We start from the raw sequence: 55,156 nt of genomic DNA on the forward strand, positions 1-55,156 counted from the left end.
GCAGCCTCCGCGCGGAAAGGGCATCGCTCCGGCAGCGGCCTCCGCGCCGAAAGGGCATCGCTCCGGCATCAGCCTCCGCGCCGAAAGAGAGCTCCGGCATCAGCCTCCGCGCAATTAAGAGAGGAAAATAAAGATAGCAGGATGGGTGGTGTATTACACCACCGGCTGATAAAATCAGCAATGCTCCGCGCTGGGCTTGTCGCATTTTGGGAAGGGGAAGTTTCAATGACTCAAGGAAACGGAACGACGCCAAAGCGGCATGGGAAGCAAAAGGAAGGAACCAAGAGAAAAGACAAGGGCCGAAAAATTGTTGTCCGGCTAGATGAAGAGGAAGATCGTAGGCTGCGGGAAATCATCGGCGACCGTTCGATCTCTGACTTCGTTCGAGCCAAACTATTTGGCGGAAATCCAGAGTCTGGCGAACGATCGCGAATTGTTTATCGCAAGATCGCAGCGCTGCATAAAATTGGGCTCCAGCTTTCCCAGGCGGCTGGCAAGCCAAATGTGTCGACGATGGAAATCAACGGTCTTCTTCTAAGTGTCCGGTCGATCATTTTGGAGCTCTCTTATGATGTCGATCCACCTTCTCGATGATCACGAAGCGTATCAAGGCACGGCGTAATCTTCGTCAAATTACGCGTGAGCGTATCGCTCACGCGAGATCTCTTATCGACTATCTCCTCGCGCCGGAAAAGAAGAGCGAGGAAAAAGCCTACATGGTGGACTACATGCTGCGTGCGGGGCTGGGGGACAGTTCGGGCGAACGTTTGCAACATGCCGGTTATCGCAATTTGCTAAGCGAAGAGAGTCACGCACGCAGAGCTGAGATGTTGGCTCTTGCCAACGCAGCAACCCGCAGCGCCAATCCGGTCGACCATTGGCTCTTGAGTTGGAAGGAGGACGAGAAGCCTACACCCGGTCAGGTCGATCAGGCAGTTGAAATGTTTCTTGAACACTTGGGCTTGGATCAGCAACCGGCGATCTATGTGCTTCATGGCGACACCGACAATTTCCATTGTCACATCGCCGTCAACCGCTTCAGCATACTCACGGGCCGCATGCTTGAGATCAATCATGGCTTCAACAAAGAAGCGGCGCATCAAGCAGTGGCAAAAATAGTGGACCACTTTGGCTGGCAGCAGGAAGAGAAGCAGCGTTATGTGATCGTCGATGGGAACATCGTCCTGTCAAAGCGGGCCAAGAAGCTAAAGGCGTTAGGCAATAAGGCAATCCGGACCGGAGCATCGGCGTTCGAATGGCGGACTGGATACAAGTCCTTGCAACGGATCGCTCAAGAAGAAGCGGTTCCAGTTATCCTAAACGCGCGATCGTGGCCCGAACTTCACGAGCGTTTGGCTGCCAAAGGCATGACCTATGATCGTGTCGGCACAAACGGCGTCAAAATAACACTTGGCGAAAATTCGGTGGCTGCTTCGAGCGTGCAAACTCGCATCACGCTGACAAGACGGGTGAGGGAACTTGGTGAATTCGTTGCACGCCACCCATCCGTAAAGATCAAGGCACGCGATGCTGATAAAGATGTTTTGCCTAACGCGAAGCACGCTTCTGAATATCGCAACCTCTGCGAGCAGCATCGAGCTTTCGAGGCTCGCAAGAAAAAGAGCAAAGAACTAGATCGAAAGAGACAGGCGAAAGCAAAAAGTGCGAGCGAAAAAGCCCGGGCAGTCCTACTTTACGATGCTAAGCCTAAGATCGAACAGACCGTTTCTAGACCGCCCCCCAATTTGGAGAGTTATCTATACTCCAGAGGCGATGGCGAAAAAGCGGCCGAATGGTGCAACCGCAAGCACCTATTTCCAAGCCTTACGGGCGCTCATTCCGTTCCAGTCGAGCCAAAGCAGATCGGAGACTTCAAGCCATTCCGATCAGGCAAGGAAATTCGATATGCGCGCGAAGCCGAGGCGCCGACTGTCTTCATCGATAGAGGCAGTCGCATCGATGTCCTGATGGCAAGGGAAGATGAAGTTATCTTGGCTGCTCTCAAGCTTGCGGCGAAGAAATTTGGCGGAAAGGTGACCGTCTCGGGTAGTTCGGCATTTCGCGAGCGGGCGTTCGCGCTTGCTCGAAGTAACGGGCTCGAGGGCGCCCTTGTCGATCAAGACTTTGTGAAACGCCGCGCGAGCGATGGGCAATGTCATCAAGAAAAAAAGGTTGTGTCGAGCGATGCGGCGAAAATGTCTCCCGGGGTAGGGCGGACGCACACCCGATATGCTGATCCTTTCACTATACCAACCGGAAATCAGAAGGCTCGCCAGTCGGATGCAGTTTCCATACGCACCGCTGAAGTTGCTCCCCCGACTAAAGAGAGCGTTAGCAACACTGACAACGCACCGAAGCGTAGACACCAAAGTGATAGCAGTCGGAAGAACGCCGCACCGGATGCTCCCGCGCACGCGAGTTCTCCGAGCCCCGCTCCCGAAGTAAGTCCACCAGCTCTGATACGCTCGCGGGGGCCGAAGAAAGAGTCTGATATTTTGGGAGTGCTTCCCAAAGGAAGAGGCCGCTGAGGGCGCGGTAAAATATGAATTAAAGCCGCCGGGAGGGCGGTTGAAAGTAAATTGGCTTGGCCAGGCGAAGCTGACCTGAAGATGAAAGTTGGAAGGCAGCCTGACCCGTTCGAACCTCGAACGGCGACCCTCCTGCGAAAGCTAAGAAATGACCGAATTTAATAATCGTCCACTCGCTCCGTGCGAGCGCCTCCTCGCGCTGCCGATGCTTGAATTAAGCGCGACAAGCGTCGCGGAATGGTTGCTGCCAGGAATGCCGCAAGGCAGCCTCGATCTGCCTGAACCCCGATTGATCTTAAGTAGCACTGCAGATGCCGAGCGCTTCGATCTGCCGATGCTCAAAACATCGACGGATTGTGATCGCGACGTATTGCTGATGCGTCTTACCACGGGCGCGATGCCAGCTCTGGCAGACATCGTTTTACGTTCACCCGCTGAGCCCATCTTGTTCACTCACCTGCTTCCATGTCGCTTGGGTGCAGGCCTGTGGTTCGTGCCGAGGTCAAACGGGAAGTGTGTGCAGGTTGCGGAAGAAGGTCTGGCGATGCGCTGGAAGGCGCCTGCGGATCCTGACGAACTTGAGCACGGCTTTGACCGGATGGCAGATGAAATCTCCCGCTTTCTGAAGGGTGTGAACTTCTGATGCCCGCTGCCAAATCTAAAGTGCTCGCGAAGAAGCCGGCTCCGAAAAAAACCAGTCAGAAAGATCCGCTGACCTGGCTCTACCTAAACCCTGACAAGGCATCGAACGGCTTCGTGTTTGGCGTGTTGAGGAAAACATTCCGTGGACGAACGAATAGCGCCCACGAATTCGGATTTCGGAAATGTCATCTGGGCTCAACTTTCGTTGGCGCGGACCGATCGGCTTGGAACCCGAATGCAGAAAAGGTCGAGGTTATCCTTCCCGCTAAAGCAGACGACGTGCTCAGCGATCTCGATGTTTTGTTACACCAAGTTGACGAATTCGCGTCGCCGAATGAAGCCGGCCTGCTTACCTATCTAACATTGCCGTTGGGAGATGTAGAACGCATCCACATTGGCTGGGAACGCGCACGTTCATACGCGGTGAAACTGGCCAATCTGCGCAATGTTGCATCGATCGTTATTCTTCATTCGCCTGGATCGATTGGGGCTGCATTTCCGCTGCACGCGCATGTGCTGATCGTCCCGCGGGTGTTTCTAAACGGATTTGGCCTTCGGCACGGCGCGTTCGATCGAGAAATCTTGTGCGATGAAGGTCAAGCTGTCCTCCATGGACTTTGGGAAGACCATGGTGACGCCGCAGCTTAAATGGCGAGAAAGTGACTGCCGGGGGGAAGGGTGCTTCGCCCCGGCATCACTATTTCACGATTAGGAATTGGAGGTGAAATTGTCCCCATTTGGGGGATGAAAATAAGGAATATTCAGATGATCACAGAAACCGAGAGCAAGGTCGCAACCGCGCACCTCGTTGCTATTCAAAAAATACTACTGAAGGACATTATTCCCGAGCAAGGGCTCGCATTCAGCGCGGGGTATAAGTCGGAAGCGACTGACATTTTCGAAATTGGAGGGATCGCACATTCAAGCCAGCATGACATTGTTCATCTTGGTTTCGAATGGATCGACAGTGAATTCCGGCTGACCGAGATTTCCCTATATATCCGGCAAGGTCGAGGCATTCTGCACATTCCGAATTGTCGTCTTTATTCTGGGTCGAAGGCTGACCCTGCGATCCTTGTTCCACCACTGGGCACGTCCGGAACATTTACATTGGCTGCGGACCAAATCATTCAGCGATCCGAAGTACCAGAACATATTCATGATGGTGTTAATCTAGCGAACCGGTGGCTGGACTCGCTGTTAAAATAGGCACGGTTGCCTTGAGCGAAGTAGGGTAACAATCGGAGAATAAGCGTTCAACGTTTTACATTCCCCAATAGTCGTTGTACGGTGCCTAACAGCAACATTATGGTTTGAGCAGCGTCCGCTTTGCGCCCTCAAGTCAGTCATTCGGGACTCACTCGGTCGATCTAGATAGCTGCCGTTCGTTAATGCGTTAGCCGCAGGGTCCATATTGTTCTTGCTGAGTAATAGATCCAAAGGCAGCTATCTGCCTTTATCAACAGCGACCCAACATCCTTGGAGCGGCCAAAAAATTCGCCGCCTAAAAAAAGGCTCTTCTTGCGGCTGTAGATTTAAGAAAGCGAAGCGTGCGAGTGGCGATCTAAAGTCAGGCGATCGGTAGGCGCAACACTGCTCGCACGCCGCCTTCGGCGGATTCATGTAGTGCGAACCGCCCGCCCTGCCGCATCGCGAATTCCCGCACTATGCTGAGGCCAAGACCCACACCCCCGGTCTGGCGGTTGCGAGATTCCTCCCCGCGTTCGAACGGAGCCAGCAGCCGCTCGCGGTCCTGCTCTGCGATGCCCGGTCCAGTGTCGGACACGGTCAGCAACAACGCGTCCTGCTTTTGCCGGATATGCAGCGTGCCACCGGCGCCGTACTCTACCGCATTGCGGAGCAGGTTCTCGATCACGCGGCGCAAGGCCAGCGGCGGCAGGTCTGAACAGCTTACGTACGTGTGCCATTTTCGTTTCTTCACTTCCCGTTTTGGGCTTCAATCACTCGCTCTACTGCAAGGTCTGAGAAGAGACTGACACCGGACCGTCTTCTTTCGGCGAGTGGAACGAGGAAAACGGGTAGGGGTGCTCTGGCCCCTGCGATACCCATCGCCGGGATACCGTGTTCGGATTAGCGAGACAATTAGGAGCGCACACCCAAAGACTCCAGCTAGAAATGAGTTCAATCTGCTGCATATCTTAGACTTTCGGCGGGGCAGTGGACGCTCGGACGACCAATGCGTGGGGGTGATTGCCGCGGCGAGCGAAGGCTATTTCGCCTTCGCTTCCATCTTTTCGATCCGCGTCCAGCCATCCGATCAGCCGATCTGTTGCGTCCCATGACATTTGCATGACTGGCTGACGAACCGTCGTAAGTTGGGGCCAAGCGGTGCGAGCGACTTCCGAATCGTCGAAGCCGGCGATCGATATATCGTGGGGTACCGACAATCCGCAGTCTCGTACCGCAGCCATCGCAGCCACGGCCATATCGTCGTTCTGCGCGAGAATGGCCGTCGGCTGTGGTGTCTGGCGCAGAAGATGTTCCGCCACCTTGTAGCCCACGTCATAAGTGAAATCGCCGGTCACGATCAGTCGATCATCGATGACTACCTTCGCTTCTGCAAAGGCGCGGCGATATCCCTCCATGCGCGCTGCGCTGGCCGCATGCGAAGGATCTCCCAGAACGATCCCGATGCGCGTGTGGCCCAATTCGAGCAGATGCGCTGCGACAGCTTGGCCTGCTGCAACTTCGTCCATTGCCAGCACGATGCCCCGGTCCATCGCGCTGTGAGGTGTTATGCGAGCATAAGGCAATCTGTGCTTGTCGAGCATTGCCAGCAGTTCGTCCTGGTCGCAGGCGGGCGGTGCAAGGACGACACCGTCCAGTCCAGCTCGGATGAGCAGCCGTCCGAGTTCTGCTGGGCGATCGGCCACATTCCGGAACGGCAGGACGACGAGGCGGTAACGCGATTCCTCGAGCCGAGCGAGCGCACCGTTTTGGAGTTCAACCACGTAGCTGGGGCTCGGTCGCTCATATGTCAGTCCGATGAGAAAGCTACGCCGGGCAATAAGGCTCTGGGCAGCTATGTTCGGATGATAATCGAGGGTCGCCGCCGCGGCCTTCACGCGCTCGCGCGCCTCGGCGCTCACGTGAGGAGCATCGTTTAATGCGCGGGAAACGGTCTTGATCGACACTCCGGCGAGGTTCGCCACATCGATAATCGTCGAGCGTTTGGAAATGGCGGCCCCTCCCGAAAATGTGCTTATCGGATAACCCGGCGGGGGTCCCTGAGCAAGTTGACTAGCGCCTCTCTTGACTTGTGTCGATGCACCGCAGTAAACGTTGTCAGGAGCAACGGTAAACGTTGTCATATGAATTTGGGAGAAGGTAGTGAGGCGTCGCAAGACCGCAATTTTGTCCGTGGCTGTTATGGCTGCGTTGGGCGCGGCGCACACGGCAGTGCCCGCAATTGCTCAGGCGAATTCGAGTGCCGTGGCCGATCCGCAGCGCTGGCCCGCCAAGGGTCTTGCTGCCGCGCTTGATCCGGCAATCGAACACCAGATCGATGCGCTGATCGCCAGAATGTCGCTTGAACAGAAGGTCGGGCAGATCATTCAGGCTGACATCGCGAGCGCCACACCCGAAGACGTTCGCCGCTATCACCTCGGATCGATCCTCAATGGTGGCAATTCGACGCCTACAGGCGAGTACAACGCGCCGGCTTCAAAGTGGCTGGAGGCAGCCGATGCCTATTATGCTGCCTCGATGAAACCGCAGGGCGATCTCCCCCGAATTCCGGTAATCTGGGGCAGCGACGCCGTTCACGGTCACAATAACATCGTAGGTGCTACGCTGTTTCCGCACAATATCGGGCTCGGGGCCGCCAACGACCCGGATTTGATGCGGCGTATCGGGGAAGTAACCGCAATTGAGATGCGCGTCACTGGCCTCGATTGGACCTTCGCACCCACACTTGCCGTGGTGCGAGACGATCGCTGGGGCCGGACTTACGAAGGGTTTGGCGAGACACCGGATATTGCGACGTCATATGCTGCTCCTCTGATTGAAGGCCTGCAAGGCAAGCTCGGTGATGATGACTGGTTGCGTGGTTCGCACATCGTAGCCACCGCCAAGCATTTCCTGGGCGATGGCGGAACCGCGGGTGGCAAGGATCAGGGTGACGCGCGGATCGATGAAGGCCGCCTGCGCGACGTCTTCAGCCCGCCGTACCTTCCCGCCATAGATGCGGGCGTGCAATCGATCATGGTCAGCTTTTCCAGCTGGAACGGCGCGAAGATGCATGGAAACGCTTCATTGCTGACGGGTGTTGTCAAGGATCGCTGGAACTTCAGCGGTTTTCTCGTCGGCGATTGGAACGGGCATGGCCAGGTCGAAGGCTGTACCGTCACCAACTGTGCGCAATCAGTCATCGCCGGACTTGATATGTATATGGCGCCCGATAGCTGGAAGGGTCTGTACGAGAACACACTGGCGAACGCACGCAGTGGAGCATTGCCTCCGGCCCGACTCGACGACGCGGTGCGCCGCATCCTGCGAGTGAAATTTCGAGCCGGCTTATTCGAAGCGGGCAAGCCCTCTTCTCGACCCTACGCCGGTGAGTTCGAGCGCCTGGGCAGCGCCGATCACCGCGCCATTGCGCGCGAGGCCGTTCGCAAATCTCTCGTGCTGCTCAAAAACCAGGATGGAATTTTGCCACTCGATCCAGCAGCCAAGGTGCTTGTGGCAGGCGACGGAGCCGACAATCTGACCAAACAAACCGGTGGGTGGACCCTGACGTGGCAGGGAACAGATACAAAACGGACCGATTTTCCCAACGCGCAATCCATATGGGAAGGCATCGAAGCTGAAGTGACAGACGCGGGCGGAAGCGCCACTCTGTCGCCTGACGGCAGCTACGGCGAACGCCCCGATGTGGCGATCGTCGTGTTCGGGGAAGATCCTTACGCCGAATTCCAGGGCGACCGCCCGGACGTGGGGTATGACGACGCCCGCAGCCTTGCGCTGTTGCGCTCATTCCGCGCTGCGGGAATTCCGACGGTATCGGTTTTTCTTTCCGGGCGCGCGATGTGGGTAAATCCGCTTCTCAACGCTTCCGATGCGTTCGTGGCAGCGTGGCTACCCGGAACCGAAGGCGGCGGCGTAGCCGATGGTCTGTTCGGTAAGTCGGAATTTACCGGCAGATTGTCCTACAGCTGGCCACGATCGAGCGACCAGACGAACGTCAACCTAGGTGATGCGGATTACAATCCGCTCTTTCCTTATGGCTATGGACTGACGACTGCCGAAGATGGCTCTCTAGATCAGCTTCCTGAAGAGCGTGCCAGCGCAGCTCCGACGGACGAGAACATGCTATTTTCCGGTGGGCGGGTAGGCACGGGCCGTCAGCTTCTCATCGGTTCACCTGGCGCGCTTGCAACAAACCCTGCGCCCGATCTCATCACTGCTCAAGGTGCCGATCGCAATGCGCAGGAAGACGCGGTTCGACTGCGGTGGTCCGGATCAGGAAGAGCTGCCGTCGCGATCGCTCAGGAGTCCGGGATGGATCTGACGCGTCAGGCTAATGGGGGCCTCGCGCTTGAACTGGAATTCAAGGTCGACAATGCACCTACCGCAGACGTCAATTTGCTGATGACCTGCGGCGAGGAGTGCGGCGGCGGATTTCCCGTGCGCGCATTACTGACAACCACCGCAGAAACGGGGCGATGGACCCGCGCGTCATTCCCATTGAACTGTTTTGTGCAGGCAGGCGTCGACATGAGCGGCGTAGATGCACCGCTCATGCTGGTGACCGACGGGCAACTCGATCTCACGCTCGCGTCGGCACGCATCGTGTCGCCGACGGGTGAACAGCTTTCATGCAAGTAAATACGGCCGCATCGGATCGGTCCAAAGGGGAGGATACTATGACCAGACTAAAATTCGCCGGGACATTCGGCACCATGTTGTTCTGCTCGGTTGCTGCCGTGCCGCTTCACGCCCAATCCGCGCCCGCAACGGCAGCGCCAAGCGAAGCGACAGAAGATGACGGGTCAGATGTCATCATCGTCACGGCCAACCGCCGCGAAGAAAACCTTCAGGAAGTGGCTGGCGTAGTTCAGGCGCTCGATGCCGATCAGCTACGACAGGACGGCATCGTCGAACTTCGTCAGCTGCAGGCGGCCGTGCCCGGTCTGAGCATCGCCAACCAGGAAGGCAACGTCGAGATCTTCATCCGGGGCGTCGGTTCATCCAACAACACCGAACTGGGCGATCCCGGTGCAGCACCTCATCTCAACGGAACCTATATTCCGCGGCCGCGTGGCTTGGGCCTGATGTTCTACGACCTCGAACGGGTCGAGGTGAACAAGGGACCGCAAGGAACGCTCTATGGGCGCAACGCGCTTGCGGGCACCCTCAATATCATCACTGCAAAGCCACGGCTTGGTGAACTCAGCGGCTACGCACAGGCCGAAATTGCCAACCGCTCGTCTTACGGTGCGGAAGGTGCGATCAATATTCCCGTAGGCGATACACTCGCTGTGCGCGCTGCTGGGTACTACGTCAACCGGGATTACGGTTTTCGCAATGTTTCTACCGGAGAACAGGCCAGCGAGCTCAAGCCGGCGGGACTTGAAGAGAACTACGCCGGGCGACTTTCCATGCTGTGGGAGCCTGACGATCGTTTGAGCGTCTCTGTCGTTGGCGATTACGGCAAGGAGACGGGAACCGGCTATCCCGGAGCGAACATTTTCGGCGCCGTTACCGCAACTGGCCTGCGTCCAGACAAGCTGAACCTCAAGGATGTCGTCTATCGCGGCATGCAGGGCGACATGGAGAACGAGCTCTGGGGAATTCAGGGCAAGCTTTCCTACGACTTCGGCACCTTCACGGGCGAATTGACCGGAAGTTACCGTTCGGTCGACTTTTACCAGGCCAACGCCAGCAGCGAGGGCATCGATTATCCCGGGCGCGACCTGGACAATTTCCAATACGATAACTTCTCCAACAATTTCTGGCAGACGAGGTCGCAGAGCCAGGTTTACGAAGCACGCCTGTCCGCAAACGAGGATCAGCGCTTCCGCTGGAACCTGGGCGGCTTCTATTTCAAGGAAGATCAGGCGGTAGGCTATATGGCGGTCGCCGACCGCGGATACTGCTGCTACTCGGGCACTGAATTCACCATGCCCGATGTCAATGGCGAGAGCTTCGCCTTCTTCGGTGACGGGACCTACGACATTACGGATCGCCTGCGCGCATTCGGCGGGCTGCGATACACCGAAGAAAAGAAATCCCGTTACGGTATCGGTGGAAACTGGGCTCTGACGCTGGGCGGCGAAGACTTCGCCTGCTGCTTTGCCACACGTCTTGGAACCGAAGGCTTCCGCCCGAACTTGCTCGATCGCCCGAACTTCAATGTCAGTGCCATCGACACGCTGCAGGGCCGCGCTCAGTTCTTGATCGAGGGAATCCGCAGCCCGGGTCTGCGTGATACTCTCATCCAGCAGATCGGTGCGATTGCCGATGGCACCAATCCGAACGGTACCTGTATCGACCGACCCGATATCGACAATGGCTTCGTCGATTGTCCGGCGGGATTCGGTGGGGGGTTCAGTTTTGTCGAACTGACCATTCCCGATCAGCAGATCGGTCAGGCCAAGTTCGACTTTGTCGACTGGCGAGCCGGCCTGGAATTCGACATAGGACCGGACAGCATGCTGTATGCCAAGGTGTCCACTGGACATAAGTCCGGCGGCTTCAATGACAGTTTCAACGGTTCGACAATTCCCGAAGCATTCAGCCCCGAAAAGCTGGTTGTCTATGAAATCGGCAGCCGGAACAGTTTCGATGCTTTCGGTCGCCGGGCAATCTTCAACCTGACGGGGTTCTACTACGACTATTCCGATCAGGTTTTTCAGGATCTGACTTGTATCAACCTGGACGAAACGCAGGCCCCGCCAGTCTGCAATGGATACTCCCTGGTCAACCGGAACATCGGTGCATCGCGCATCTACGGAGCGGAAGCCGAACTGCGACTTAAACTGCCGGCACATTACGCGCTCGATCTCAATGCGGCTTATCTCGACACCAAGGTCACCGAAGGCGTGGTGGCAGATGCCCGCGCCCAGGATTTCGATGCCGGTGGGCAATCTCCGCTCGTCAGCTTGGTCGGCAACCGGCTCCCGCTGGCCTCCAAGATGAACCTGAGTGCCCGGCTATCCCAGTGGTTCGACATCGGCTCGGGCCGTTTCGACTGGCAGGCTCTCCTAAACTACCGATCCTCCTTCTTCCTGTCCCAGTTCAACGAGGATGACATCGTGTTCCTGGACGGCACGCGCCAGAGTGCGCTGGACGCGGGCTTTCCCGACCGCCAGAACGGTTTCGTGACACTAAATCTCGGCGCCGGTTATACGATCGGCAACTTCAGGCTGGAGGCATGGGCGAGCAACTTCCTGAACGAGGAAATATCGCAGAAGGCTCTTGTCGGTTCGTCTTTGAACATCCGCTTTCTCAATGACGCACGGACTTACGGCCTGCGAGCACGGGTTAACTTTTGAACTAGGGCGAAAGAGAAACTGCAAAACGCTTCTATGGGGCCGGGGTGATGAGCATACTCCAGCCCCATCGTTGCGAATTTTTTCTGACGATTTGCAAAGAGGTCAACAGAGACAACTATTGCCCCCTTGTTGTCAGAATGTTTTGGTTGTTTTGCTCTCAGGCTGCTTTGGTTGCGACAACTGCTAGAGCCGGACAGTCCGCTTGCGACGCCAAAATCGATGATATATTGGTTCAATACGGATCTGCGCTTCGACCGTTTTGCAATCGTTTCGATGCCGGTTATAAGCCAAATGGGACAATTACGAAGAACCGGTGCTCGGGATGAGCGAAACGCCCGTGCCGATAAGGTATATGCTTAAACCGTCTTCATCTTTGCTTTCAAAAGCGCGTTCCGCTTTGTCTCTAGCTTCTCGCGTTGGATATAGTGCAATTTCAAAACCTCCTTCCCATTCGTGAACAAAATAATACGCGAAGCCGTTTCTAGGAATTTGATTTGTGGGGTCGTTCTCGTCGATCGACACCGCACTGATATCTGACGACACCTCGCCAGTATCAGTCTCAAAATGACTGGCGCAAAAATCGTCCTCCGCGCTCTGCGCCAATTGTAAGCTACTAAAGAGCGTTACGGTTATTTGTCCTCCAACCTCCAATATCAACGCGTACACAGGTTTTCATCCGTGGAGTTTGCAGTAAAGGACGCAAAGACGGGCGTTTTTCCAAAGGTCTTGATGTTGGCGAATTTCAGTAAACTCTCCAAATCTTCGAATAGGTATGATGTATAATATTCCCATGGTCCGTCAGAGCTTTCATCCAATGCGCTCGAGCTGGCGTAGTGCTCTACCTTCTGTGCAAAAAGATCAAACATGATCACTTCGTTTATCTGTGTTGCGGAATAGGAGTTGCCAGAAGAGCCGGAGTTCGCTTGAGATTCGTCAACTCAAACATCCCCCTCAACGCGTTGGGACTCGAAGGCAGGTAAGGCGGCAAGAAACTGCCTAAGATCTTCGACGCGGATGATGGTCCGACGCCCGACCTTGCGTGCAGTGAGACTTCCATCCCTAAGGGCCAGATAGATCGTCGAGCGCGAGAGTCGGGCAACATGTGCCGCTTCTTCGATTGTCATTGCGAGGGGGTTCAGTCGTTCAGCATCTGATGCTTCCCCTTTATTTGATTGAATCATGGTTTGTCTCCGTTTCAATGAACGCAGACAAGCTTATCGAAATCCGAAATTATTGAGGGTTCAAAAATTAACCCCATCTAAGGTGAGAAAATGTAAAGCTTACGAGCGACCGAACTGCCAAATATTAGAACTTTCTTCGACGTGTCTGTTCCCACGTCGACAGTAACTCGGGCACTGTAGTCTGTGCCGCTCTATAGGCATCGAAGACCTTTTTTTGCGTCATTTTTTTGCACGTAATCATCTCTGCGGCGGCATGCATAAATCTAACACTAGGACCGCCTTGCGCCCCGTCGTTGGTGCTTGCCGGTGTAACTCCGCGTCCCCAAAAAACCGCATATTCGAAACCTAAGCGTCCGATCAGAAGATGAAATCTTCCGTCCGGCTTGCGACCAGGTTCCGGGTTGCCAAGCTCTTCTTCGTCCATTCGCTCACAGACGTCGCATAGGATTTTCAAAGATTTAATAAAGTCGAGGCCATCGATCTCAATTCCATGAAATACATGCTTTTCAGTAAATAAAGCAAGATTGATTCGATCAAGATTATCATCCCGGTCGATATCGAAGCATTTTAAGAGTGCGAGAGCTTTTCTTTTAACATCGTTGAAATGCTTTTTCCGATCAATTGACGTTTTAATAACGTTTATCTGGCCATCCGCGTCGTAGAGGCTGCCAATAGCTCGAAGAGAGAGTTGCAACTCGCGAAGTTGATCGTTTGTGAGCGCAGGCAATGTTGTTAGGGGGCCGGAGCCCCGAACTAGCCGGTCGAGCTTTTGACATTCTGCAATCGAAAAAATGGGTTGGCCAGGAAGGCACTTCCTGGAGCCCTTGTTAGTGAACTCGATGTCCATGGGCCTTTCCAGTTGACATTATCGCCCCGAATACGAGGTCAAACACACAAGATCGATCCTGAGCCCAAAATATCAGCATCTGATTAACCGAACGATGTGCGTGTGCCGTATGTTAAACGCTGAAGTGAGCCGGGGGCGGGGCCGGAGTAACCTAACCCTCAGTTATCTGCGTCGGTCATCAACCTTTGCTTCGTGCTCACTTAGGAAGAGCCTTAAGCCAATCACAGCCATACCTCTCAGCAGCCGGATTCCGACAAGGTTTTCATAAATTTTTCATGAAATACGGGGCCATCTCTCTTAAGTCTTTGAGAACATGGTGGGCGCGGCAAGGATTGAACTTGCGACCCCACCCGTGTGAAGGGTGTGCTCTACCACTGAGCTACGCGCCCGCCCGGAAGAGCGGCTTTAATGGCCGCCGCAGGGCAGGGGCGCGCCTTTACTGTGCGAATCGATGTGTGGCAAGCCGCCCCTTAGCCGGTCACGGATGCCAGGATCCGCGCAAGCCAGGTTTCCGAGATGGTCGACCGGGGTTGGGTTGCCTTGCTCGGAGGGCAAGCGAGACAATAGGCCTGTGCGCCGCGTGCGCCCAGCAGACGATCCCCGTCGGCGGCAATCTGCGAAACGATTGCCGTCTGACCGCGCGCCATGCGGGCGAATACATCACCGCCCATATCGGCATCTTCGCTACCGCCGACCAGCATCTGGCGCAGCAGAGTGTCATAGGTTGAAGGCTGCGTACCGAGATATTGCACGTGCCAGTCGTCACCGAGCTTGGCCTGAGCGGCGGTCCAGGCGAGGGCTTCTTCCATACCGCCATATTCATCCACCAGGCGCAACTGACGCGCCGTACCGCCGTCCCAGACGCGGCCCTGGCCTACCGCATCGACCTGATCGCGCGTCATGCCGCGTGCGGCGCCGACGCGGCTGAGGAAGTCTTCATATCCGTTTTCGATGAAGGCCTGCATCATGGCGTCAGCCTCCGGCGTGAACCCGCCGATGAAGTCCGGCTGGCCCGACAGGGGCGTGGTGCGCACGCCATCGGTCGTCACGCCGATCATGGCAGCGGTTTCTTCGAATGTGGGTACGACCGCAAAAATGCCAATCGAGCCGGTGATGGTTTCGGGTTCTGCAAAGATGCGATCGGCAGGTGTCGATACCCAGTAGCCACCGCTGGCCGCAACATTGGCCATGGACACCGCCACTGGGATCTTGCGCGCCTTCTGACGCAGGATCGCTTCGCGTATGACTTCGCTAGCGAGCACCGACCCCCCGGGGGAATCCACGCGCACGACCAGCCCGGCGAGATCGTCATCGAGCGCTTCGTCCAGAAGGGCTGCGATCCTGTCGCCGCCGGCCACGCCGGGACCCGCATCGCCATCAACGATTTCCCCGGCCACGGTGATCACACCGATCGGCTTGCCCTTGGTCGGCAGGGGGTTGTCCGACAGCCACGTCGCAAGCGTCGTGTGGGGATAGGCATTGGGCCCTTCACCCCATTCGTCGTCACCGACCAGTTCGACGACGCGTTTTTCAAAGTCCGCACGACTTCCCAGCTTGTCCACCAATCCCGCTTGCAGCGCTGCCGTCGCGAGATCGCCGCGAGCTGCAGTCACCCATTCGACTGGCTGGGTCGTGACGCGTTCGATGTCGGCGCCGGGACGCGCCTTCTTCATATTGGCACGGTATTCTTCCCATAGCGTAGCATAGAGCGCGCGGGCATTTTCGCGGGCCGGTTCGGACATGCCGGTGCTGTTGTACGGTTCGACTGCGCTCTTGTATTCGCCCACCTTGTAGACCCGCGCATTGACCTTCAGCTTGTCGAGGAGGCCGGCATAATAGAGCCGTTCGCCGCCAGGACCTGCGACCACCGCGCCGCCCAATGGATTGACCCATACTTCGCTTGCATGGGCCGCCAGCAGCATCGAATCGTCCGTATAGGCTGTTGCATAAGTAAGGACCGGCTTTTGCGCCGCCCGCACACGGTCGAGCGCTTCGCCGACTTCCTGCAGATGCACCTGCCCGCCGCCGACGAAACGGTCGAGATCAAGCACTACAGCATCGATTCGGTCATCCTCGGCCGCCTTGTCCAGAGCGTGGACCAGGTCGCGGGCCTGATATTCGCCCATCGGTGCCTGTCCGGAAAGGAGGGCGGCGAACGGATCGACTTCGGTACGTTCTTCCACGATGGCGCCGTCGAGAGCGAGAAGAAGTGCCCCGTCGCGAACAGAGGCCGGGCTCGGCCGGGCGGTCAGGACGGCAAAGAGCGCAGAAAAGAACAACAGCATGAACACGAGCACGAGCCCGTCCTTTATGCCTACCAGCAGGCGCCACACTTTTCCGGCAAATCGCATCCATGAATCTCCTGTTGTCGGGGGGATTAGGGAACCCTGCCGTGCATTGCCACTGGAAAGCGCTTGAGCGGGCGATAGGCCTCGACTAAGGGCGTGGTCTCAATGACATCGACGCCAAACTCGCCGCACGCGGCCTGCTATCCAGCGGGCGCGCTCGCATTTCCGCACCGGGACCTTATCGGTATCGGCCAGCTGGAACGGCACGAAATCCTGTTCCTGCTCGACGAGGCGGAGCAGTGGGTGAGATTGAACCGTCAGGCATCCAAGCACGAAAATCTTCTGTCCGGCCTGACCGTAATCAACGCCTTCTTCGAAAACTCGACCCGCACCCTGCTAAGCTTTGAAATCGCGGGCAAACGTCTCGGCGCGGACGTGGTCAACATGCACGCTGCGCAATCGAGCGTAAAGAAGGGCGAAACGCTGATCGACACGGCGATAACGCTGAACGCCATGCATGCCGACGCCATCGTCATCCGGCATGGATCGAGCGGAGCGACACAATTGATCGCCGATAAGGTGGACTGCCCGGTCCTCAATGCCGGTGACGGTCAACACGAACATCCAACACAGGCCTTGCTCGACGCGCTGGCCTTGCGGCACGCCCTGCGGGATCGGGGCGAAGCATCCGAAGATTTCACCGGATTGAAGATCGTCATTTGCGGTGACATTTTGCATAGCCGCGTGGCGCGTTCGAACCTGCTGTGCCTGCAGGCATTGGGAGCGAGCGTCCGCCTATGCGCGCCCCCTGCACTGATGCCTGCGGGTATCGAGGCGATGGGCGCCGAGGTTTATCACGATTTCGATGCTGCATTGGACGGCGCGGACGTGGTCATGATGCTTCGACTTCAGACCGAGCGCATGAGTGGGCAGTTCATCCCTTCCGCCCGGGAATATCATCACCTTTACGGTCTGACCAAGAAACGCCTAGCGCAAGCGGCCGAAGATGCCCTGGTCATGCATCCGGGACCGATGAACCGGAGCGTGGAAATCGACAGCGAAGTGGCCGACATGATCGATCGCTCGATCATCACCAGGCAGGTGGAAATGGGGGTCGCCATTCGCATGGCAGCGCTTGACGTGCTGACCCGCCGTTCACGCTGCGTCGATGGATGGGGAGCAGCGGCATGAGACAGCAGCGCCCGATTACCATTACTGGAGGAAAGCTGGTCACGCCCGATGGTGTGCGCGACGCCGCTATTCGGTTCGTGGGTGGCAATATCGTCGAGATCGGCGGTGAGGCGTATGATGGCGATCTGACTGTAGATGCGAAAGGGCTGCTCGTTGCACCCGGCCTTGTCGATCTTGGTGTTTTCGCCATCGACAAGCCGGCGTTTCACTTCGGCGGTATCACGCGGGCCGCTCTGATGCCCGATCAGTCGCCGCCCTTGGATCTGCCCAGCCGGACTTCCTACATCGCGAAAAGCGGCAAACCCGATTTTTGGGTGCACCCGCTCGCAGCGGCTAGCAGGGGTATGGAAGGGCGAGAGATCGCCGAGCTGGCACTGATGCGCGATGCCGGAGCGCGTGGTGTTGCGACTGGACGCCAGTGGATACCGGATTCGGGCGTGATGCTGCGGCTGCTGCAATATGCGGCTATGCTGGACATGGTCGTTATCGCGCATGCTGAAGATGCGGCACTGGTTGGCGGCGCTGTCGCAACTGCTGGCGAGATCGCAACGCGGCGCGGTTTGCCAAGCGCCCCAGCAGCAGCGGAGTCCATCGCCTTGGCCCGCGATATTGCGCTGGCTGAGCTGGCCAATGCGCGAATTCATTTCCGACAAGTGACGACACGCGATGGTCTGGAGATCGTGCGCGCAGCAAAGGTACGCGGGGCGAAGGTCACCTGCGGTATCACCCCCGCACATTTCATGTTGTCCGACCTTGCGACGGTCGACTTTAGAACTTTCGCACGGCTATCCCCTCCATTGCGCAGCGAGGATGATCGGCATGCCGTGCGCGAGGCGATTGCCGATGGGACGATCGATGTGATTGCCAGTGGCCATGATCCGCGCGGTCCGGAAGACAAGCGGCTGCCGTTTTCCGATGCAGAACCGGGCATGGCAGGGGCGGAAACATTGCTCGCCATGACCCTCTCGCTGGTGCGGGACGACGTTATCGACATGGGACGCGCTTTCGAACTGATTGCCGCCACGCCGGCAGGTATCCTGGGCGTAGATGCCGGCGTCATCGTGCAAGGGTACGAAGCCGACATCGTTCTGGTCGATCCGGATAAACCCTGGGTTATCCAGAGCGCCCGGATGGAAGCCACGGCAGGCAATACGCCCTTCGACGGTCAGCCAACGCAGGGGCGCGTAACCGCCATGTACAAGGGCGGTGTCGAAATAGATTGTTAAGACACGAAAGACCCCGCCCGGATCGCTCCGAGCGGGGTCCATCGAGGGTCTGGTTAGAAAGGGTTGCGGATCAGCGAGCTGCGACCCGCACGTCACCGCCGACTACATCGATTGCGCCCGGCAACGGACGGCTCGACGCGTAGGCGATGCAACCGCCACCTTTGCCTTTGACGCTGCTGCACATGGACTGAGCGGAAGCCTTGGCAAAGCCGGCCGCCGCCACGCGATAATAGATCTTACCATTTACACGAGCCTTTGTGATCACACGTTCGGCATCGCCGAGTTCGGGGTAGCGCTTGCGAAACTGCTTCCACGCTTCATTGGCGTCGGACATGGAAAAATACGAACCGAGCTGTACGTTGTAATCGCCACCGCGAGCGAGGCTGGCAGGGGCGGTGCTCTGTTTCATGCGGGACACTGCCGGTTTGCTGTCTGCAATCGGCATGGCTTGCACAACCTCGTTGCTTACGAAGCGGATACCCCCCGCGGTCGGTACGAGGCCGGCATCTGCAAGACTTGCATCCGCTCTGTCCATACTGACACTGGCTGAGCCTACTGGCGGGAGCTCGGAGGCAAACGCAAAATCGCGCTGTGCGGCGCTCGCGACCGGTTCTTCCATTTCGGCCGCGGCGAGCATGTCCACGCTCGGATGATTGGCGAGGGCGAGCATCTGCGGTTGGCCGGGGTCGGCCTGCGGGCGCACGCCGATCAGGCTCGCGATGCGGGTCGTGAAAGCTTCGGGTTGGATCATCGCGGCCCATTGAGAGATCCGATCGCCCACCTCGTTTGCCGGTACGTCTTCCGAAACCATTACGCGCGCTGCGCGCCAATTGCCTTGCAAGGCATAGGCATAAGCAAGATTCTGGCGCACCTTCGGGGTATTCTGGCCCGAACGCAGTGCATTGCTCAGCACGTTGACCCCGTGATCAGGACGACCGGCGAGCGCAACGGCTAGACCGAAATCGGCCGGATCGAGCATGCTGTCGAATTGCTGAAGCGTGCCAAGCGCCCCAGCCTGGTCGCCGATAGCAATCTGCGAGAGCGCGTAACTGATAATCGTCCGGGGCGCGGTGTCACCCAATTCGATCGCCTCTGCAAAAGTGGTCGCCGCCGAAGCGAAGCGTCCGTCTTTGAGATAGGCGTTGCCCAGGAGAGTACGGGTATTGGCATCGCGGGGCGCGGCAAGCACAGCGGCTTCGGCATACTCCACGGCCTTGGACGCCTTGCCCTTCAACAGTGCCGTTTCGGCATGTTCCGCCGAATATGCATGGCTTGGCGCTACCTTCCCCGTGCATCCGGTCAGTGCGGTGGTCGCCAGCGCCGTTGTGACGGCGAGCTTTACGAACCGCTTGCTCGTGGCTTTCGTTTCGATGCTCATTCTTACCCCCATGACGGTGATCCCACGACGTCGGTATTTACTTGTTACCGTGCTGCACCTGGGCAGCGAGGCTTGCGATTTCCGGCATTTCGGCGAGCAGCGCGTCGAGCGCATCGGTCACCAACTGCTGCGCACTGCGACCGCGCACCGTACAGGCCAGTCGCAGCATCAAATGGCGTTCCTGATCGAGCCGGAGCGTGAAAGCTGCTCGCTTGCCCTGCATTTTCGCCGACTTGCGTACGACGGTCTTGCTAGCCCGCTCCGGCTTTTCCAGATGTGCCTGGATGCGATCCAAGGATTCGCGCACCTGATTTGGTGCGTTGTCTTCACCGACAGGGCGGCGTGCGCTTGGCTGCGGGGCAATGGCCACTACCTTGTCCTGCAGCGGCGCGGCCGCCGTGGTCTTTTCCTGAAGAGGTGAATGCGCCGCGAGTTCTTCCTCGCCCATATCGTTCCAGCCCAGATCTTCGAGATTGGCTGCAGCTTCTTTGCCGTCGACCGGTCCCGGAATTCCAGACTGAGGACGCATGGCAGGCTTCGCGCCGCCCTTGCGTGCCAGCAGGGTGGAGGAGAGAGAGGCGAAATTGGCGTCAGACATACGGCAGTCTCCGCCTGAAGGGTCTTACTGTGCCACGCGGCGGCCGAAGCCGCCGGCGGGACGATGGGCACCGGGCATCACGTTCTGTGCGTTCGGTGCGGCGAAGATCGTGCGACGGAAATTCTTTTCCAGACGGTCGGCGATATACTTCCACAGGGCGGTAACTTCGGCCGCCGAACGGCTTTCCGGATCGACTTCCATCACTGTACGGCCGTCGATCATCGAGGCGGCGAAATCCGTGCGATGGTGCAAGGTTATTGGCGCGACCGTGCCGTGCTGCGACAAGGCGACAGCGGCTTCGGAAGTGATCTTGGCCTTGGGCGTCGCGGCGTTGACGACGAATACCAGAGGCTTTCCGGCCCTTTCGCACAGATCGACCGTGGCGCCGACGGCGCGTAGATCGTGCGGGCTGGGGCGGGTCGGCACGACGATAAGTTCGGCAACGGATATGACAGACTGGATAGCCATGGTAATGGCTGGCGGCGTATCGAGCACGGCCAGTTTGAAGCCCTGCTGCCGCAAGATGGCAAGATCAGTGGCAAGCCGTGCAACCGTGGTCTGGGCGAAAGCGGGATATTCATCCTCACGCTCGTTCCACCAGTCTGCCAGCGAACCCTGGGGGTCGATATCGATCAGAACGACCGGCCCTGCTCCGGCGCGTTGGGCCTGAACGGCCAGATGTCCCGAGAGTGTGGTCTTCCCCGATCCACCCTTCTGCGATGCCAATGCCAGTACACGCAAGACTTGGTCCCCCTGGTTTGCGCCTGTATCCAATTTACCTTTGCCGCAAACATCTGCAGCGGCCTTGGCATGGCAATCGCAGACCAGCCCTAATTTTAAGTTAACCGGGCGACATCAATGCCGGCCGGGAACTAGATGTTTGCCTGGCAACACTTTGCTAATAGGTGATTTACTATAGGATGCCTCGGATATGGTGTGCTCCGGCGCGCCGACGACTATCGAGAGGCTTCATAGTGCATATGGCAAAGACGATATGGTTCGCCGGCGTGGCAGCCGCTGCACTCGGATTTTCCGTAGCAGCAAACGCCGATGTCAAAGCGGGCGTCGATGCCTGGACCGATGGCAATTTCGCCAATGCCGTACGCGAATGGGCCGGACCTGCCGAACAGGGTGATCCCGACGCACAGTTCAACATGGCCCAGGCCTATCGGCTGGGGCGCGGTGTGGATCAGGATGTCGTGCAGGCAGAGGCACTCTACGCAAAGGCGGCGGCGAAAGGACACGTGAGAGCTGCCGATAATTATGGGCTGCTTCTGTTCCAGCGGGGCGCGCGCGAGGAAGCAATGCCATATGTGACGGCAGCGGCGCGGCGGGGTGATCCGCGCGCTCAATATCTGCTCGGCATTGCACATTTCAACGGCGATCTGGCCGAAAAGGACTGGCGCCGGGCCTATGCCCTACTGACGCTGGCCAACTCTACCGGCCTGCCACAAGCCCGCGCCGCAATTGCACAGATGGATGAATATATTTCGCTGGAAGAAAGGCAGGAAGCACAGTCGCTTGCCTCCACCCTGAAGGCGGAGGCTGAAGCTGCCCGGGCCCGCGAACTGGCGGCGGTCGATCTCGCGTTGGGAACCGACAATCCGTCGGTAGCGAGCACACCCTCCCGACCCTCAAAGCCAGGCGCGGATTACACCGTAGCGGCGTTGCCGCCTGCAAATGTACCGGGGCCATCCAAAGATGCGCCTCCTCGTGAATCAGCGGCAGCATCGGAAAGTACGACTGCCCCCGCTGCTTCTGCACGAGCATCGGCTACGTCCGCTTCGGTAAAGCCGCAGGACGGACCATGGAAGGTGCAATTGGGTGCCTTCGGTGTGCCTGGAAATGCAGAGCGACTGTGGGAAAAACTCTCTAACCGAGCGGAAATCAAGGGCCGATCCCGTCTGCTGGTCAAATCCGGCAGACTTACGGTCCTGTCGGCTGGGGGATATCAATCCCGAAGCGAGGCTGAGGCAGCTTGTAGCGCTCTCAAGCGTGCAGGACAGGATTGCCTCGTTGCGCGCTAAGCCGCGCAGCTTGGCAACGGAACTGGCACTGTTAATGCGGTCCTGAACAGGGAGCCGTGATGCAGGATAATCAGGAATTGGCGCCGGATATGAGCGGGGGTGCGCGCGCGGCGCCGGCGGCAGATGTCGGATCGGGCAGGATCGCCAGCCTGGATTTCATTCGCGGCATTGCGGTCATGGGAATTCTCGCAGCGAATATCGTGGCTTTCGGCCAGCCGATGACTGCCTACATGTTCCCCGGCGCGTTCACCGTTCCGCACAGCGAGGCGGAAAACTGGATGTGGGTGGCGCAGTTCGTTCTGATCGACGGGAAGATGCGCGGACTATTTTCCCTGCTATTCGGGGCGGGCATATATCTGTTCCTGGAAAAGGCCTGGGCGCGCGGGGCGGGCATCTGGCTGCAGGTACAAAGGCTTTTCTGGCTCGGCCTTTTCGGGCTGATCCATTTCTTCTTCATATGGCGCGGGGACATCCTGTTCCTCTACGCCTGTGCGGGGCTGGCTGCGTTGCTGTTTGTCGGCCTTTCGCGACGCAAGCAATTGGTCTTCGGTCTGCTCGGTTATTTCGGCGGCGCGCTACTGTATACAGCTTCGGTGGGGTTTCTGCCGCTCGTCGCCGACACGGACATGGGCGCTCAAGCAGGGTACGCCCAATTGGCGAATGAACTCGAACAATCCAAGCAGGACGAGCTTGCCGATGGCCGGCTTGAGACAGAACTCATCTCAGGTGGCCGTTACGCAGAATGGGCGCATCATAATCTGACTGCCCACGCCGACGGGCTACCTTCTTCCCTCTTTCTGTTCTGGTTCGAAACGTTGCCGCTGATGCTGATCGGTATGGCCGCGTACCGCTACGGACTTTTCGATGGTCGGATTGCAAGTCGACAGCAACGGAGATGGGGATGGGGGCTGCTGTTGACCGGCGCTGTATTCACCTTTCCAGTAGCGTTGTGGGCGAAAAGCGCCGGTCTGACGTATTACGGGACGTTGGCGGCTATGGTTGGCTGGTCCATGGGCCCGCGCCTGCTGTGCGTACTGGGCCTGGTCGCCTTGCTCGCACTCTGGGGCCGGAGCGCCGGAGGCTGGCTGGCAACACGTGTTTCGGCTGCCGGGCGCGCCGCCTTTAGCAACTATCTCGGCACTTCGATCGTGATGCTGTTTGTGTTCCACGGGTGGGCCGGCGGTTTGTTCGGAAAACTGGGCCGCAGCGAACTTTATCTGGTCATGTTTGCAGGCTGGGTGCTGATGCTCTTGTGGTCGAAGCCGTGGCTCGATCGCTATCGGTTCGGCCCGCTCGAGTGGTTATGGCGATGCTTAACCTATCGGCGGCTTTTTCCGATGAGATGATGAATGCCCTTGCTAATGCGAACGACTCTCACTAGAGGTGAGTTTGCGAGTCAGTCGCAGGAGCCTTCTAGTGTACATTTGCATCTGCAATGCCATCCGGGAAAGCGAACTAAGACGCGCCGCTCGTCATGTGTCCGGCGACGCCGAAGCCTGTTATGCTGCCATGGGAAAGTCTCCATGCTGCGGCTGCTGCCTCGATGAGGCGGACTGCATTCTCGAAGATGAGCGCGAACTAGGCTACGTGCCGGCAGCAGCCTGAATCTCCGCTAACGCAAATCGCTCGCAAGTGGCAGAATTCTGCCATTTTTTTGGCTTTTCACTTGCTAATCGGCTGTTGGCGTGGGCATAGGCCCGCAACACGTTAATGCAATGGAGCCACCGCGATGAAGGGCGATGAAAAGGTCATCGAGTTCCTGAACAAGGCACTCACTAACGAATTGACCGCGATCAATCAGTATTGGCTCCATTATCGCGTCCTGGCAGATTGGGGCGTGAGCAAACTTGCCGAGTATGAGCGGCACGAATCAATCGATGAGATGAAGCACGCGGATGTGCTGGCCGAACGGATCCTGTTTCTTAACGGCCTTCCCAACTTTCAAGCGATCCACAAGCTCAAGGTCGGCGAAACGGTCGAGGAAATCCTCAAGGCCGATCTGGCGGTCGAAATGGAAGCCATCCCGCTTCTCAAGGATGCCATCGCGCACTGCGAGGAAGTTCGCGATTTTACGACGCGCGAAATTTTCGAACGCATCCTCGAAAGCGAAGAAGAGCACGTCGACTTCCTGGAAACCCAGTTCGACATGATTGCGCGGATGGGCCTCGAAAACTACGTCCAGCTCAACAGCAAGCCGGCAGGGGAAGGCGAAGAAAGCTGAATGGAAGCCCCGGTGGGTTAGTTCACGCGCCAGAAGGTTGCGTAAACACCGCCATGTTTGGACAGCTTCGCAAGACGCTGCTCTCCATCCCAGATTTCGGCGTCCCCATTTCCGACATTGATATCTGCGATCGTCAGAGCGGTCGCGATATCAGGAGCTTCGAGGGCAAAGTCCTCGTTACGGAAATCAGTCTTCGCATTGATAGCTACACGGAGCTTGGTCATATCTTGTCTCCTGCCCACCAAGGGCAGCTATGCCATACGCATATGAACACTGGCAGACGGTTTTCTACCGATTGTCGCAGAATCGGCTTCGGTTGGTCGCAACCTCAAGAAAAAAGCGTCAGGACGCGACGGAATCGCGCCGTTCCCGCATACGCTCAAGGTTGCGACGGGCGGCCGTGCGCGTCTCCATCAGGAAAGATCCAAGGCCGGCGACCAGCAACCCCATTGAAATAATCCAGGTCATCGCAACGAGTGTACCGAGCGGCGCATAAACGAAGGCACTGATGAACAGCAAGACGATGACGACGCTGATTGCCAGCGCCGATGCCGTGCTGAACATCACGGCGCGCTGGGCGAATACACGCCGTTTTTCCAGTGCGGGCAGTTCCCTGCGCATTGCGGTGACATCTCCATCCTCGCCTGCATCGAGGATGCGTTCGATCTTGTTCGCGACCCAGATCAGTCGATTGGTCATGACATTCATGACGGCGCCGATACCAGCAAGCAGGAAGGCCGGTGCCAAGCTGAGCTGGACGACCTGCTGGACGCGCAGGCTCGAACTGGTCCGTTCGAGCAGTTCGCTTCCGGGAAGAGTAATCAAGACGTCCAGCAGCACTGCGTTCAGTCCTTTTGATACGGATTCTTGGGACTTTTCAGCACCACACGCACAGGCACGGCATCGAAGCCAAGCTTGTCACGAATACCATTCACCAGATACCGCTCGTAGCTTTTGGGAAGCATGTCGAGCCGCGTGCCGAACACGACGAAACGCGGAGGACGGATGCTTGCCTGAGTAATATAGCGCAGTTTGATGCGTTTGCCCTTGGGGGCTGGAGGCGGATTGGCTTCAAGCGCGTCGTCGAACCAACGGTTGAGCGCTGCTGTTGGAACCCGGCGGCTCCATATCTCCCGCAACTCGAATGCCGCGCCGATCATCTGGTCCAGGCCCTTGCCGGTCTTGGCGCTCACTGCGATCAGCGGCACCCCGCGGACCTGTGCAAGACCTTCGTTCAACGCAGCCCGAATGCCGTTGAAAAGCGCGCTGGCATCTTCCGCAACATCCCATTTGTTGATGGCGATCATCAGCGCACGCCCTTCCTCGAGCACCATACTGGCAATCTTGAGATCCTGTGCTTCAAGCCCGCGCGTCGCGTCCAACAGCAGCACGACGACTTCCGCAAAATCCACGGCGCGACGGGCATCTGCCACCGACAGCCGTTCGAGCTTGTCGACGACTTGCGCCTTCTTGCGCATGCCGGCGGTATCGATCAGCCGTATCTCGCGGCTCTCACCGTCCCGGGGATCGGTCCAGTCCCAGTCGATCGCAATGGAATCGCGAGTAATGCCCGCTTCGGGACCGGTAAGCAGGCGGTCCTCGCCAAGCAGGCGATTTATCAGCGTCGATTTGCCGGCGTTCGGGCGCCCGACGATCGCCAACTTCAGCGGACCGGCGAGCAGAGCCTCTTCGTCTTCTTCATTGATCTCGGCCTCAATCTCGTTCGCTTCGGACTTTGCTCCTATGATTGGCCACAGCCGATCAAATAGGTCCGCAATGCCCTCGCCGTGTTCGGCGCTGATTCCGGCCGGTTCACCAAAACCGAGGGAGAAGCTCTCATAGATCCCGGCATCGCCTTGGCTGCCTTCAGCCTTGTTGGCGACCAACACAACAGGCACTCTCTGTCCGCGCAACCAGCGCGCGATTTCTTCGTCCAGCGGCGTCAGCCCGACACGCGAATCGAATACGAAAAGCGCCGCATCCGCACCTTCCAGGCTCACTTCGGTTTGCTTGCGCATGCGACCGGGCAAGGTGTCGGGATCATCATCTTCCCACCCGGCCGTATCGACGATCTGGAAATCCAGTCCCGCAATCGTCGCATCGCCGAACCGGCGATCGCGCGTAACGCCGGGTTGATCGTCGACCAGCGCCAGCCGCTTACCTACAAGGCGGTTGAACAGCGTCGACTTACCGACATTGGGCCGGCCAATGATGATCACTGTCGGTTTGGAAGATGAGGGGTGCATGATGGCTCGGCAAGTGGCGCTTTGCGCGTCGCATTGCAAGCGGATGCGGTTTGCCGCGTAAGCAGGAAGGCGCGTTTGTAAAAAATTAACCCTCTCTTTTTAGCGTGGAACGTATGAAGACAGCACTCACCATGCTGATACTTGCAGCGTCCGTTCCGGCGGCAGCCGATAGTGGCCAAGCCCTTGATCGTCCCGGAAACGAAGAACTCGCACCATACATTCAGTGTGCGCCTTATGCGCGGCAGGTTTCCGGTATTCAGTTATTCGGGGAAGCGCGCACATGGTGGCAGCAGGCCCAGGGCCGCTATGCGACCGGTTCGCGGCCCAAACCGGGTGCGGTCATGGCCTTTCAGCCGCATAGGGGAATGCAATCCGGTCACGTAGCCACCGTCAGTCGAGTGCTCGATTCGCGGCGAGTGTTGTTAGACCATGCCAATTGGTCGCCGGTTGATGGTCGCCGCGGACAGGTCGAGCGGGAAGTGCTCGCTATCGATGCATCGCCGTCGAACGATTGGAGCGAAGTGCAGGTCTGGTATGCCCCCTTGGGCAAGGTGGGCACCACGCGCTGGCCCATCGACGGTTTCATTTACGCGGACGGATCACCTCAGATAGCGGCGCAAATAGCCGTTGCTCCGCAGCGCGCAAAGGCATCGAAGCGCTTCGCGCGTGCATTCGCGGATTTTGCGGAATAGTCTCAGTCAGCCTTGGCGATAGGCGGATTATCGCCAAGGTCCTCGAACCATGCTTCCACTGGCCCATTCAGCTTGAGCGTAAGCGGGTTGCCGCGACGATCCACGGTCTTGCCTGCTTGCACTCGGACCCAGCCTTCCGAAATCGAATACTCTTCGATGTCGGTACGCTGCTTCCCCTTGAAACGGATGCCGACCCCGCGCTGAAGCACCTCCATCTGGAAATGCTCGCTCTTCGGGTTGACCGAGAGGTGGTCGGGCGGGGTCTGACTTTTTGTTTCTTCGCTCATGCCGCGCGCCGATAATGCGGTGGATGGGCGCGGGCAAGTTCAATCAGGCGGTGGGGGAGTTTCCATGGGCCCGCGATCGGGATCGTCATAATCCGGCTGGGGCGGCTCGAACCCGGGCGGCTCCTGCATCGGCGCTTCGTCCGGCAGGCTGTCGGGCGGCATTTCATCGGGTGAACCGGGATTGATGGTGTCGGGATTGATATCTGGTTGGGTAGCCATGTTGTGAATTCCTCTTGATTGGATCAGGATTTATCCAGCGCTGCTTCGCCGACGCCTTGTTCGCCGCCGTCCTGAGCGGCGCTCAGCGATTGTTCGACTTTTTCGTCGTCCTCATCAGAAAGGAGGTTCTGGCCTTCCGTATCGTCCTTTGCCTTCGCTTTCGGATCGATGACGGGTGGGGTGTCGGCCGGAGTGGCTGGTTCATCATAATCGCGCATGGTGAAAGAACGGTTCGCAACGCGAAGCTGTTCCTTCACCTGTCGCCGCGCTTGCGCATTTGATCGCATCCTACTAGAGGCACGCGCCTACACGCGGAGGACTAGCGCCTTTCGCGCAGCTTCGTTCGGGTTTGCGGGCGTGGCGGAACTGGTAGACGCGCTGGTTTTAGGTACCAGTATCGCAAGATGTGGGGGTTCGAGTCCCTTCGCCCGCACCAGTTTCGCCCGGCGTAAGGCCCAATCGCATATATCGCTTTTGGAAAGTCACGAGTTCATCCATGCAGATCAAAGAGACCACCAACGAGGGCCTCAAGCGCGCCTACACCGTCACCATTCCGGCCAAGGAAATTGACGAGCGCGTCAACAGCGAAGTCAAGAAGATCGCACCGCAGGTGAAGATGCCGGGCTTCCGCCCAGGCAAGGTTCCTGCCAACCTCGTCCGCAAGATGCATGGCGAACAGCTGCATGCGCAGACCCTTAACGACATGATCCGCGAATCGGTCGACAAGGTGATGGCCGACAACAAGCTGCGCCCTGCAATGCAGCCCAGCGTCGAGCTCGATGAGGGATATGAGGAAGGCAAGGACGCATCACTGTCCGTCGAACTCGAAATCCTGCCGGAAATCGATGCACCGGAAGTAGACGGTCTGGCACTTGAACGGCTGACCGTTCCTGTGACCGACGAGCAGGTCGACGAAGCTGTTGAGCGCATTGCGTCGAACAACAAGAGCTACAAGGATGCCGCCAAGACCAAGAAGGCGGCCGATGGTGATCAGCTGATCATCGATTTCGTGGGCCGGGTCGATGGAACCGAATTCGAGGGCGGCAAAGCGGAAAACACTCCGCTTACGATCGGTTCGGGCCAGTTCATCCCAGGGTTCGAAGAACAGCTCACCGGCGTGAAGACGGGCGACAAGAAGACGATCACCGTCACATTCCCCGAAGATTATCCCGCTGAAAACCTCAAGGGGAAGGAAGCGGAGTTCGACGTGACTGTTCAGCAGGTCAAGGTCCCGACCGACACCAAGATCGACGACGAGTTCGCGAAGAACCTCGGCCTCGAAGGCCTCGACAAGCTGAAGGAACTCCTGCGCGGACAGCTTGAACAGGAAACATCGGGCCTTACCCGTACGCAGATGAAGCGTCAGCTTCTCGACACGCTCGCCGCCGGGCACGATTTCGCCGTGCCGCAGGGTATGGTCGATGCCGAATTCGAACAGATCTGGGCCCAGCTCCAGCAGGAAGCAGCGCGTTCGGACGATGCCGAAACCATGCTCAAGGAAATGGACGACGAAAAGGACGATTATCGCAAGATCGCCGAACGTCGCGTTCGCCTTGGACTGCTGCTGTCGGAAATCGGACAGAAGAACGGTGTCGAAGTGAATGCCAATGAGATGAACATGCTCATCCAGCAGGCTGCACAGCAATATCGCGCCGAAGACCGTGAGCGGTTCATTCAGTACGTGCAGCAGGAACCGATGGCCGCTGCCCAGCTGCGCGCACCGCTGTACGAAGACAAGGTTGTCGATTTCCTCTTCGACAAGGCCGAAATTACCGACCGCGAAGTAACGCGCGAGGAACTCGAAGCTGCAATCGAGGCGGAAGAGACGACCGAAGAGAAGCCGAAGAAGAAGACCGCGGCCAAGAAAAAGCCTGCTGCCAAGAAAGCTCCGGCGGAGAAGGCCGACGATAAGGACGGCGACGAAAAGCCCGCTGCGAAAAAGGCCCCCGCCAAAAAGACGGCGGCGAAGAAGCCTGCTGCGGAGAAGGCCGACGACAAGCCTGCCGCTAAAAAGCCCGCCGCCAAGAAGGCTCCGGCGAAGAAAGCCGCACCGAAAAAATAACGCTCGCTGGACGAGTATCGAAAAGGGGCGGCGAACTCAGGTTCGCCGCCCCTTTTTCGATTTCGGCAGACGCATCAGTCGCCAGGTGACCATGGCTGCAGTGACGGCTCTGGGATCGTCGCAGTACGAGCGCTTTCGTATGCTGCCCCTGCTTTCAGCACCAAGTGGTCCGACCATTTCGGTCCCATAAAGCTTATCCCCACAGGCAGGCGCTCCACCGAGCCCATTGGCACGGTCAGGTGAGGGTAACCTGCGATGGCAGCGAGCGAGCCCGCGCCAATGCTGCCGTCGAAGTTATCGCCGTTCACAAGGTCGCTTGTCCATGCCGGCCCACGGGTAGGGACCACCAATAGAGCGACCTGGTTTTCTTCTAGCAGGCGATCGATGCCGCGATCTGCGGCGAGATGCAGCGCGTTCTCGCGCGCTGCGCGGTAAGCCTGCTCGTCGGTACGCTCGACTGCCATTTCAAACAGGCCCTGGTCGAACCAGCGCATTTCTTCAGCCGCGTTCGCTCTGTTGAAGGCGATAAGATCGGCAAGGCTGCGCGGCATATCCTTTCCCGGAAGTGTGGCGAGATAGGCATTCATGTCGGTGCGCAGTTCGTAAAGCAGCGTCGCGAACTCGTCGCGACCCATCTCGTCGTTCGGCTCGAATGCGATTTCGACCAAATCGGCGCCTGCACGGCGCAGATCGTCAAGCGCGGTTTCAAAAATCGCGCGCACATCTTCGCGATCGCCAATCTGGTTGACGAGCACGCCGATACGTATGCCCTTCAGAGATGCATCAGCCAAGCCCGTAGTGAAATCGGTGACATGAGCATCGGCTTCGGCCGTGGCGGGATCGGCAGGATCGCTGCCGGCTATCGCGTTGAGCAACAATGCCGCATCGGCCACGCTTCGCGCCATGGGGCCCGCGGTATCCTGCGAATGGCTGATCGGGACGACATGCGTGCGGCTGATCAAGCCGACCGTGGGCTTGAACCCGACGACACCATTGATGCTGGCGGGACACGTGATCGATCCGTCGGTTTCGGTGCCGATGGCTGCCCAGGCGAGATGCGCTGCGACAGCCGCACCACTGCCGGCGGATGACCCACAGCTATTACGGTCGGTGTCGTGCGGATTGCGGGTCAACCCGCCGACCGCGCTCCACCCGCTGGTCGAATTGTTCGAGCGGATGTTGGCCCATTCGGAAAGGTTGGCCTTACCCAGAACCACGCCGCCTGCCGCGCGAAGATTGGCGATCAGCGGAGCGTCCCGCCCGGTGTTATTGCCGGCCAGTGCGAGGCTACCTGCCGTGGTAGGCAATTCGCGGGTTTCGATATTGTCTTTTACCAAAACGGTCCGGCCCGCCAGTGGCAGTCCGGCCGCTTCCGCCACTCTCGCTTCGTCCGGCGCATTGCGATTGACCGCAATGACCGCATTCAGTTCGGGCCCTGCATCGTCGATTGCGGCTATCCGGTCGAGATAGGCGCGCGCATCGTTCTGCGCTTCCTGTGCCGAGAGCGGCGTTGCGGGGGTTGCCCCCAAGGCGATGGCCGCGAAGGCGAGGCTTGGCTTTATCATCGACGCAGGGTGCCAGCTTGCGGCCGCATTACAAGTCCCCGTTCAGAAATCTCCGCTGATCGTCAGGCGAAAGATCGGTCCGATGCGGCGGTCCGCAAACTCGTGGAACGACACCTCGCCATCCGGGCGCGGACCGTCGTATACCGTTCTTCGAAAGTAATTACGTGCGCCCAGCAATGTGTTGACGGCCTGCGCCCTGACAGTGAGACCGAAGACATCCTTGTGTTCGATGAAGAAGGCATCGAAGAACGGTCCTTCCCATTCACGCCCCTCCTCGTATCGCCTGGCGTAGGGCGCATTGTCGAAATGCTCCACGGTTGCGCCCCAGGCCCAGTCGGTCGAGGGAATATCGTGGCGAAAGTCGATCTGCAGGGCGCCCTCCTGATCGTAGGAAAAGCCGCGCGTGATACCGGTGAAGGGATCATCGACATACATGTAACGCTTGACCGCGACGATGTCGAAACGTGCGCCCTTCCATCCAATCGGGTCCATTTTCAATGTGGCGTTGGCCTCCAGATGAAGGCGCCGTGCATCGCCGATATTTCCGCGGGCTTCTCCGCCGTCAGGTAGCGGGAAGAAATCGATGAAGTCCTCGAACCATGCCTGTCGGGCTTCCAGCTTCAGCGAACCCCAGGGGCCGAACGTCTTGTTCGCTTCCAGCTCGACGTTCCAGCTCTGATAGGGCACCAGTTCATTGTTGCCGCCATTTTCGTTATCGTTGTTGAGCGAGACGCTGGCGAGAAAATCGCCGAACGACAACTGGCTGACGCGCCGGGCCAAAGTCAGCGAGACATCGAAGTCGCTCGTGGGTTTCCACGTCGCTGCCAACGATCCCTTGGGACGCTTGAAGCTTCGCGAATTGGGCATCGCACCGGTTTGCTCGATCTTCGAAAATTCCATTGTCCCGATGGCCTGGACCGATAAGGTGGGCGAGACGGCACGCGAAAAGCTCAGGCTCGTTTCATAGCGATCTTCGCGCACCCCGCCCGTTCCTCCAGGAAAAGGCAGCGAGACAAATTCCCCATCGGGTGCAAGATCGAACAGGGCCGAACTGCGATCCAGCCGGTTGAACGCAGCTTCCCCGGACAATTGCCAGTCGGCCTGCCACAGTTTCCAGCTATACTCCGCTCTCCCGATGCGTTCGCCGTAGCCGTTGGTTTGATCAAAACGAACTCCGGTAGCGGCGCTGCCGTCGTCGAAGCGATCGACCAGCGTCTGGGTGAAATTGTCCCGTTCGTAATTTTCGAGGCCGATCAGCTTGAGCGTTCCGGGGCCAAGCGGAAACTGAATATCGCCGCCAATTTCGTATTGCGGGCCGTCTTCGTGGGTACGCACCTGGCGTGTGCGGATAGGACCAACGACGGGAATTCCGATTTCCGGCTCCCTGCGATAATAGAAATCTTCTGCATAATTCAGGTTGAGGTTGGCCTGTACGCCGCCGCCGAAATCGTAGGCGAGGGTGGTAGCCAGCTTGGGTTCGTCCGATTTGCCGGAGAAGACCGAATATTGCGTTTCGATCAATTCCCCAGCCCCATCGGTGATCGTTATGGGGCCGTCGGCGCCGAAGCGATTGTTGGGATTGGACAGCGCGACGGTGTAATTCAGTTTGCCGGTCTTGCCGGTGACCGAGATTTCGCCGCCGAAGAGTTCAGCCGCCGTGTTGTGAGGCCTGAAGCCGGTCGTCCAGCGGAACTGGCCGGAAGCCGCATTGCTTTCGTAAACGACATTGGCGACCACCCCGGTCAACCCGGGAATATCGAGCGTGTTGCCGTCGACCAGCTCGATACGCACGACGTCGCTTGCCGGGATGCGACGAAGCTGGTCCGCTACGCTGTCAGATTTGCTGGACAGGCGCTCACCGTTCACAACGACGTTCTGCGTTGCCTGGCCGAGACCTCGCTGGCCCTGATCATTGCCGCCCGTTATTATGAAGCCCGGAATACGCGTAACCATGTCGAGCGCATTGCGCGGGGCGAACTGTGCGAAATATGCAGGATCGAAGGTCCGCGCGGAGCCGCCAGGAGCGTTCGCGACAGGCGTCGCATCCTCTGCCGTAGCCGCATCCTGGGCGAGGGCGGGCGATGCGATGCTGCCGGCGATGACGATGGTGGCAGTAGTAAGCAGCAGTCCGTGCAAACGCATGAAGATTGTCCAATCCCTCTAAAGTTGGACTTTGCGTTTACATCTGTAGGCGAAACGGCCTACGCCGGTTCGACCGACGTCGTTTAACTGCCGATCAACGAATTTGATCGACAACCCGACCGGACGAACGACTGTTGCCGAAAGTATCCCCCGCATTACCGAGCGATGCCTCTTGAACATCGCTCGTTCCATGGCGACATAGGCGGCCAACCGATCCGACGAGAGGACTTTTCATGATCGACCTGTTCGGCAGCGATGCGCCAGAGACCCGCTTTGGTGCCCAGGGCCAGTTCACCACCGATCCCATAACCGGCGCGCTTGTGCCGGTGGTCGTAGAACAGACCAGCCGCGGTGAGCGTAGCTTCGACATATTCAGCCGCTTGCTGCGTGAACGCATTGTGTTCGTCACCGGTCAGGTGGAAGATGGCATGGCTTCGCTTATCACTGCGCAGCTGCTGTTTCTGGAAAGCGAAAATCCCAGCAAGCCGATCAGCATGTACATCAATTCGCCCGGTGGCGTGGTGACAGCCGGTATGGCGATCCACGATACGATGCAGTACATCAAGCCGCGCGTGTCCACCGTCTGCATGGGCCAGGCTGCAAGCATGGGTTCCTTCCTGCTCGCGGCGGGCGAGCCCGGAATGCGTATTGCTCTGCCCAACGCTCGCATCATGGTTCACCAACCATCCGGCGGTGCGCGCGGCATGGCCAGCGACATCGAAATCCAGGCACGTGAAATCCTGCGGATCAAGAAGCGGATGAACGATCTGTATGTGAAATATACCGGTCAGAGCCTCGATGAGATCGAGAAGGCGATGGACCGCGACACATTTCTTGAAGCCGACGAAGCGATGAAATTCGGTATCGTCGACAAGGTTTTCGAGACGCGTCCCGAAGCCGATGGCAGTGACGCCGAAGGCAGCGGTGGTGCGCCAGAGTAAGTAGAACGGCAGCTGCCCGCGCCGGAAAGTGTTCCTGCGCGGGACTGTTGCAAGAATGTCGTAGGATTTGAGCAACCTTGCCGCTTCAGCTTATGGCAAGGGCAGCTCGCTACCTAGGATATTGACCCAAACCACGTGTCCCCTAGAGTCGGAATTCTCCCAAGGGGCGCGCGGGGAAGACGTTTAGGATATGACCAAGTTGAGCGGAACCGACAGCAAATCGACCCTATATTGCAGTTTCTGTGGCAAGTCGCAGCACGAGGTGAGGAAGCTCATCGCGGGCCCCACCGTGTTCATCTGCGACGAATGTGTCGAGCTGTGCAATGACATCATTCGGGAAGAAACCAAGGCGGGTCTGACCGGCAAGAAGGAAGGCGACGTCCCGACGCCGGCCGAGATTTGCGCCACTCTTGCGGATTATGTCATCGGCCAGGAGCGTGCCAAGCGCGTTCTTTCCGTTGCGGTTCACAACCACTACAAGCGGCTCAAGCACGGGGCGAAGGCCGGCGATGTCGAACTCGCCAAGTCGAACATCCTGCTTGTCGGGCCCACCGGCTCGGGCAAGACGCTGCTGGCTCAGACGCTCGCACGCACCTTCGATGTTCCCTTCACCATGGCCGATGCCACCACGCTGACCGAAGCCGGTTATGTGGGCGAAGACGTGGAAAACATCATTCTCAAGCTGCTTCAGGCTTCCGACTACAATGTCGAGAAGGCGCAGCACGGGATCGTCTACATCGACGAGATCGACAAGATCACGCGCAAGGCGGAAAACCCGTCGATCACGCGCGATGTGAGCGGCGAAGGTGTGCAGCAGGCTCTCCTCAAGCTGATGGAAGGTACAACGGCCAGCGTCCCGCCTCAGGGCGGGCGCAAGCATCCGCAGCAGGAATTCCTTCAGGTCGATACGACCAATATCCTGTTTATCTGCGGTGGCGCCTTTGCCGGCCTCGACAAGATCATTGCCGATCGCTTGCAAAAGCGTTCCATCGGCTTTGGCGCGCATGTCGCCGATCCGGACAAGCGCCGCGTTGGCGAACTGCTGGAAAAGAGCGAGCCGGAAGATCTTCTGAAATTCGGCCTCATTCCGGAATTCGTCGGCCGATTGCCGGTCATTGCCACGTTGCACGATCTCGATGTCGATGCACTCGTGACAATCCTGCAGGAACCGAAGAACGCGATCGCCAAACAGTACCATAAGCTGTTCGAGCTCGAAGACGTTGAACTGACCTTCACCGACGAAGCGCTGCGGGCGATTGCCGAGCGGGCGATCAAGCGGAAGACCGGGGCACGTGGTCTGCGTTCGATCGTCGAAGCGATCCTGCTCGACACGATGTTCGACCTCCCCGACATGGACGGGGTGACGGAAATCGTGATCGACAAGGATGTGGTCGAAGGTAAGAAAGAACCTATCCAGGTCCACGGCGGGAAGAAGGCCGAGGACAAGGAAGAAGCTGCCTGAAGCGCGAGTTTCTTCGGTAACGGATTAAGAGATCAAGCCCGCCGTCACCGGCGGGCTTTTTCGTTCCGCGATCAGCAGCCTGCAGCGCATGCTGAAAACGTGAGTTCTATCTGCAGTGTCGTGTGACCAATGCGATGATGGTGTTCAAGATCGTGAGCGACATCGCGCAGGAACTGGTCGCCGGGATGACCGGTGGGGATTATCAGGTGCGCAGTAAGCGCCGTTTCGGTGGTGCTCATCGGCCAGATGTGAAGGTCGTGGACCGCTTCGACGCCGGACAGGCTTTCGAGATATTCGCGAACGCCGCTTTCAGAAATCCCCTTGGGCACCGCGAGCATGCTCATTGCCACGCTGTCTTTCAAAAGGCCCCACGTCCCCCAGGCGATGACCAAAACGATGGCGAAGCTGACAGCCGGGTCGATCCAGCTTTCCCCAGTCCAAATGATTGCCAATCCGGCAATAACCACTCCGGCACTGACAAGCGCGTCTGCAGCCATGTGCAGGAAAGCGCCACGGATGTTGATATCGTGCTGCCCCCGCATGAACAGCGCGGCAGTGCCCGCGTTAATGACGATGCCGATCCCTGCGACGATGGCCATCGTTTCGCCCTGCACCGCGGGGGGCTCGGCCATACGATTGAGCGTTTCGAACAGGATCGCACCGATGGCTATCAACAGGAGGCCGGCATTGAGCAGGGCTGCAAGAATCGTTGAGCTCTTAAAGCCATAGGTGAAGCGTACCGATGCCGGGCGCTTGGCAGCAACGCTCGCCCCCCAGGCCAAAAGCAGAGCAAGGACATCGGAAAGATTGTGGCCTGCATCCGCGATCAGCGCCATCGATCCGGACATCCAGCCATAGACCGCCTCGACAACCACGAACCCGGTATTGAGCAAGATGCCGATCAGAAACGCATTGCCGAAATCGGCCGGAGCATGGCTGTGCCCATGGTCGCCATCATGACTGTTCTTGTGACTTAGGCTCATGTCTTCGCCCGTTACCCTGAGTCAGATGCCTATGCGAAGCAGAGTACCGTACGGATCTGCCGAAACACAAGAAAAACGATGAAAAACAGCGGGATATGCAATATCATAGCGTGCGTGGTTCACCTGCCGGATCGTCAGTGGTGGGCGCCTCATTACAGAATACGAAGCGCCAGGCGCTGCGGGTCAGATACAGCTATCCAGCCCATCGCGACGGACGGCGCCGATACGTGCCGCGATCGTATTGCCGTGCCGGGCCAGCCACCCGCGAGGATTCTTTACTGATCTTTCTTTGGGCAAAGGCAGAGCCGCCGCCATGCGCGCGGCTTCGATCGGGCTGAGGGATGCCGCCGACTTGCCGAAATAGCGCTGCGCTCCGGCTTCTACGCCATACGTGCCAATGCCCGTTTCTGCGACGTTGAGGTACACTTCCATGATCCGCCGCTTGCCCCAGATCTTTTCGATCAGGAAAGTGAACCAGGCTTCAAAGCCTTTCCGAACGTAACCGCCGCCTTGCCATAGAAAAACGTTCTTGGCGGTCTGCTGACTTATGGTCGAACCACCACGAATACGTCCGCCGCGGGCGTTGCTTTCGATCGCCTTCTCGATGGCTTCCCGGTCGAAGCCATCGTGTGTGCAGAATTTTCCATCCTCCGCGGCAATGACTGCACGAACCATGCTGCGATCGATGTTCGAGAGCGAAGTCCAGTCCTTGGTGATTCCATTGGCATCCATCACCATGGTCGCCGTCACTGGAACCGGCACGAACTTGAACAGCACCACGAGTGTAAGACTTAGGCCGATAAAGCCGACTACTGCCTTCAGCAAAAACATGATCAATCGTTGCATGACGGACGCCTCTACGGATGGAAGGAGCCGTTCGCAATCGGCGGGTCAGCGTCGGGCATCATAACTCGCTCGCGCTTCTTCGATCTTGTCGATGTTCGCTTCTGCCCAATGCCATACGCCGCAAAATGCCTCGCCCAACTCGAAGCCGAGGTCGGACAAGGCATATTCGACGCGTGGCGGGACTTCCGGGAAGACAGTTCTCAGCACCAGACCTTCACGCTCCATACGGCGAAGGGTCTGGGTCAGCATCTTCTGGCTGATTCCCGGCACTTCGCGGGAGAGCTGACTGAACCGTTTCGGGGCGCGGTCTTCGAGTGCTTCGATCAAGAGGAACGTCCACTTGTCCGCCACCCGCGCGATGGTTTCGTTGACCAATTGGTCGATTTTCTCGTCGTCCGCATAACTGGTGACTGCAGGATTCGCCATTTCTAACCTTTGGGTAAGTACCGCACGAAAAAGTGCCTTCTTCCGAAATGAAAGCAAGCCACTAACTGGATTGCATGTCCAGCCAGAAGGAGACACGACATGCAAACGAGCGGAAACACGATCCTCATCACCGGTGGTGGAAGCGGCATCGGGCGCGAACTGGCGCATAAATGGCATGACCTTGGCAATACAGTCATCGTCGCAGGCCGGACACGGTCCTCGCTGGATGAGACTGCCGCGGGACATGCCAACATCCATACGATGATCGTCGACGTCGGTGATGCCGAGGATATTGCTCGCTTCGCCGAGAAAGTCGTTGAAGTACATCCGGCGATCAATGTGTTGGTGAACAATGCCGGGATCATGCGGTTCGAGGATATTACCGAGGAGCGTGAGCTAGGTGACGCGGAGGCAACGATAGCCACAAATCTGCTGGGACCCATCCGGCTGATCGACGGGCTTATCGAGCATCTGAAGGCACAGGAGAACGCGGCGATCATCAATGTGACTTCGGGACTTGCCTTCGTGCCGATGCCGCGCACGGCGACATATTCGGCAACAAAGGCCGCCATGCACAGCTATACGGTGTCGCTGCGCGCCAAGCTTGAGGGTAAGGTCGAGGTAATCGAGCTTGCGCCGCCTGCGGTTCAGACCGAACTGACGCCCGGCCAGTCCACGCGTGAAGGCTATATGCCGCTCGACGAGTTCATCGAAGAGACGATGCTCGGTTTCACCGCAGAAGAAACGCCTCAGGAGGTGCTGACCCAGAATGTCCTCTTCCTACGTAACGCCGAGGCTGAAGGGCGTTTCGACAAGGCGCTGGAAATGACCAGCAAGTTCTGATCGAAGCTGCCGCAATGAAGAAGGGGCGCATCCAGTTAAGGATGCGCCCCTTTTCTTCGTTCAGAGCTTAGGCTCAGGCGACGCCTGGCAGCAGCTTTTCCCCGGCGATGGTTTTCATCGCCTTTTGCAGCTTTTCGAATGCGCGCACTTCGATCTGGCGGATGCGTTCGCGGCTGACATCGTAGACCTGCGAAAGTTCTTCCAGGGTCTGCGGATTTTCCGTCAGGCGGCGTTCGGTCAGGATATGCTTTTCACGGTCATTGAGGCTATCCATCGCCTCGACCAGCATATCGTGACGCACTTCCGATTCCTGCGCATCGGCGACCAGTTCGTCCTGCAACGGACCGTCATCGCTAAGCCAGTCCTGCCATTCGCCGGAGCCTTCTTCGCCATTGCGCATCGGAGTGTTCAGCGAACCGTCGCCGCCCATGATCATGCGGCGGTTCATGTTGATCACTTCCTGCTCGGGCACGCCGAGATCGGTGGCGATCTTCGTCACATCGTCAGGATGAAGGTCGGTATCCTCGTAGGCATCGAGGTTTTTCTTCATCCGGCGCAGATTGAAGAACAGCTTCTTCTGTGCCGCAGTAGTCCCCATTTTCACGAGGCTCCACGAGCGAAGGATATATTCCTGGATGCTCGCCTTGATCCACCACATGGCATAGGTCGCGAGGCGGAAGCCGCGGTCGGCTTCGAACTTCTTCACGCCCTGCATGAGACCGACATTGCCTTCGGAGATAAGGTCAGACACCGGCAGGCCGTAACCGCGGTAGCCCATGGCAATCTTGGCCACGAGCCGCAGGTGCGACGTCACAAGCTGCGCGGCAGCTTCGGTATCGTCATGTTCCTCGTAGCGCTTGGCGAGCATATATTCCTGCTCTTGCGTCAGTACGGGAAACTTCTTTATTTCGGAAAGATAGCGGTTGAGGCTTTGCTCCCCGCCGAGCGCTGGAACGCTCAAAGTTTTGGTATTGCTCACTTGTACCCTGACCTTTCTAGCGTCGACCACACATGGCGGACCCCTGCTGGGCATCCGACTCTCGGGCCACGTCGGTTACGTATAGCTGACGCCGGCGAAAATGCACACGCGTTTCATCGATTTCAACGTGCGGTTTCGTCGATCAGTTCCCGCATATCGGAGGGCAGTTCGGCGCAGAAATCCAAGGTTTCAGCGCTGATAGGATGTCTGAATCCCAACCGTGCCGCATGCAGTGCCTGACGCCGAAAACCGAGGTCCTCGAGAAGGGCCCGGAGGCTCTTCGGAGTGCGTCCGTAGACAGGGTCTCCCAATAGCGCATGACCGATTGACGCGCAGTGAACGCGTACCTGATGCGTGCGCCCGGTTTCCAGTCGGCATTCGATGAGCGAGGCGTGGTTCAGGCGTTGGCGAACCTCGTAATGCGTGACGGCATGCTTGCCGCGCGTCAAATCGTCGGGAAGCACCGCCATTTTCTTGCGATCGCGATCGGACCGGCCGATACGGCCCGCAATCGTGCCGGACGCCGGGTTGGGATGTCCGGCACACACGGCGAGGTAGCGACGGATGATCGAATGGTCGGCAAACTGCTTCGCCAATCCTTCGTGGGCTGCGTCCGACTTGGCGACGACGAGGAGGCCGGACGTATCCTTGTCGATCCGGTGAACGATCCCGGGGCGCGCCACGCCATTGATGCCGGACAATTGCCCCTTACAGTGAAACAGCAGTGCGTTGACCAGCGTACCGTCCCGATTGCCCGCCGCAGGATGGACTACCATCCCCGCAGGCTTGTTTATGACGATCAGGTGCTGATCTTCGAAGACGACATTCAGCGGAATGTCTTGCGGTTCGGCTGCCAGCATTTCGGGAGGGGGAAGGCTGATGGAATAAGCGGCGCCTTCCTTCACCTTTGCCGAACCGTTTCGTGCGGTTGTACCGTCGATCTGGACAGCCCCGGCGGCAATCAAACCCTTTACCCGCTCCCGCGATAGATCTGTTGCACCTGCCAGCGCCTTATCCAGGCGCCCGGCGATCGTGAGTGTTCCAGTGATGATTTCACCATCGGGCATGCTAGAGCCATGTGCGATGGCAACCGAAGTCTCAAGCAATGTAATCGAGCACCTGTTATGCGAAGCGAGGTGCGCCCATCCGCTGGAATGTTGCGGTATACTCCTGGGACGTGGCGAAGGGATAGTGCAGGCCAGGGCTGCGGCGAACGTTCACCCGGACCCGCGACAGCATTTCGAGATCGATCCGCAGGCGCTGATCGATGCGCACCGTGCCGCGCGCGATGGCGATCTGCAGGTTCTGGGCTATTACCATTCGCACCCTAATGGTCTGGCCGAGCCATCTGCGACCGATCGCGCCATTGCAGCACCGGATGGGTCGGTCTGGGCGATAATCGCGGCGGAGCGAATCAGCTTCTGGCGTTCGGGGGATGCAGGGTTCGAAGCGCTTCCCTATGAGGTCGCCCCTCGCTAAGACACAAAACCAATCTTCACTATTCGGGACCCAAATGGACGACCGCCAATCGATCGATCTTGCCGCGATGCTTTGTTCGCGCCTGTGCCACGACATGCTCAGCCCGGTAGGGGCCCTGTCAAACGGGCTCGAGCTGTTGGCCATGGAAACCGATCCCGAAATGCGTGCCAATGTGATGGAGCTGCTCGAACAAAGTGCGCTCATCAGCACGAACAAGCTGAAGTTCTTTCGCCTGGCATTCGGCGCAGCGGGCGGCTTCGGCGAGCAGGTGGAAATCACCGAACCGAAGGCGCTGATCGAAGCACTTGTTGCCGACAAACCAAGCGTGTCGATCAACTGGGCGCTCGCCGAACGGACCCTCGCCAAGCCGGCGGTCAAGGTGCTGCTGAATTTTGCGCAACTGGCCATCGATGCGCTGGTGCGCGGAGGGACGCTCGATATTGGTGCGGAAGTGCGCGATGGCGCGTGCGAAATCGTGGTTCGTGCCGCAGGTCCCAAGATCGCCTTCGACGAGACGATCGGCAAGGCGCTGGACGGTTCGCTCGACCGGTCGGATCTGACCAGCCGCACGGCGGCAGCGCATATGATACATCTTCTGGCGTCGGAAAACGGCGGCGGTTTGCAGTATCATAAAGGCGCCGACGCATTGGTGCTTGGCGCGGTTCTGCCGCAGGGTGAAGGAATGATCGGTTGAACTCCGATTTCGGCAAGGTCGGCGACGGGCTGCCAGCCAGCAAGGACGAACTCGTCGACCGGGAGGTCCTTTCGCCGAACCATGACGAACGCAGCTCGCCGATTTCCATGCTGGTCATCCATTACACCGAAATGGAGGACAAGGGGTTCGCAATCGAACGGTTGTGCGATCCGGAAGCCAAGGTGTCGGCGCACTACCTGATCGGCGAACAGGGTGAGGTCGTACGGCTGGTACCCGAGGAAAAACGCGCCTGGCATGCAGGCGTATCCTACTGGCGCGGACACAAGGATGTGAATTCGGCCAGCATCGGTATCGAGCTCGACCATCCCGGCCACAGATATGGCTATCGCGAATTCAACGATGCGCAGTTCGAAGCGCTCGTGCCCCTGGTTGCGCGCATCGTGAAGGAATATGACATCCCGCGCGCAAATGTCGTCGGACATTCGGATGTGGCACCTGCGCGCAAGATTGATCCGGGTGAGCTTTTCCCCTGGGACCGGCTGGCCGAATACGGCCTGTGCCTGCCACGCCCGGAAAAGCTCGAACGCGGCGATCCGTTCGACAACGACGCAGCCTTCTACCTCGCGCTCGAGCGTTTCGGTTACGACATTACCGACGGTCGCAAGGCGGTCGAGGCGTTCCAGCGCCGCTGGCGTCCGGAGAAGATCAACGGCGAAATCGACGGTGAGGTTCGCGCCATCCTGTTCCAGTTACTCCTGGATCGCGATCGCGGACACACTCGGTAGTCGCACCGGTCGCAAGTCGAAGCAGCCCACCGATCCGGAAGCCCGAACCTGGACGCAGCCGACCCGTGGCGGGCGGTTGGAATTGCCCCTGCCACCTTGATGGCGTACAGATCAGCTATGGATCAGTACGACATCCATACCGTGTTCGGTCGTTTGACCGATAAGCAGGACGAGGTCTTGCGGCTGGCTTGCCAGCATCTGACGTCCAAGGAAATTGCAAAAGAACTGGGACTCGCTCCGGTCACGATCGACAAGCGCATCGATGCGGTGCGAGCAAAACTTGGCCACATGCCCCGCGTCGAAGTGCTTCGCCATTATCGGGCATGGGCAGAACAGTATGATCAAATCATAGACGATCCGGCCATACTAATTAATTTTCCACCCATTGCTGCACCAACGATCCCGCAGCCACCCGGGAAATCCTACACGTTCGAAGATTCGCTCACATTCGATGGAAGAGCGGCTTGGGACCGGATGCCTCAGGGGCTGCAGCCGGGGATCAAACCTTCGGATCTTGGAATCGGTGGCAAATTGCTGCTGATACTCGTCGGTGCGGTGGCAATCATGATGGTCGCCGTGCTGTCGATGGCCTTCGCAAACGCGCTGGGCACCATGGTCTAGGTTGCAACCTCTCCTTGGCTGAAACGCCTGAGGAGAAATCAATGTCGCTTGATCTTACTACTGCTACTGCCCGTATTGCTCGCGAACTGGGCGAGTCCGAAGTCGCCATCGCGGATGCGTTGGCGAAAACAACTGCTCTCCTTCATAGTGCGGCAATGGCCGGCCGCGATGTGCCCGGCGCTCCTGAACTGGAAAGCCAGCGCGCATTGCTTCGCCTTCAAAAGATTGTCGGCGGGCTAATCGAAGCTCGCGGCGAAGCCGCCAGGGTCCACGATCAGCTTCGCAAGATCGCCGTTGAAACGGGCGCAGGAGAAGAACCAACCTGCCCGGATAAATCGTTTACCTCTGCCGAGCATGTAACGACGATCGCTGCCTGACTTGCCTAAGCAAGAGCGAGGGCGCAATTGCATGAGCGATGACCCGGTTTCTGATCCAGGTAGCGCTCACGCTCGCAGTCCTCGCTTTTGCTTGGAGCAGGGGCGGAAAGCCTGAGAAATATGTCGCTACAGTCTATTTCGTGCTGGTCTTTGCCGGGATTGCCCGGTGGCTGGCCACGGGTACGTGGAGTCAGGACGGCTACGGCTCACTGCAAACCTTTCGCTTCCTTATTGACGTCTGTGCTCTGGTTGCGGTTACAGCCGTGGCGCTTTCATCCGATCGTTGGTGGACCTTATGGGTGAGCTCGGCGCAAACCATCGCCGTGGTTTCCCACCTGCTGCGCGCAGCGCATGCGCCCCTCGAGCCGCTCGTCTATGCAATAATGGAGCGGTGGCCGGTCTGGCTGGCGTTAATCATTACAGGCATCGGCACAATGGCCCATTCCCGACGGATGCAGCGCACCACCACCTGACCGCGCTCATGACTCCGCTATCTGCGGAGCCGAACGAACTTGCGGACCGGCTGTTGCATCGCTTCGGTTCGATCAGCGCCATTTCCAATGCCGATGAAGCGGACCTGCGTGAATGTGCCGTGCATGGTGAGCACTGGGTCGAAGCTCTTCTGGCGGTTCGCCAACTGCTTCATGACGGGAGCCGCGAAGAGATCGTACGGACACGTCTCGGTGACGATCGCTCCTCACTCGATCGCTACCTGATCCAAAGCATCGGCGGGCTGCGGCACGAGCGGATGATCGCGATATTGGCGGACGAGGCGGGGTTCGTGATCTCAGAAGAGACTATTGCCGAAGGTCAGGAAGGGCAGGTTGTGCTGTCGGCGCGTCGGTTGTTCGGACGCGCGCTCGCACTGGATGCCCGCCAGATGCTGATCGCCCACAATCACCCTTCTGGGGATGCTACGCCAAGTAATACCGACATACGGCAAACCACGGAGCTTTTGGCACAAGCAAAATGCCTTGGCGTTACTCTCATCGATCATCTGGTCGTAGGGCGCAGGCGCGTGATCAGCATGCGGGAAAGCCGCCTGATATGACGCCGATCGAAGACGCTGTGCGGCGCAGTATTGCGGGGCACGTGATTTCCATAGCCGATTGGCAGCGTGCCCTCCTTGTTCTTGGCGATAGTGGGAGCGCCCCACACGGTGACGAGTCGTTCGCAAATTACCAATTCAGTGGAGCAATGAACGAGGAGATTTGGGATATTCTCACTTACCTCTTCGTCATGAGGGCGAACGACAGGCCAATTTTTTTCCCCGAATGTTGTCAGTCCGCCCGTGTGCCGCGCGAGCGCTTCCTGGAGCATTTGAATGGATTGCTCGAACAGGGGCTTGTGCTCTGCACACTCGAACGATCCGATTCCGATGACTTTACTCTGCAGCTATCGCCGCGAGGCAGGGAGATTGTCGAGGAGGCAATATGGGCAGCCGATAGCGAAAGACCTGGTGGCATCCTTGCCGCCTCTGCGTGGCACTTGCCGGATGAATTCATCAAGAATGACATCGCACGCAGTCTGAAAGTCAGCTCAAGCGCAGTTGAGCGGCATCTGGCCAATTTCAGGGAGTAGCCCCTCTAGACATCCGCCAATTTGCGACAGTCTAAGCTTCTTTCAGTCCTTCGCCGGGTTGGGCCAGGATCGCTGCGTGTGCGCCAGCCGCAATGGCACCGGCCATGGCCACGGCGAGGCAGGTGGGGCTGGCAAACGTCCGCTCGATGTCGAGTTCGGGCAAAGCGACGGTGGCGATGGAGTTGCCCGATTGGGACCGTGAGGTCAAAATACCGGCCTGTTGCGTCGTCAGCAAAAGTATCTGCTCGAGAGCATCCGCACTGAATAAGGGATCGGCAACGGACTTGATGGGCGGTGTGAAATAGCGCTTGAGAAATTGCGGTGCTTTTTGAAGCAGTTCGCATAATTGCTGCACCAATGCTCGCGATATGTCGCGGGTAGGAGCAGTCACCATTGCGCAGGCGCGCAGGAATTCATCGAGCTCTTCCTGCCGCAGCGTTGGGGGTAGTGGCGTGTCCAAGCTCTATCTCCTTGACGACAGGAGAGGGTGGCGCGCGGCTGGAGTCAAGTAATACGCAGTTGCAGTTGGAGCAGATGAATCGGTTTCGGATCAAACAATCTGTCTCACTAAGGGAGAATCTTGCCTCCTCGATTGCCGGCTTGGCAATTTGCGGCGCCTGATCTATCGCGACAGGCGCCAGGGGGCTGGGCAGCCGCGTGCCGCAAGGTACGAGGAAAGTCCGGGCTCCACGAAACAAGGGTGGCGGGTAACGCCCGCCGTGGGCAACCACAGGGAAAGTGCCACAGAGAGCATACCGCCGATGGCCTGCTGAGGTTCGCCAAGGACAGGATCAGGCAAGGGTGAAAGGGTGCGGTAAGAGCGCACCGGGGCTTCGGTAACGCGGCCCGCATGGCAAACCCCACCCGGAGCAAGGCCGAATAGGGGCGGCGCGCTGGAAACAGCAGGTGCGTTTCGCATCGACCGCCCGGGTTGGCTGCTCGAGCTGCGGAGCAATCCGTGGCCTAGACGAATGGCTGCCCCCGCGCGGCAGGTGTGCAAGCATACCGCGGGCGGGACAGAACCCGGCTTACAGGCTCCCTGGCAAACCTGTCGCACCCGGTAACAGCGAAGGCTCGGGCGCCTTCTCCGGAACGAGTTGCCCGTCGACTTCGAGCCCTTCGAACGGCCGGCAGGCTTCGTTCATTTCGTCGGAATGAAGATGAACCTTCATCATGGGGTCGGCCGTGCTCCAATCGGTGTGGGGATCATCGCGGACCACGCACAGGGCGCGCCAGGCGATCGGCAGTTCCTGCAGCTGTTCGATGGTGGGCAAGCCTTCGATCAGAACCTCGTGTCCCGAATAGCTGCCTGTCGCGTGGCCGATGAACTTGGTTTCCGTGCCGCGTATATGGATGCGCTCTGATCCTTCGTCGATACGAGCGAAGGTATCGAGCCGGATGGAAAAGGCCGCCCAGATCGAAATGCCGATCAACAGGACCAGCGCCACCATGGTAACGACCACGGTCCACTTTGCGGCCGGGTTATCCAAACCTTCAGAATGATCGAGCGACAAAGGTCATACTCCTCGGGAGAAAACAGGTTGGGAAACGCTCGTCGGGGCAGGATCGGTCCCGATCCGATCGCTTCGAGTGTCGATAAGAATGCTTCACCAAGCAAATTCCGAGTGCACGGTAGTCATATCGCCGTTCACGTCCCGCGCCTGAATGACCCGGCGGGTGTCGCCTTCGAGGACCAGTGCGGTGAGATTGCCGGTGCGAAAGGCGCCCGTGTCTATGCCGATCCGGTGATCGGTATGTTCGATCTCTTCGAAGATCGTATGCCCGTGGACAATTACATGGCTGAAGGGTTCGTCATGCTTGAGAAACCGTTCGCGGATCCAGCGCAGATCCGACTGCTTCTGATCGTCGATCGCGCGTTTGGGATTGATGCCCGCATGGACAAAAACATAGTCGCCGGCGACGACCATATTCTCCATGCGTTCCAGAAACTTGCGGTGCTTCTTCGGGACCAGCTCGTTCAGCTCGACCTGAAGTTCCTTCATGGTGAGTTCGTTATAGCGTTTACGTTTGATACCGTAACTCAATACCGTTTCCCGCCCACCATGCTTGAGGAAATGGCGTAGCATCTCGCGGTCCGTGAAACTCTCGAGAAACATCTCTTCGTGGTTTCCGGCGATGCAGTGCACGCGTCGGCGCTTACCCCATTTACGCGCAGTTTCGACCACCCGTGCACTTTCCGGACCGCGGTCGATAAGATCGCCCAACAAGATCACCGTACTGTCGGCGGCTCCCGATGCAGCGTCATCCCGCTCGATAGCCTCGATCAACTGGTCCAGCAGGTCACAGCGTCCATGTATATCGCCAATGACGTAATAGCGCTCGCCGTCGGGGACGCTCGGACGACGTGTGGGCTCACCACGCCGACCAAAAAGCTTCGCAAGATTGAACATGGTACCTGAAACAGACCCGGGTAGCGCAAATTGACTGTTCGGGAGATACGCCCTTGTCTCGCAAGGAGCAACTGACGGCGCGGGGCGCTCGTCTTCGCAGTTGCGGAAAAAGCACACCTATTGCTGCGTATGCGAAAGGTTTTTGACTCGATCTTGCGCAATGGTGCGCTTTTGGGCAGGTTTATGAGTGTATCTGGACGAGAAGCCTAATAAAATGGCTCCGCCGGATTCGCAGGTGGGACGAAGCGACACTCGTACAGGAGTTTGTGATGCTAACGTCCTTTCGCGGCCTGATGGCCGCATCGCTCGCTATGGCGAGCATTTCTCTCGCAACGCCGGCCATGGCTCAATCGGAAGATGAAGCTGCGAGCAGTTCGATTACTGCGTCGGCCAATGTTGCGCTGACGACCGACTACCGGTTCCGCGGCATTTCCCAGTCCGGAGGAGACCCGGCTCTTCAGGGCGGGTTCGATGTCGCCCACGACAGCGGGTTTTATGTCGGAACCTGGGCATCTTCGATCAAGGGCGGGCCATCCTATGGCGATCTTGAACTCGACATCTATGCCGGGTGGAGCGGCAATCTGACCGAAGCGGTGAGCGTTGATCTGGGGGTCTTGTACTACATCTACCCCACGGAAGATCTCGGCCTCGATACGGACTATTGGGAACCTTACGCGTCGGTCAGCACCACGCTCGGGCCTGCCGCTGCGACCTTTGGAGTGGCCTACGCGCCGAAACAGGATTCGCTGAGCGGACAGGACAACCTGTATCTCTACACCGATCTCGGCTTCGGCATTCCGGACACGCCGATCAGCATAAACGGCCATCTTGGATATACCGATGGCGTACTGGCACCTCCGTTCGTGGCGGGTACTCTGGACGATACAGGCTTCGACTGGTCGCTTGGCGGGAGCGTGGCAAAAGGCAATTTCGAACTCGGCGTGGCCTATGTTGGCGTCGAGGGTCCTTCGATCGACGGCTATACCGACGATGCTATCGTGGCGACCCTGTCGGCCAGCTTCTAACGGGGGCACCAAGGAAGTGCGGGGCGCATCGGTTGGTGCGCCCCCTTTTTCGCCCCTAATCGAGGGCGAAATCAACAGTCGTCACGACGCGCACCTTCTTGAACGGCGTGTCGCCCACGCCCCAGCCGCCCGCTTCGCCATCGCGCGCCTCGATTGAAAAATATCCCTGCGTTGCTTTGCGAATGCCCCCAACATCCGCACCGCTGTCCTGGGCAAACTGTTCGGCAGAGGCGCGAGCATCTTTCGTCGCCTCGGCGACCATTGCGGGCTTGATCGAATTGAGGCCGGTAAAGGTGTAACTGATACCCGATCCGTCTTCGAGAACGACCCCGTTACGGACCAGTTCGGCCTGATTTCGCACGGCGCGCTGAGCGCGATTGATATCTTCGGTCCGAAGAACGATACGTTGCCGCACGGTGTAAAAGACGGTCCCGTTGTCGGTGTAGTTCGAGACATTTATCCCGGCAGGCGTGAGCGCTTCTGCAGGAAAACCCATGCGCTCGAAAAACTCGCGCACCGCCACGGCGTCTTTATCGGTGCTTGCCTGCGCACTCTGCAAGTTTGTGGCGGTCGACGCGAAGGACAAAGTCCATGTTGCCAGATCCGCGGTCACTTCGCGTTCGGCAAGGCCGCGAACAGTCACTGTGCGCTCGGCCGCCTTCATGCGCACGAGCCCATCGCCGAGGACGAATCCGCCGATGAACAGACCGGCCGAAAGTATGCCGGCGCTCGCAATCCAGCGTTTCAAAGTTGCATCCCCGCGCCTGTGCGTGGCACTTGGCGCTACCGTTTCGGGTTCGTCGGACATGATCGCGTTCCTCTCTGGCCAGTCTGGCGGAGCGCAACCTAAATTCTGCTCGGTGAACCGTGCTTTAATATAGATGAATGGAGTTCCAATTGACCAAATATCTTCACACGATGATCCGCGTGACCGACCCGGAGGCCACTGTAGCGTTTTTCAAGCTGATCGGGGTGGAAGAAACGCGCCGTTTCGATAACGAAGCGGGTCGCTTCACGCTTATTTTCCTGGCAGCCCCCGGTCAGGAAGGCGTCGCGGAAGTGGAACTTACCTACAACTGGCCCCCGCAGGACGGCAGCGATCCGGAGACTTATTCGGGTGGCCGCAATTTCGGCCATCTCGCCTATCGGGTCGAGAATATTTACAAGACCTGCCAGGCCATCATGGATGCCGGCCATACCATCAACCGGCCCCCGCGTGACGGGCACATGGCCTTTGTCAGGACGCCCGACGGCATTTCGATCGAGCTGCTGCAGGACGGATCTCTCGAGCCATGCGAGCCTTGGGCAAGCATGGAAAATACCGGGAGCTGGTAAGCCGCGTCAGTCGATATATGGGGAGCGCATATCGTCGGGATGCTGCGCGGACATGCGCAGGATGGTGTAGCCGACTATTGCCGAGATCAGCGAGCCGAGGAGGATTCCGATCTTCGCCTCGTTGATCAGCAATTGCTGGCCGGTAAAGGCAAGCCCGCTGATGAACAGCGACATGGTGAAGCCGATCCCGCACAGGATGGAAACTCCCCATATTTCGGGCCAGCTAGCCTGATCCGGCCGTGGCGCGAAGCCGATCTTGTCGGCAACGAAGATCGCCGAGAATATCCCGATCTGCTTGCCGACGAACAGGCCGGCCGCGATCGCAAGCGGGAGCGGGGCGAAGACCTGTTCCAGACCCATGCCGGCGAGCGGCACTCCGGCGTTGGCAAAGCCGAATACCGGAACGATCAGGTAGGCGCTCCACGGGGCAAGCCCGTGTTCCATACGCTCGACCATGGTCTGGTCGTCGGGGCCGACCATGGGAATGCACAGCGCCGCGACGACGCCCGCGATGGTGGCATGGATCCCCGAATTGAGGACGAAGTACCACAGGACCAGCGCGAGCAGGATATACGGCCAATATCGTGCCACGCGCATCTTGTTCAGGACCATCATGGCCAGGACTACCGCGCCGGCAGCAGCGAGCCAGCCGAGTTTGATCTGCGCGGTATAGAACAGAGCTATGACCATCACGGCGCCGATATCGTCGACGATCGCAACGGTCAGGAGGAAAAGGCGCAGCGATGCCGGGCAGCGGTTCCCCAACAGACCAAGTACGCCCATGGCAAAGGCTATGTCCGTCGCCGCCGGAATTGCCCAGCCGCGCATCAGTTCGGCATCGCCGCCGACCACGCCGACATAGACCAGGGCAGGGACTGCCATGCCCGCAACCGCTGCAAGAATTGGCAGGCGGCGGGATTCAGCGGTCGATAGCTGTCCTTCTATCCATTCGCGCTTAACTTCGAGTCCGACGACGAAGAAGAACAGCGCCATGAGCCCGTCGTTGATCCACAAATGCATGTCGTAGAGCTTTGGGATCGGCGTCCAGGGCAATTCGCCGTAGAAAAGCTGCTCGTATTCACCTGCAAGCGGCGAGTTGGCCGCCAGCATCGCGGCGATCGCCACGAGGATAAGCAGGATGCCGGCCGATGCGTCGCTGACGAAAAGCGCGCGAACGGGGGCAAATACGAGGCGGATTCCTGAAGGACGTTGGTTCATCTTGGCGACGCTCTCTCCCGTAAAGCGTCCCATGTTGCAAGTCTTGAAAGCGGAGGTTAACGAAATAGGCAGGGGGTGCCGTATGGTACTGGGGTCGTTTACTTTCGCGGAATGGTTCGTGCTCGTGCAGCACGAATTACTGCTGTTCGCGGCAGCATTCTTTGCACTCGGCATGATCGACGAGTTCGCTCTCGACTGTACTTATGTCTGGATGCGTCTCACCGGACGTATCGCGACACCTCGCCTGAAAGAAGGCGATCCAGAGGCCATTACAAGCCTAGCCGGCCCTGCTGCCGTATTCATTCCGACCTGGCGCGAAGAAGCCGTCATCGGCCCCACGCTCGTGCATATGCTGGACGTCTGGCCGCAGCCGGAAGTGACCATCTATGTCGGCTGTTATCGCAACGACCCCTATACCATGGCGGCCGTTATCGCCGCGACGCGGGGCGATCCGCGCGTACGGCTGGTGATTCACGGTGAAGATGGACCGACATCGAAGGCTGACTGTCTAAACCGTCTGTATCGGGCGCTGGAAGAGGATGAGGTGCGATCCGGACAGAAAGCCTCCATGGTCGTGCTGCACGATGCGGAAGACATGGTCGATCCCGCCGCGCTTTCCCTTTTGGATCAGGCGCTATGGCACGCACAGTTCGTGCAGCTTCCGGTGCTCGCCCTCCCGCAGCATCGTTCGCCGTGGATCGGCTCGCATTATTCGGATGAATTCGCAGAATCGCATGGCAAGGCTCTGGTTGTCAGAGACGCATTGGGGGCAGCCATCCCAGGTGCCGGTGTCGGCTGCGGGATCGCGCGCAATGCTTTGGCAGCCTTGGCGGCGCGGGAAGGCGGCAGCCCTTTTGCGCGAGAATCCCTTACCGAAGACTACGAACTCGGTCTCAAGATCGCCCAGGCTGGAGGACGAGGTCGGTTCATTCGCGTACGCGGCTGCGATGGCCGCTTGATTGCGACGCGCGCGTTTTTCCCAACCGGCCGCGACGAATCGGTGCGTCAGAAGACGCGCTGGATGCACGGCATCGCCTTGCAGGGGTGGGACCGGCTGGGCTGGGACCGGAAGCCGGTCGATCTCTGGATGCAGCTTCGCGACCGGCGCGGGCCGCTCGCCGCCATACTTCTGGTGCTAGCCTATTCGCTGCTCGTGTTTGCCGCGATATCCATGATGCTGAGTGAACTGCATATCGTGGCACTTCCTGCTGTTTCACCGCTACTTTCAGCGTTGCTCTGGCTCAATCTGTTCGGCGTGGTGATGCGCTTTCTGATGCGTGCCTGCTTCACTGCGCGCGAATATGGCTGGCGTCAGGGATTGATCGCCATTCCGCGAACTTTCGTATCGAATATCATTGCGATCATGGCTGGGCGGCGCGCCCTGATAGCCTACATCAAGACCCTTCGCGGTGCCCCGGTGATATGGGATAAGACGGAACATTGGGATCACCCGGCGCTGCTGAAAACGGTCGATAAAGCCGGTGCATAATCTGATCGCGCAACGTCAGGGGCAACCGGTTCTGTTCCTGTGCCTGCTGACGGCTGGATGGCTTTTACTGCGCGCGGCGACGTGGGAAAATCCGTTGCTGCCACCAGCCATTACGCCTGACCTGGTAATGATGGGGCTCGACAAGATCGAAAGCGCACCCGGACACACGGATCATCGAACCGGCAATTTCGGTCCGCCGAGCATTCGAGCGGGAAATGGTGGCACCGGCGCTCCCCGCGTCGCTCGTAAAACCGGGCGCCTAAAGCAGATTGGATTTGCCGCACTGGTGCGCAGCGGGAAAGCTGGATCGGGGGCTGGTAGCCTTCATCTTGAGCAGGTGGTGGCTCCGCGACTTGGAGAATCGCTTGGCGAATTGGCGGTCGCCAGCACTCGAGACCAATTGCCCGAGCCAACCAATCGACCAGTTTCTTCTGTGCGAGAGGATACTCGACCGGCGGGCTCGGCCTGGCGGATCGACGCCTGGTTGGTCGCGCGAGAGGGTAGATCCTTGCCGACGGAAGGCGGATCGCGGCCGGCCAGTTACGGGGGTAGTCAGGCCGGCGCTGTGCTGGCGTATAGTCTCGATCGATCCAGCGCCCGCCGACCAGCGGCATATTTCCGCGCCAACCGCGATCTCGGCAGCGACGGACAGACGGATACAGCCCTTGGCCTGCGTGTCCGCCCTCTCGCGAAGATACCGATCGATCTTCACGCTGAAGCGCGGGCGACGCATCGCGATGGATCAACCGAATTGAGGCCTGCAGCCTTCGTGGCGGGGGGATTCGAGCAGGTAAGGCTGCCGATGGAGGTGACGGCGCGAGCCTATGGCCAGGCTGGCTATGTCGGCGGCGATTTCGCAACCCCATTCGCAGATGGCGTTCTGGTCGTGGAACGCCGGGCGGTGAATTTCGGTCCGGGTGGTCTGTCGCTTGGAGCGGGCGCCTGGGGCGGCGCCCAGAAAGGGGCGTCCCGGGTCGATGTGGGACCCGCAGTGACCCTCAATCTATCCGCCGCGGGTGCGCCTGTTCGTCTGGAAGCGGGCTACCGCGTGCGTGTTGCTGGCAATGCAGCGCCGGGAAATGGTGGCGTTCTGACGCTTTCGACCGGGTTCTGACATAGTCCGGCTTCCAACCGTCCCCCCGCTGCGATAGGGCGAGGGCATGGATGTCTATCTCCCAATTGCGAACCTGTCCGTAAATGGACTGTGGATCGTCGCGCTGGGAGCTTTGACGGGCATTCTTTCCGGATTGTTCGGTGTGGGCGGCGGGTTTCTGACCACTCCGTTGCTAATTTTCTATGGCATCCCACCGACCGTGGCGGCCGCATCGGCATCGACGCAGGTCACCGGCGCGAGTGTCACCGGCGTGCTGGCGCACGGCGGTCGCGGCGGTGTCGATTATCGCATGGGGATGGTCATGGTGGCGGGGGGTATCGTCGGATCCGGATTCGGCGCGCTCCTCTTCCGTTTTCTGCGCTCGATCGGTCAGATCGACGTGGTTATCAGTGCGCTCTACGTCATCCTGCTCGGCACGATTGGCATGTTGATGGCACGCGAAGCGGTGCAGACGCTGCGTGGCACCGGCAGTTCGCAGGCGGCTCGAAGGCGGCACCACCCCATTATCGCGAGCCTGCCAATGCGCTGGCGTTTTTACCGTTCGGGCCTCTACATTTCCCCGATCGCGCCACTGGTTGTGGGCGTGGCGGTCGGTGTCCTGACCATGCTGATGGGCGTGGGTGGCGGGTTCATCCTTGTTCCTGCCATGCTCTATATTCTGGGCATGAGCGCAAATGTCGTCGTCGGCACTTCGCTCTACAATATTCTGTTCGTGACAATGGCCACAACT

Annotated in this window: 58 protein-coding genes, 2 tRNA genes and 1 other RNA gene (1 of these 61 only partly in view); 33 read left to right on the top strand and 28 right to left on the bottom strand. The window is 58.6% G+C overall.

The features are described from left to right. The 5 genes from ACIGGE_RS08445 to ACIGGE_RS08465 form a co-directional block, all read left to right on the top strand. Nucleotides 1-594, top strand: a 594-nt coding sequence (locus ACIGGE_RS08445; RefSeq protein ID WP_397490026.1) for a hypothetical protein, incomplete at its 5' end; no start/stop codon positions are given. After that, entirely contained in the window at nt 591-2,528 is a 1,938-nt protein-coding gene (locus tag ACIGGE_RS08450; RefSeq protein WP_397490027.1) for a relaxase/mobilization nuclease domain-containing protein, read from the top strand. The genes ACIGGE_RS08445 and ACIGGE_RS08450, both read left to right, overlap by 4 nt. 148 nt (nt 2,529-2,676) lie before the next feature. After that, nucleotides 2,677-3,171: a hypothetical protein gene (locus ACIGGE_RS08455; protein WP_397490028.1), complete on the top strand. Its 495-nt coding sequence runs from the start codon at nt 2,677-2,679 to the stop codon at nt 3,169-3,171. Further along, nucleotides 3,171-3,818 carry a hypothetical protein gene (locus tag ACIGGE_RS08460; protein ID WP_397490029.1) on the top strand — a complete coding sequence of 216 codons (648 nt, stop codon included), beginning with the start codon at nt 3,171-3,173 and terminating at the stop codon, nt 3,816-3,818. Before ACIGGE_RS08455 ends, ACIGGE_RS08460 begins: the two co-directional genes overlap by 1 nt. Before the next feature lie 117 nt (nt 3,819-3,935). Beyond that, nucleotides 3,936-4,379 carry a hypothetical protein gene (locus ACIGGE_RS08465; RefSeq protein ID WP_397490030.1) on the top strand — a complete coding sequence of 148 codons (444 nt, stop codon included), beginning with the start codon at nt 3,936-3,938 and terminating at the stop codon, nt 4,377-4,379. Between the two features lie 361 nt (nt 4,380-4,740). Here ACIGGE_RS08465 and ACIGGE_RS08470 read toward each other — a convergent pair whose 3' ends face one another. Both ACIGGE_RS08470 and ACIGGE_RS08475 read right to left on the bottom strand, forming a co-directional pair. Beyond that, nucleotides 4,741-5,112: a sensor histidine kinase gene (locus ACIGGE_RS08470; RefSeq protein ID WP_397490031.1), complete on the bottom strand. Its 372-nt coding sequence runs from the start codon at nt 5,110-5,112 to the stop codon at nt 4,741-4,743. Nucleotides 5,113-5,329: 217 nt separating this feature from the next. Continuing rightward, nucleotides 5,330-6,343 (bottom strand): LacI family DNA-binding transcriptional regulator, encoded by a 1,014-nt coding sequence (locus ACIGGE_RS08475; protein ID WP_397490032.1) that lies wholly within the window; start codon nt 6,341-6,343, stop codon nt 5,330-5,332. 178 nt (nt 6,344-6,521) lie between these two features. On the opposite strand from ACIGGE_RS08475, the gene ACIGGE_RS08480 reads away from it, so the two are divergent. Continuing rightward, nucleotides 6,522-9,017: a glycoside hydrolase family 3 protein gene (locus ACIGGE_RS08480; RefSeq protein WP_397490033.1), complete on the top strand. Its 2,496-nt coding sequence runs from the start codon at nt 6,522-6,524 to the stop codon at nt 9,015-9,017. Nucleotides 9,018-9,055: 38 nt separating this feature from the next. Beyond that, on the top strand, nt 9,056-11,686 hold the full coding sequence (locus ACIGGE_RS08485; protein ID WP_397490034.1) for a TonB-dependent receptor: 2,631 nt from the start codon (nt 9,056-9,058) through the stop codon (nt 11,684-11,686). A 300-nt stretch (nt 11,687-11,986) separates the two neighbouring features. Here ACIGGE_RS08485 and ACIGGE_RS08490 read toward each other — a convergent pair whose 3' ends face one another. The 6 genes from ACIGGE_RS08490 to sppA all read right to left on the bottom strand — a co-directional run bounded on the left by ACIGGE_RS08490 (nt 11,987) and on the right by sppA (nt 16,065). Continuing rightward, on the bottom strand, nt 11,987-12,289 hold the full coding sequence (locus tag ACIGGE_RS08490) for a hypothetical protein (RefSeq protein ID WP_397490035.1): 303 nt from the start codon (nt 12,287-12,289) through the stop codon (nt 11,987-11,989). A gap of 50 nt (nt 12,290-12,339) precedes the next feature. Further along, the gene (locus ACIGGE_RS08495; RefSeq protein WP_397490036.1) at nt 12,340-12,552 is read right to left on the bottom strand and encodes a hypothetical protein; all 213 of its coding nucleotides are present in this window, start codon (nt 12,550-12,552) and stop codon (nt 12,340-12,342) included. Nucleotides 12,553-12,624: 72 nt separating this feature from the next. Continuing rightward, complete coding sequence (locus ACIGGE_RS08500) at nt 12,625-12,867, bottom strand: helix-turn-helix domain-containing protein (protein WP_397490037.1); 243 nt, start codon at nt 12,865-12,867, stop codon at nt 12,625-12,627. Between the two features lie 124 nt (nt 12,868-12,991). Continuing rightward, nucleotides 12,992-13,714, bottom strand: a complete 723-nt coding sequence (locus ACIGGE_RS08505; RefSeq protein ID WP_397490038.1) for a hypothetical protein — start codon at nt 13,712-13,714, stop codon at nt 12,992-12,994. Nucleotides 13,715-14,028: 314 nt separating this feature from the next. Continuing rightward, a tRNA-Val gene (locus ACIGGE_RS08510) sits at nt 14,029-14,103 on the bottom strand. Nucleotides 14,104-14,184: 81 nt separating this feature from the next. After that, the gene (gene sppA / locus ACIGGE_RS08515; protein ID WP_397490039.1) at nt 14,185-16,065 is read right to left on the bottom strand and encodes a signal peptide peptidase SppA; all 1,881 of its coding nucleotides are present in this window, start codon (nt 16,063-16,065) and stop codon (nt 14,185-14,187) included. Between the two features lie 102 nt (nt 16,066-16,167). On the opposite strand from sppA, the gene ACIGGE_RS08520 reads away from it, so the two are divergent. Both ACIGGE_RS08520 and ACIGGE_RS08525 read left to right on the top strand, forming a co-directional pair. Next, complete coding sequence (locus ACIGGE_RS08520; protein ID WP_397490040.1) at nt 16,168-17,193, top strand: aspartate carbamoyltransferase catalytic subunit; 1,026 nt, start codon at nt 16,168-16,170, stop codon at nt 17,191-17,193. After that, the gene (locus ACIGGE_RS08525; protein ID WP_397490041.1) at nt 17,190-18,419 is read left to right on the top strand and encodes a dihydroorotase family protein; all 1,230 of its coding nucleotides are present in this window, start codon (nt 17,190-17,192) and stop codon (nt 18,417-18,419) included. The genes ACIGGE_RS08520 and ACIGGE_RS08525 overlap by 4 nt, the downstream gene beginning before the upstream one ends. 70 nt (nt 18,420-18,489) lie before the next feature. On the opposite strand, the gene ACIGGE_RS08530 is transcribed toward ACIGGE_RS08525, so the two are convergent. From ACIGGE_RS08530 to ACIGGE_RS08540, 3 genes are read right to left on the bottom strand one after another with little or no spacing between them, the layout of a single operon-like run. Further along, nucleotides 18,490-19,797, bottom strand: a complete 1,308-nt coding sequence (locus tag ACIGGE_RS08530) for an SPOR domain-containing protein (protein WP_397490042.1) — start codon at nt 19,795-19,797, stop codon at nt 18,490-18,492. A gap of 37 nt (nt 19,798-19,834) precedes the next feature. After that, on the bottom strand, nt 19,835-20,395 hold the full coding sequence (locus ACIGGE_RS08535; protein ID WP_375246951.1) for a hypothetical protein: 561 nt from the start codon (nt 20,393-20,395) through the stop codon (nt 19,835-19,837). 24 nt (nt 20,396-20,419) lie between these two features. Next, nucleotides 20,420-21,136 carry a ParA family protein gene (locus ACIGGE_RS08540; protein WP_103022487.1) on the bottom strand — a complete coding sequence of 239 codons (717 nt, stop codon included), beginning with the start codon at nt 21,134-21,136 and terminating at the stop codon, nt 20,420-20,422. Between the two features lie 239 nt (nt 21,137-21,375). Between ACIGGE_RS08540 and ACIGGE_RS08545 the strand changes: the two genes are divergently transcribed. From ACIGGE_RS08545 to bfr, 3 genes are all read left to right on the top strand, one after another. Continuing rightward, on the top strand, nt 21,376-22,422 hold the full coding sequence (locus ACIGGE_RS08545) for an SPOR domain-containing protein (RefSeq protein ID WP_397490043.1): 1,047 nt from the start codon (nt 21,376-21,378) through the stop codon (nt 22,420-22,422). A gap of 59 nt (nt 22,423-22,481) precedes the next feature. After that, the gene (locus ACIGGE_RS08550; RefSeq protein WP_397490044.1) at nt 22,482-23,768 is read left to right on the top strand and encodes a DUF418 domain-containing protein; all 1,287 of its coding nucleotides are present in this window, start codon (nt 22,482-22,484) and stop codon (nt 23,766-23,768) included. A 383-nt stretch (nt 23,769-24,151) separates the two neighbouring features. Continuing rightward, a complete protein-coding gene (gene bfr, locus ACIGGE_RS08555; protein ID WP_397490045.1) occupies nt 24,152-24,643 on the top strand; it encodes a bacterioferritin in 492 nt (163 codons plus the stop codon). A 17-nt stretch (nt 24,644-24,660) separates the two neighbouring features. Here the strand turns inward: bfr and ACIGGE_RS08560 are convergent, their stop codons facing one another. From ACIGGE_RS08560 to der, 3 genes are all read right to left on the bottom strand, one after another. Further along, nucleotides 24,661-24,867, bottom strand: coding sequence for a hypothetical protein (locus tag ACIGGE_RS08560; protein WP_397490046.1), 207 nt, complete (start codon nt 24,865-24,867; stop codon nt 24,661-24,663). Between the two features lie 118 nt (nt 24,868-24,985). Beyond that, nucleotides 24,986-25,483 carry a DUF2721 domain-containing protein gene (locus ACIGGE_RS08565; RefSeq protein WP_234003040.1) on the bottom strand — a complete coding sequence of 166 codons (498 nt, stop codon included), beginning with the start codon at nt 25,481-25,483 and terminating at the stop codon, nt 24,986-24,988. Nucleotides 25,484-25,488: 5 nt separating this feature from the next. Further along, nucleotides 25,489-26,889 (bottom strand): ribosome biogenesis GTPase Der, encoded by a 1,401-nt coding sequence (gene der, locus ACIGGE_RS08570; protein ID WP_103022492.1) that lies wholly within the window; start codon nt 26,887-26,889, stop codon nt 25,489-25,491. Nucleotides 26,890-27,002: 113 nt separating this feature from the next. On the opposite strand from der, the gene ACIGGE_RS08575 reads away from it, so the two are divergent. Further along, nucleotides 27,003-27,581 (top strand): CHAP domain-containing protein, encoded by a 579-nt coding sequence (locus ACIGGE_RS08575; protein ID WP_397490047.1) that lies wholly within the window; start codon nt 27,003-27,005, stop codon nt 27,579-27,581. A 2-nt stretch (nt 27,582-27,583) separates the two neighbouring features. On the opposite strand, the gene ACIGGE_RS08580 is transcribed toward ACIGGE_RS08575, so the two are convergent. Genes ACIGGE_RS08580 through ACIGGE_RS08590 form a run of 3 tightly spaced genes read right to left on the bottom strand, consistent with a single transcriptional unit; the run spans nt 27,584 to nt 28,344 of the window. After that, entirely contained in the window at nt 27,584-27,868 is a 285-nt protein-coding gene (locus ACIGGE_RS08580) for a DUF3297 family protein (RefSeq protein ID WP_103022494.1), read from the bottom strand. 39 nt (nt 27,869-27,907) lie between these two features. Further along, nucleotides 27,908-28,087: a hypothetical protein gene (locus tag ACIGGE_RS08585; RefSeq protein WP_301642318.1), complete on the bottom strand. Its 180-nt coding sequence runs from the start codon at nt 28,085-28,087 to the stop codon at nt 27,908-27,910. Nucleotides 28,088-28,110: 23 nt separating this feature from the next. Beyond that, nucleotides 28,111-28,344 (bottom strand): hypothetical protein, encoded by a 234-nt coding sequence (locus tag ACIGGE_RS08590; protein ID WP_397490049.1) that lies wholly within the window; start codon nt 28,342-28,344, stop codon nt 28,111-28,113. Nucleotides 28,345-28,438: 94 nt separating this feature from the next. On the opposite strand from ACIGGE_RS08590, the gene ACIGGE_RS08595 reads away from it, so the two are divergent. Together ACIGGE_RS08595 and tig are read left to right on the top strand one after the other, a co-directional pair. After that, nucleotides 28,439-28,523, top strand: a tRNA-Leu gene (locus ACIGGE_RS08595). 60 nt (nt 28,524-28,583) lie between these two features. Further along, nucleotides 28,584-30,149: a trigger factor gene (gene tig, locus ACIGGE_RS08600; RefSeq protein ID WP_397490050.1), complete on the top strand. Its 1,566-nt coding sequence runs from the start codon at nt 28,584-28,586 to the stop codon at nt 30,147-30,149. 74 nt (nt 30,150-30,223) lie between these two features. Here tig and ACIGGE_RS08605 read toward each other — a convergent pair whose 3' ends face one another. Together ACIGGE_RS08605 and ACIGGE_RS08610 are read right to left on the bottom strand one after the other, a co-directional pair. Then, complete coding sequence (locus ACIGGE_RS08605) at nt 30,224-31,714, bottom strand: amidase (RefSeq protein ID WP_397490051.1); 1,491 nt, start codon at nt 31,712-31,714, stop codon at nt 30,224-30,226. A 42-nt stretch (nt 31,715-31,756) separates the two neighbouring features. Continuing rightward, nucleotides 31,757-33,856, bottom strand: coding sequence for a TonB-dependent receptor plug domain-containing protein (locus ACIGGE_RS08610; RefSeq protein WP_397490052.1), 2,100 nt, complete (start codon nt 33,854-33,856; stop codon nt 31,757-31,759). A 233-nt stretch (nt 33,857-34,089) separates the two neighbouring features. Between ACIGGE_RS08610 and ACIGGE_RS08615 the strand changes: the two genes are divergently transcribed. Together ACIGGE_RS08615 and clpX are read left to right on the top strand one after the other, a co-directional pair. Then, a complete protein-coding gene (locus ACIGGE_RS08615; RefSeq protein ID WP_103022499.1) occupies nt 34,090-34,797 on the top strand; it encodes an ATP-dependent Clp protease proteolytic subunit in 708 nt (235 codons plus the stop codon). Between the two features lie 190 nt (nt 34,798-34,987). Next, nucleotides 34,988-36,259, top strand: coding sequence for an ATP-dependent Clp protease ATP-binding subunit ClpX (clpX, locus tag ACIGGE_RS08620; protein ID WP_103022500.1), 1,272 nt, complete (start codon nt 34,988-34,990; stop codon nt 36,257-36,259). Between the two features lie 71 nt (nt 36,260-36,330). Here clpX and ACIGGE_RS08625 read toward each other — a convergent pair whose 3' ends face one another. From ACIGGE_RS08625 to ACIGGE_RS08635, 3 genes are all read right to left on the bottom strand, one after another. Continuing rightward, on the bottom strand, nt 36,331-37,242 hold the full coding sequence (locus tag ACIGGE_RS08625; RefSeq protein ID WP_397490054.1) for a cation diffusion facilitator family transporter: 912 nt from the start codon (nt 37,240-37,242) through the stop codon (nt 36,331-36,333). A 183-nt stretch (nt 37,243-37,425) separates the two neighbouring features. Then, nucleotides 37,426-38,088, bottom strand: a complete 663-nt coding sequence (mtgA, locus tag ACIGGE_RS08630; RefSeq protein ID WP_221597905.1) for a monofunctional biosynthetic peptidoglycan transglycosylase — start codon at nt 38,086-38,088, stop codon at nt 37,426-37,428. Nucleotides 38,089-38,133: 45 nt separating this feature from the next. Then, entirely contained in the window at nt 38,134-38,514 is a 381-nt protein-coding gene (locus ACIGGE_RS08635; RefSeq protein ID WP_103022503.1) for a helix-turn-helix domain-containing protein, read from the bottom strand. A gap of 99 nt (nt 38,515-38,613) precedes the next feature. On the opposite strand from ACIGGE_RS08635, the gene ACIGGE_RS08640 reads away from it, so the two are divergent. Continuing rightward, nucleotides 38,614-39,357: an SDR family oxidoreductase gene (locus tag ACIGGE_RS08640; RefSeq protein ID WP_397490055.1), complete on the top strand. Its 744-nt coding sequence runs from the start codon at nt 38,614-38,616 to the stop codon at nt 39,355-39,357. 73 nt (nt 39,358-39,430) lie between these two features. On the opposite strand, the gene rpoH is transcribed toward ACIGGE_RS08640, so the two are convergent. Both rpoH and ACIGGE_RS08650 read right to left on the bottom strand, forming a co-directional pair. Beyond that, entirely contained in the window at nt 39,431-40,336 is a 906-nt protein-coding gene (rpoH, locus tag ACIGGE_RS08645) for an RNA polymerase sigma factor RpoH (RefSeq protein ID WP_173829937.1), read from the bottom strand. 122 nt (nt 40,337-40,458) lie between these two features. After that, nucleotides 40,459-41,403, bottom strand: coding sequence for an RluA family pseudouridine synthase (locus tag ACIGGE_RS08650; RefSeq protein WP_397490056.1), 945 nt, complete (start codon nt 41,401-41,403; stop codon nt 40,459-40,461). A gap of 16 nt (nt 41,404-41,419) precedes the next feature. On the opposite strand from ACIGGE_RS08650, the gene ACIGGE_RS08655 reads away from it, so the two are divergent. The 8 genes from ACIGGE_RS08655 to ACIGGE_RS08690 all read left to right on the top strand — a co-directional run bounded on the left by ACIGGE_RS08655 (nt 41,420) and on the right by ACIGGE_RS08690 (nt 45,834). Further along, nucleotides 41,420-41,815: a M67 family metallopeptidase gene (locus ACIGGE_RS08655; protein ID WP_397490057.1), complete on the top strand. Its 396-nt coding sequence runs from the start codon at nt 41,420-41,422 to the stop codon at nt 41,813-41,815. A gap of 34 nt (nt 41,816-41,849) precedes the next feature. Continuing rightward, entirely contained in the window at nt 41,850-42,509 is a 660-nt protein-coding gene (locus ACIGGE_RS08660; RefSeq protein WP_301642329.1) for a histidine phosphotransferase family protein, read from the top strand. Then, nucleotides 42,506-43,255 carry an N-acetylmuramoyl-L-alanine amidase gene (locus ACIGGE_RS08665; RefSeq protein ID WP_375245312.1) on the top strand — a complete coding sequence of 250 codons (750 nt, stop codon included), beginning with the start codon at nt 42,506-42,508 and terminating at the stop codon, nt 43,253-43,255. Before ACIGGE_RS08660 ends, ACIGGE_RS08665 begins: the two co-directional genes overlap by 4 nt. A 117-nt stretch (nt 43,256-43,372) precedes the next feature. Then, nucleotides 43,373-43,876 (top strand): helix-turn-helix transcriptional regulator, encoded by a 504-nt coding sequence (locus ACIGGE_RS08670; protein WP_397490058.1) that lies wholly within the window; start codon nt 43,373-43,375, stop codon nt 43,874-43,876. Between the two features lie 41 nt (nt 43,877-43,917). Then, nucleotides 43,918-44,253 carry a hypothetical protein gene (locus ACIGGE_RS08675; RefSeq protein ID WP_221597900.1) on the top strand — a complete coding sequence of 112 codons (336 nt, stop codon included), beginning with the start codon at nt 43,918-43,920 and terminating at the stop codon, nt 44,251-44,253. Between the two features lie 38 nt (nt 44,254-44,291). Beyond that, nucleotides 44,292-44,726 carry a hypothetical protein gene (locus ACIGGE_RS08680; RefSeq protein WP_301642332.1) on the top strand — a complete coding sequence of 145 codons (435 nt, stop codon included), beginning with the start codon at nt 44,292-44,294 and terminating at the stop codon, nt 44,724-44,726. Between the two features lie 8 nt (nt 44,727-44,734). Next, on the top strand, nt 44,735-45,304 hold the full coding sequence (locus ACIGGE_RS08685) for a JAB domain-containing protein (RefSeq protein WP_301642333.1): 570 nt from the start codon (nt 44,735-44,737) through the stop codon (nt 45,302-45,304). Continuing rightward, entirely contained in the window at nt 45,301-45,834 is a 534-nt protein-coding gene (locus tag ACIGGE_RS08690) for a hypothetical protein (RefSeq protein WP_301642334.1), read from the top strand. The genes ACIGGE_RS08685 and ACIGGE_RS08690 overlap by 4 nt, the downstream gene beginning before the upstream one ends. 31 nt (nt 45,835-45,865) lie before the next feature. Here the strand turns inward: ACIGGE_RS08690 and ACIGGE_RS08695 are convergent, their stop codons facing one another. Next, entirely contained in the window at nt 45,866-46,294 is a 429-nt protein-coding gene (locus ACIGGE_RS08695; protein ID WP_301642335.1) for a hypothetical protein, read from the bottom strand. A gap of 177 nt (nt 46,295-46,471) precedes the next feature. Between ACIGGE_RS08695 and rnpB the strand changes: the two genes are divergently transcribed. Together rnpB and ACIGGE_RS08705 are read left to right on the top strand one after the other, a co-directional pair. After that, nucleotides 46,472-46,881: RNase P RNA component class A (gene rnpB, locus ACIGGE_RS08700), an RNA gene on the top strand. 50 nt (nt 46,882-46,931) lie between these two features. Then, a complete protein-coding gene (locus tag ACIGGE_RS08705) occupies nt 46,932-47,198 on the top strand; it encodes a hypothetical protein (RefSeq protein ID WP_397490059.1) in 267 nt (88 codons plus the stop codon). Nucleotides 47,199-47,441: 243 nt separating this feature from the next. On the opposite strand, the gene ACIGGE_RS08710 is transcribed toward ACIGGE_RS08705, so the two are convergent. Further along, entirely contained in the window at nt 47,442-48,245 is an 804-nt protein-coding gene (locus ACIGGE_RS08710; protein WP_196846750.1) for a metallophosphoesterase family protein, read from the bottom strand. Nucleotides 48,246-48,514: 269 nt separating this feature from the next. Here ACIGGE_RS08710 and ACIGGE_RS08715 point away from each other — a divergent pair, with 269 nt between their 5' ends. Continuing rightward, nucleotides 48,515-49,270 carry a TorF family putative porin gene (locus ACIGGE_RS08715; RefSeq protein WP_397490060.1) on the top strand — a complete coding sequence of 252 codons (756 nt, stop codon included), beginning with the start codon at nt 48,515-48,517 and terminating at the stop codon, nt 49,268-49,270. A gap of 55 nt (nt 49,271-49,325) precedes the next feature. On the opposite strand, the gene ACIGGE_RS08720 is transcribed toward ACIGGE_RS08715, so the two are convergent. Beyond that, nucleotides 49,326-50,078, bottom strand: a complete 753-nt coding sequence (locus ACIGGE_RS08720; protein WP_397490061.1) for an SIMPL domain-containing protein — start codon at nt 50,076-50,078, stop codon at nt 49,326-49,328. An 89-nt stretch (nt 50,079-50,167) separates the two neighbouring features. On the opposite strand from ACIGGE_RS08720, the gene ACIGGE_RS08725 reads away from it, so the two are divergent. Beyond that, nucleotides 50,168-50,605, top strand: coding sequence for a VOC family protein (locus tag ACIGGE_RS08725; protein WP_397490062.1), 438 nt, complete (start codon nt 50,168-50,170; stop codon nt 50,603-50,605). A gap of 6 nt (nt 50,606-50,611) precedes the next feature. Here ACIGGE_RS08725 and nhaA read toward each other — a convergent pair whose 3' ends face one another. Next, nucleotides 50,612-51,823, bottom strand: a complete 1,212-nt coding sequence (gene nhaA / locus ACIGGE_RS08730) for a Na+/H+ antiporter NhaA (RefSeq protein WP_397490748.1) — start codon at nt 51,821-51,823, stop codon at nt 50,612-50,614. An 82-nt stretch (nt 51,824-51,905) separates the two neighbouring features. On the opposite strand from nhaA, the gene ACIGGE_RS08735 reads away from it, so the two are divergent. The 3 genes in view from ACIGGE_RS08735 to ACIGGE_RS08745 are tightly spaced (at most 46 nt apart) and all read left to right on the top strand, a layout consistent with a single transcriptional unit that may run on beyond the window. Continuing rightward, the gene (locus tag ACIGGE_RS08735; protein ID WP_397490063.1) at nt 51,906-53,312 is read left to right on the top strand and encodes a glycosyl transferase family protein; all 1,407 of its coding nucleotides are present in this window, start codon (nt 51,906-51,908) and stop codon (nt 53,310-53,312) included. Then, the gene (locus tag ACIGGE_RS08740) at nt 53,305-54,426 is read left to right on the top strand and encodes a hypothetical protein (protein WP_397490064.1); all 1,122 of its coding nucleotides are present in this window, start codon (nt 53,305-53,307) and stop codon (nt 54,424-54,426) included. The genes ACIGGE_RS08735 and ACIGGE_RS08740 overlap by 8 nt, the downstream gene beginning before the upstream one ends. Before the next feature lie 46 nt (nt 54,427-54,472). Next, nucleotides 54,473-55,156, top strand: the 5' portion of a protein-coding gene (locus tag ACIGGE_RS08745; protein WP_196846745.1) for a sulfite exporter TauE/SafE family protein. It continues 222 nt past the right edge of the window; only the first 684 of its 906 coding nucleotides appear in the window; its start codon is at nt 54,473-54,475; the stop codon falls past the right edge of the window.

The sequence above is a fragment of the Qipengyuania sp. NPDC077410 genome (assembly GCF_044543405.1).
Taxonomy (GTDB): domain Bacteria; phylum Pseudomonadota; class Alphaproteobacteria; order Sphingomonadales; family Sphingomonadaceae; genus Qipengyuania; species Qipengyuania pacifica.

What these genes read in the sequence shown, in the direction of transcription:
- ACIGGE_RS08450 (WP_397490027.1), top strand. Translation starts at nt 591, where the DNA reads ATGATCACGAAGCGTATCAAGGCACGGCGTAATCTTCGTCAAATTACG.
- ACIGGE_RS08455 (WP_397490028.1), top strand. Translation starts at nt 2,677, where the DNA reads ATGACCGAATTTAATAATCGTCCACTCGCTCCGTGCGAGCGCCTCCTC.
- ACIGGE_RS08460 (WP_397490029.1), top strand. Translation starts at nt 3,171, where the DNA reads ATGCCCGCTGCCAAATCTAAAGTGCTCGCGAAGAAGCCGGCTCCGAAA.
- ACIGGE_RS08465 (WP_397490030.1), top strand. Translation starts at nt 3,936, where the DNA reads ATGATCACAGAAACCGAGAGCAAGGTCGCAACCGCGCACCTCGTTGCT.
- ACIGGE_RS08485 (WP_397490034.1), top strand. Translation starts at nt 9,056, where the DNA reads ATGACCAGACTAAAATTCGCCGGGACATTCGGCACCATGTTGTTCTGC.
- ACIGGE_RS08495 (WP_397490036.1), bottom strand. Translation starts at nt 12,552, where the DNA reads ATGTTTGATCTTTTTGCACAGAAGGTAGAGCACTACGCCAGCTCGAGC.
- ACIGGE_RS08500 (WP_397490037.1), bottom strand. Translation starts at nt 12,867, where the DNA reads ATGATTCAATCAAATAAAGGGGAAGCATCAGATGCTGAACGACTGAAC.
- ACIGGE_RS08505 (WP_397490038.1), bottom strand. Translation starts at nt 13,714, where the DNA reads ATGGACATCGAGTTCACTAACAAGGGCTCCAGGAAGTGCCTTCCTGGC.
- sppA (WP_397490039.1), bottom strand. Translation starts at nt 16,065, where the DNA reads ATGCGATTTGCCGGAAAAGTGTGGCGCCTGCTGGTAGGCATAAAGGAC.
- ACIGGE_RS08520 (WP_397490040.1), top strand. Translation starts at nt 16,168, where the DNA reads ATGACATCGACGCCAAACTCGCCGCACGCGGCCTGCTATCCAGCGGGC.
- ACIGGE_RS08525 (WP_397490041.1), top strand. Translation starts at nt 17,190, where the DNA reads ATGAGACAGCAGCGCCCGATTACCATTACTGGAGGAAAGCTGGTCACG.
- ACIGGE_RS08530 (WP_397490042.1), bottom strand. Translation starts at nt 19,797, where the DNA reads ATGAGCATCGAAACGAAAGCCACGAGCAAGCGGTTCGTAAAGCTCGCC.
- ACIGGE_RS08535 (WP_375246951.1), bottom strand. Translation starts at nt 20,395, where the DNA reads ATGTCTGACGCCAATTTCGCCTCTCTCTCCTCCACCCTGCTGGCACGC.
- ACIGGE_RS08545 (WP_397490043.1), top strand. Translation starts at nt 21,376, where the DNA reads ATGGCAAAGACGATATGGTTCGCCGGCGTGGCAGCCGCTGCACTCGGA.
- ACIGGE_RS08550 (WP_397490044.1), top strand. Translation starts at nt 22,482, where the DNA reads ATGCAGGATAATCAGGAATTGGCGCCGGATATGAGCGGGGGTGCGCGC.
- bfr (WP_397490045.1), top strand. Translation starts at nt 24,152, where the DNA reads ATGAAGGGCGATGAAAAGGTCATCGAGTTCCTGAACAAGGCACTCACT.
- ACIGGE_RS08560 (WP_397490046.1), bottom strand. Translation starts at nt 24,867, where the DNA reads ATGACCAAGCTCCGTGTAGCTATCAATGCGAAGACTGATTTCCGTAAC.
- der (WP_103022492.1), bottom strand. Translation starts at nt 26,889, where the DNA reads ATGCACCCCTCATCTTCCAAACCGACAGTGATCATCATTGGCCGGCCC.
- ACIGGE_RS08575 (WP_397490047.1), top strand. Translation starts at nt 27,003, where the DNA reads ATGAAGACAGCACTCACCATGCTGATACTTGCAGCGTCCGTTCCGGCG.
- ACIGGE_RS08580 (WP_103022494.1), bottom strand. Translation starts at nt 27,868, where the DNA reads ATGAGCGAAGAAACAAAAAGTCAGACCCCGCCCGACCACCTCTCGGTC.
- ACIGGE_RS08585 (WP_301642318.1), bottom strand. Translation starts at nt 28,087, where the DNA reads ATGGCTACCCAACCAGATATCAATCCCGACACCATCAATCCCGGTTCA.
- tig (WP_397490050.1), top strand. Translation starts at nt 28,584, where the DNA reads ATGCAGATCAAAGAGACCACCAACGAGGGCCTCAAGCGCGCCTACACC.
- ACIGGE_RS08605 (WP_397490051.1), bottom strand. Translation starts at nt 31,714, where the DNA reads ATGATAAAGCCAAGCCTCGCCTTCGCGGCCATCGCCTTGGGGGCAACC.
- ACIGGE_RS08610 (WP_397490052.1), bottom strand. Translation starts at nt 33,856, where the DNA reads ATGCGTTTGCACGGACTGCTGCTTACTACTGCCACCATCGTCATCGCC.
- ACIGGE_RS08615 (WP_103022499.1), top strand. Translation starts at nt 34,090, where the DNA reads ATGATCGACCTGTTCGGCAGCGATGCGCCAGAGACCCGCTTTGGTGCC.
- clpX (WP_103022500.1), top strand. Translation starts at nt 34,988, where the DNA reads ATGACCAAGTTGAGCGGAACCGACAGCAAATCGACCCTATATTGCAGT.
- ACIGGE_RS08625 (WP_397490054.1), bottom strand. Translation starts at nt 37,242, where the DNA reads ATGAGCCTAAGTCACAAGAACAGTCATGATGGCGACCATGGGCACAGC.
- mtgA (WP_221597905.1), bottom strand. Translation starts at nt 38,088, where the DNA reads ATGCAACGATTGATCATGTTTTTGCTGAAGGCAGTAGTCGGCTTTATC.
- ACIGGE_RS08635 (WP_103022503.1), bottom strand. Translation starts at nt 38,514, where the DNA reads ATGGCGAATCCTGCAGTCACCAGTTATGCGGACGACGAGAAAATCGAC.
- ACIGGE_RS08640 (WP_397490055.1), top strand. Translation starts at nt 38,614, where the DNA reads ATGCAAACGAGCGGAAACACGATCCTCATCACCGGTGGTGGAAGCGGC.
- ACIGGE_RS08650 (WP_397490056.1), bottom strand. Translation starts at nt 41,403, where the DNA reads ATGCCCGATGGTGAAATCATCACTGGAACACTCACGATCGCCGGGCGC.
- ACIGGE_RS08655 (WP_397490057.1), top strand. Translation starts at nt 41,420, where the DNA reads ATGGCAACCGAAGTCTCAAGCAATGTAATCGAGCACCTGTTATGCGAA.
- ACIGGE_RS08660 (WP_301642329.1), top strand. Translation starts at nt 41,850, where the DNA reads ATGGACGACCGCCAATCGATCGATCTTGCCGCGATGCTTTGTTCGCGC.
- ACIGGE_RS08670 (WP_397490058.1), top strand. Translation starts at nt 43,373, where the DNA reads ATGGATCAGTACGACATCCATACCGTGTTCGGTCGTTTGACCGATAAG.
- ACIGGE_RS08675 (WP_221597900.1), top strand. Translation starts at nt 43,918, where the DNA reads ATGTCGCTTGATCTTACTACTGCTACTGCCCGTATTGCTCGCGAACTG.
- ACIGGE_RS08680 (WP_301642332.1), top strand. Translation starts at nt 44,292, where the DNA reads ATGACCCGGTTTCTGATCCAGGTAGCGCTCACGCTCGCAGTCCTCGCT.
- ACIGGE_RS08685 (WP_301642333.1), top strand. Translation starts at nt 44,735, where the DNA reads ATGACTCCGCTATCTGCGGAGCCGAACGAACTTGCGGACCGGCTGTTG.
- ACIGGE_RS08690 (WP_301642334.1), top strand. Translation starts at nt 45,301, where the DNA reads ATGACGCCGATCGAAGACGCTGTGCGGCGCAGTATTGCGGGGCACGTG.
- ACIGGE_RS08710 (WP_196846750.1), bottom strand. Translation starts at nt 48,245, where the DNA reads ATGTTCAATCTTGCGAAGCTTTTTGGTCGGCGTGGTGAGCCCACACGT.
- ACIGGE_RS08715 (WP_397490060.1), top strand. Translation starts at nt 48,515, where the DNA reads ATGCTAACGTCCTTTCGCGGCCTGATGGCCGCATCGCTCGCTATGGCG.
- ACIGGE_RS08720 (WP_397490061.1), bottom strand. Translation starts at nt 50,078, where the DNA reads ATGTCCGACGAACCCGAAACGGTAGCGCCAAGTGCCACGCACAGGCGC.
- nhaA (WP_397490748.1), bottom strand. Translation starts at nt 51,823, where the DNA reads ATGAACCAACGTCCTTCAGGAATCCGCCTCGTATTTGCCCCCGTTCGC.
- ACIGGE_RS08735 (WP_397490063.1), top strand. Translation starts at nt 51,906, where the DNA reads ATGGTACTGGGGTCGTTTACTTTCGCGGAATGGTTCGTGCTCGTGCAG.